This is a genomic window from Sphingomonas sp. C3-2 (assembly GCF_033025475.1).
In the GTDB taxonomy this organism is placed as follows: domain Bacteria; phylum Pseudomonadota; class Alphaproteobacteria; order Sphingomonadales; family Sphingomonadaceae; genus Sphingobium_A.
Window position 1 is genome coordinate 1,655,001 of record NZ_CP130322.1, and the last position, 57,671, is coordinate 1,712,671.

At 64.8% G+C, this 57,671-nt stretch carries 38 protein-coding genes (1 of these 38 only partly in view); 23 read left to right on the top strand and 15 right to left on the bottom strand.

All coding sequences use genetic code 11. From position 1 onward, the window contains the following. Positions 1-6 precede the first annotated feature (6 nt). Positions 7-303: a hypothetical protein gene (locus QYC26_RS08095; RefSeq protein ID WP_317515029.1), complete on the top strand. Its 297-nt coding sequence runs from the start codon at positions 7-9 to the stop codon at positions 301-303. A 93-nt stretch (positions 304-396) separates the two neighbouring features. Here QYC26_RS08095 and QYC26_RS08100 read toward each other — a convergent pair whose 3' ends face one another. From QYC26_RS08100 to hisS, 4 genes are all read right to left on the bottom strand, one after another. Further along, positions 397-1,146 (bottom strand): DUF4167 domain-containing protein, encoded by a 750-nt coding sequence (locus tag QYC26_RS08100; RefSeq protein ID WP_317514872.1) that lies wholly within the window; start codon positions 1,144-1,146, stop codon positions 397-399. 239 nt (positions 1,147-1,385) lie between these two features. Beyond that, positions 1,386-2,243: a peptide chain release factor N(5)-glutamine methyltransferase gene (prmC, locus tag QYC26_RS08105; RefSeq protein ID WP_411197637.1), complete on the bottom strand. Its 858-nt coding sequence runs from the start codon at positions 2,241-2,243 to the stop codon at positions 1,386-1,388. Continuing rightward, complete coding sequence (gene prfA / locus QYC26_RS08110) at positions 2,209-3,288, bottom strand: peptide chain release factor 1 (RefSeq protein WP_317514874.1); 1,080 nt, start codon at positions 3,286-3,288, stop codon at positions 2,209-2,211. Before prfA ends, prmC begins: the two co-directional genes overlap by 35 nt. Then, a complete protein-coding gene (gene hisS / locus QYC26_RS08115) occupies positions 3,285-4,532 on the bottom strand; it encodes a histidine--tRNA ligase (protein ID WP_317514875.1) in 1,248 nt (415 codons plus the stop codon). The genes prfA and hisS overlap by 4 nt, the downstream gene beginning before the upstream one ends. Positions 4,533-4,662: 130 nt before the next feature. On the opposite strand from hisS, the gene QYC26_RS08120 reads away from it, so the two are divergent. The 5 genes from QYC26_RS08120 to QYC26_RS08140 all read left to right on the top strand — a co-directional run bounded on the left by QYC26_RS08120 (position 4,663) and on the right by QYC26_RS08140 (position 10,544). After that, positions 4,663-6,570 carry a peptidase M61 gene (locus QYC26_RS08120; protein ID WP_317514876.1) on the top strand — a complete coding sequence of 636 codons (1,908 nt, stop codon included), beginning with the start codon at positions 4,663-4,665 and terminating at the stop codon, positions 6,568-6,570. Further along, positions 6,567-7,094 (top strand): inorganic diphosphatase, encoded by a 528-nt coding sequence (gene ppa / locus QYC26_RS08125; RefSeq protein ID WP_317514877.1) that lies wholly within the window; start codon positions 6,567-6,569, stop codon positions 7,092-7,094. The genes QYC26_RS08120 and ppa overlap by 4 nt, the downstream gene beginning before the upstream one ends. Before the next feature lie 183 nt (positions 7,095-7,277). Continuing rightward, entirely contained in the window at positions 7,278-7,817 is a 540-nt protein-coding gene (locus QYC26_RS08130) for a nucleoside 2-deoxyribosyltransferase domain-containing protein (RefSeq protein ID WP_317514878.1), read from the top strand. 43 nt (positions 7,818-7,860) lie between these two features. Then, on the top strand, positions 7,861-9,108 hold the full coding sequence (locus QYC26_RS08135) for a putative DNA modification/repair radical SAM protein (RefSeq protein WP_317514879.1): 1,248 nt from the start codon (positions 7,861-7,863) through the stop codon (positions 9,106-9,108). Then, the gene (locus tag QYC26_RS08140; protein ID WP_317514880.1) at positions 9,105-10,544 is read left to right on the top strand and encodes a UdgX family uracil-DNA binding protein; all 1,440 of its coding nucleotides are present in this window, start codon (positions 9,105-9,107) and stop codon (positions 10,542-10,544) included. Before QYC26_RS08135 ends, QYC26_RS08140 begins: the two co-directional genes overlap by 4 nt. A gap of 8 nt (positions 10,545-10,552) precedes the next feature. On the opposite strand, the gene QYC26_RS08145 is transcribed toward QYC26_RS08140, so the two are convergent. After that, positions 10,553-12,178 (bottom strand): NAD(P)/FAD-dependent oxidoreductase, encoded by a 1,626-nt coding sequence (locus QYC26_RS08145; protein ID WP_317514881.1) that lies wholly within the window; start codon positions 12,176-12,178, stop codon positions 10,553-10,555. Between the two features lie 95 nt (positions 12,179-12,273). Here QYC26_RS08145 and QYC26_RS08150 point away from each other — a divergent pair, with 95 nt between their 5' ends. Then, positions 12,274-12,477 (top strand): hypothetical protein, encoded by a 204-nt coding sequence (locus QYC26_RS08150; RefSeq protein ID WP_317514882.1) that lies wholly within the window; start codon positions 12,274-12,276, stop codon positions 12,475-12,477. A 13-nt stretch (positions 12,478-12,490) separates the two neighbouring features. Here QYC26_RS08150 and recQ read toward each other — a convergent pair whose 3' ends face one another. Beyond that, the gene (gene recQ / locus QYC26_RS08155) at positions 12,491-14,251 is read right to left on the bottom strand and encodes a DNA helicase RecQ (RefSeq protein WP_317514883.1); all 1,761 of its coding nucleotides are present in this window, start codon (positions 14,249-14,251) and stop codon (positions 12,491-12,493) included. A gap of 59 nt (positions 14,252-14,310) precedes the next feature. Next, positions 14,311-16,113 carry an ABC transporter ATP-binding protein/permease gene (locus QYC26_RS08160; RefSeq protein WP_317514884.1) on the bottom strand — a complete coding sequence of 601 codons (1,803 nt, stop codon included), beginning with the start codon at positions 16,111-16,113 and terminating at the stop codon, positions 14,311-14,313. A 644-nt stretch (positions 16,114-16,757) separates the two neighbouring features. Here QYC26_RS08160 and QYC26_RS08165 point away from each other — a divergent pair. Beyond that, positions 16,758-18,515, top strand: coding sequence for a hypothetical protein (locus tag QYC26_RS08165; protein ID WP_317514885.1), 1,758 nt, complete (start codon positions 16,758-16,760; stop codon positions 18,513-18,515). A gap of 7 nt (positions 18,516-18,522) precedes the next feature. Here QYC26_RS08165 and QYC26_RS08170 read toward each other — a convergent pair whose 3' ends face one another. Continuing rightward, a complete protein-coding gene (locus QYC26_RS08170) occupies positions 18,523-19,473 on the bottom strand; it encodes an isopenicillin N synthase family dioxygenase (protein ID WP_317514886.1) in 951 nt (316 codons plus the stop codon). Between the two features lie 283 nt (positions 19,474-19,756). On the opposite strand from QYC26_RS08170, the gene QYC26_RS08175 reads away from it, so the two are divergent. The 9 genes from QYC26_RS08175 to QYC26_RS08215 all read left to right on the top strand — a co-directional run bounded on the left by QYC26_RS08175 (position 19,757) and on the right by QYC26_RS08215 (position 42,267). Further along, positions 19,757-19,885: a hypothetical protein gene (locus QYC26_RS08175; RefSeq protein ID WP_317514887.1), complete on the top strand. Its 129-nt coding sequence runs from the start codon at positions 19,757-19,759 to the stop codon at positions 19,883-19,885. Between the two features lie 41 nt (positions 19,886-19,926). Then, complete coding sequence (locus tag QYC26_RS08180; protein WP_317514888.1) at positions 19,927-20,115, top strand: PspC domain-containing protein; 189 nt, start codon at positions 19,927-19,929, stop codon at positions 20,113-20,115. Positions 20,116-20,205: 90 nt separating this feature from the next. After that, entirely contained in the window at positions 20,206-20,751 is a 546-nt protein-coding gene (locus QYC26_RS08185; RefSeq protein ID WP_317514889.1) for a peroxiredoxin, read from the top strand. A 501-nt stretch (positions 20,752-21,252) separates the two neighbouring features. After that, complete coding sequence (locus tag QYC26_RS08190) at positions 21,253-35,445, top strand: Ig-like domain-containing protein (RefSeq protein ID WP_317514890.1); 14,193 nt, start codon at positions 21,253-21,255, stop codon at positions 35,443-35,445. Between the two features lie 42 nt (positions 35,446-35,487). Beyond that, the gene (locus QYC26_RS08195) at positions 35,488-36,204 is read left to right on the top strand and encodes an OmpA family protein (RefSeq protein WP_317514891.1); all 717 of its coding nucleotides are present in this window, start codon (positions 35,488-35,490) and stop codon (positions 36,202-36,204) included. A gap of 12 nt (positions 36,205-36,216) precedes the next feature. Further along, positions 36,217-37,614, top strand: coding sequence for a TolC family protein (locus QYC26_RS08200; protein WP_317514892.1), 1,398 nt, complete (start codon positions 36,217-36,219; stop codon positions 37,612-37,614). Positions 37,615-37,788: 174 nt separating this feature from the next. Next, on the top strand, positions 37,789-39,945 hold the full coding sequence (locus QYC26_RS08205; protein WP_317514893.1) for a type I secretion system permease/ATPase: 2,157 nt from the start codon (positions 37,789-37,791) through the stop codon (positions 39,943-39,945). Next, on the top strand, positions 39,942-40,970 hold the full coding sequence (locus QYC26_RS08210; RefSeq protein WP_317514894.1) for a cell wall hydrolase: 1,029 nt from the start codon (positions 39,942-39,944) through the stop codon (positions 40,968-40,970). The genes QYC26_RS08205 and QYC26_RS08210 overlap by 4 nt, the downstream gene beginning before the upstream one ends. 1 nt (position 40,971) lies before the next feature. Then, positions 40,972-42,267, top strand: a complete 1,296-nt coding sequence (locus tag QYC26_RS08215) for an HlyD family type I secretion periplasmic adaptor subunit (RefSeq protein WP_317514895.1) — start codon at positions 40,972-40,974, stop codon at positions 42,265-42,267. Positions 42,268-42,270: 3 nt separating this feature from the next. Here QYC26_RS08215 and QYC26_RS08220 read toward each other — a convergent pair whose 3' ends face one another. The 3 genes from QYC26_RS08220 to QYC26_RS08230 form a co-directional block, all read right to left on the bottom strand. Further along, a complete protein-coding gene (locus QYC26_RS08220; protein WP_317514896.1) occupies positions 42,271-43,155 on the bottom strand; it encodes a transglutaminase-like cysteine peptidase in 885 nt (294 codons plus the stop codon). Between the two features lie 170 nt (positions 43,156-43,325). After that, on the bottom strand, positions 43,326-44,078 hold the full coding sequence (locus tag QYC26_RS08225; RefSeq protein ID WP_317514897.1) for a hypothetical protein: 753 nt from the start codon (positions 44,076-44,078) through the stop codon (positions 43,326-43,328). Between the two features lie 162 nt (positions 44,079-44,240). Further along, positions 44,241-46,331: a transglycosylase domain-containing protein gene (locus tag QYC26_RS08230; RefSeq protein ID WP_317514898.1), complete on the bottom strand. Its 2,091-nt coding sequence runs from the start codon at positions 46,329-46,331 to the stop codon at positions 44,241-44,243. A 177-nt stretch (positions 46,332-46,508) separates the two neighbouring features. Between QYC26_RS08230 and QYC26_RS08235 the strand changes: the two genes are divergently transcribed. Next, positions 46,509-47,630, top strand: a complete 1,122-nt coding sequence (locus tag QYC26_RS08235; protein ID WP_317514899.1) for a homoserine O-acetyltransferase MetX — start codon at positions 46,509-46,511, stop codon at positions 47,628-47,630. Continuing rightward, positions 47,630-48,217 carry a methionine biosynthesis protein MetW gene (gene metW / locus QYC26_RS08240; RefSeq protein ID WP_317514900.1) on the top strand — a complete coding sequence of 196 codons (588 nt, stop codon included), beginning with the start codon at positions 47,630-47,632 and terminating at the stop codon, positions 48,215-48,217. The genes QYC26_RS08235 and metW overlap by 1 nt, the downstream gene beginning before the upstream one ends. 16 nt (positions 48,218-48,233) lie before the next feature. On the opposite strand, the gene QYC26_RS08245 is transcribed toward metW, so the two are convergent. Then, the gene (locus QYC26_RS08245) at positions 48,234-48,863 is read right to left on the bottom strand and encodes a TetR/AcrR family transcriptional regulator (RefSeq protein WP_317514901.1); all 630 of its coding nucleotides are present in this window, start codon (positions 48,861-48,863) and stop codon (positions 48,234-48,236) included. A gap of 111 nt (positions 48,864-48,974) precedes the next feature. Here QYC26_RS08245 and QYC26_RS08250 point away from each other — a divergent pair, with 111 nt between their 5' ends. From QYC26_RS08250 to adhP, 4 genes are all read left to right on the top strand, one after another. Beyond that, the gene (locus tag QYC26_RS08250) at positions 48,975-51,197 is read left to right on the top strand and encodes a TonB-dependent receptor (protein WP_317514902.1); all 2,223 of its coding nucleotides are present in this window, start codon (positions 48,975-48,977) and stop codon (positions 51,195-51,197) included. A gap of 17 nt (positions 51,198-51,214) precedes the next feature. Beyond that, positions 51,215-52,468, top strand: coding sequence for an MFS transporter (locus QYC26_RS08255; protein ID WP_317515030.1), 1,254 nt, complete (start codon positions 51,215-51,217; stop codon positions 52,466-52,468). 105 nt (positions 52,469-52,573) lie between these two features. Beyond that, the gene (locus tag QYC26_RS08260) at positions 52,574-53,164 is read left to right on the top strand and encodes a hypothetical protein (RefSeq protein ID WP_317514903.1); all 591 of its coding nucleotides are present in this window, start codon (positions 52,574-52,576) and stop codon (positions 53,162-53,164) included. A 40-nt stretch (positions 53,165-53,204) separates the two neighbouring features. Continuing rightward, positions 53,205-54,218, top strand: coding sequence for an alcohol dehydrogenase AdhP (gene adhP / locus QYC26_RS08265; protein WP_317515031.1), 1,014 nt, complete (start codon positions 53,205-53,207; stop codon positions 54,216-54,218). Positions 54,219-54,267: 49 nt separating this feature from the next. Here adhP and QYC26_RS08270 read toward each other — a convergent pair whose 3' ends face one another. The 3 genes in view from QYC26_RS08270 to pheT are tightly spaced (at most 57 nt apart) and all read right to left on the bottom strand, a layout consistent with a single transcriptional unit that may run on beyond the window. Continuing rightward, positions 54,268-55,839, bottom strand: coding sequence for a peptide chain release factor 3 (locus QYC26_RS08270; RefSeq protein WP_317514904.1), 1,572 nt, complete (start codon positions 55,837-55,839; stop codon positions 54,268-54,270). 57 nt (positions 55,840-55,896) lie between these two features. Next, positions 55,897-56,781 carry an aldose 1-epimerase family protein gene (locus QYC26_RS08275; RefSeq protein WP_317514905.1) on the bottom strand — a complete coding sequence of 295 codons (885 nt, stop codon included), beginning with the start codon at positions 56,779-56,781 and terminating at the stop codon, positions 55,897-55,899. Then, positions 56,774-57,671, bottom strand: partial view of a phenylalanine--tRNA ligase subunit beta gene (pheT, locus tag QYC26_RS08280; protein WP_317514906.1) — the 3' portion only. 1,475 nt of this gene lie beyond the right edge of the window; the window shows 898 of its 2,373 coding nt (coding positions 1,476-2,373); its start codon lies off the right edge, out of view; it ends in the stop codon at positions 56,774-56,776. Before pheT ends, QYC26_RS08275 begins: the two co-directional genes overlap by 8 nt.

Genomic DNA, 57,671 nt, shown 5'->3' on the forward strand with positions numbered 1-57,671 from the left:
GGCATGATCGACCGAAAGCCCAATCTCGACGATCCCGAATATGCGCGCTTCGCCTGGGGGCGATTCCGGCGGCTGATGGCGTGGATGGCGCTGGTGACGCTGGTGGTTATCGGCGCCGCGCTCTGGATCCTCGAAAAGCTGCACGGGCCGATGCCGATCCATATGGTGATCGCGACGATATTGGGGGTTGGCCTGACCCTGTTACTGGGCACCGCGTTGATGGGGCTCGTTTTCCTGAGCTCGGGCACGGGCCATGACGAGCAGATCCAGGATTATTCGCGCGACGATGAGGATGATCGCTAACGTAGGTGCGGCGAGGCGTTGCCCAGATGTGAAAAGGGGGCGGCACCTTCGCAGGTACCGCCCCCTTTTTCATGTCAAAAGACCCGGATCGGATCAGCCCTCGGCGGGCGCCTCGGCTTCGGCCGCCGGCTTGCGGGTGCGGCGAACGCGCGGCTTGGGCGCGGGCGCCTCTTCCGCATCGGCCGTCGGCGTCAGCGCGGGAGGAAGCGCATCAACGCTGAGCGTCGATGCTTCACCGGCCTCGCCTTCGTCCGAGCGCACGGGACGGCGCGGGCGAATCGTGCGGGTGCGGCGTTCCTCGCGGACGGGCGCGGCATCGGCGGTCTCGGCCGAGGCCTCGTCCTCCTGCGCATCGCGCGGGGTGTTGCGAAACTCGCGGGGTTCCCGAGGCTCGCGCGCTTCACGCGGGTCGCGCTGGTCGCGGGGCTCACGCTGTTCGAAACGGGCGGGGCGTTCGCGGTTGCGGCGTTGCTGACGATAATCGTCCTCACGACGATCGCCGTCTTCGCCTTCACCACCCTCGTCGGCGCGGATATCCTCGCCTTCGTCCTCATCGTCCTGGATATCGTCGCGCTGGCGACGGTTTTCCTCAAAGCGCGAACGGCTTTCACTTAGCACGCGGAAATAGTGATCCGCGAACTGGAGATAATATTCGGCCATGACACGGTCGCCCTGAGTCTGGGCATCGCGCGCGAGCGTCTTGTACTTTTCGTGCAACTGGCTCGCATTGCCGCGGGCGCGGTTGTCGATACGATTGCCCTGATCGGGGCCGCGTCCCTGGCCCGATTGCGGCCGCTGGCCGCCACGACCGCGACGGCGGCCGGTCTGACGATTGTTGATCAAGCTAATGGTGTCCTCGACTAGCGTAAAACCTAGACAACGCTCCCGATAAAACGGTGCCAGCCCCCATCAGGCGGTCCCGCGCCGCAGACACATGCGCGCTTCGCCTTTTTGCCAGAGCCACCGGACTTCAGCGACATCATGACTTTGGGGGCAGGTAACGGCAAACGCTCTCATCAACGCGATTTGCCCGTCCCTGAAATCTTATCTAGCGCCACGCCCAAGCCCCGCCAAGGGAAAAATCAAGAAAAATGCATGCCTCTCCAACGAAGCAATATTGCGCGATCGTGCCCGCCCAGATCCTGTCTGCATTCCAGGGCGAGATCCGGCTGCGCAAAAAGCGCACTGACGGCAAGGCGTTGGGCATGGCCGATCTCGATCGCGGCGAGCCCTTCGGGCGCCAGCAAGGGCGGAATTTGATTGGCCAGCACGCGATAATCGTCGAGCCCGTCTTCTCCGGCAAACAGCGCCTCGGGCGGCTCAAAGGCGCCGACATCGAGGCCCACCTCCTCATGAACACCGATATAGGGCGGGTTGCACAGGATAAGATCGAACGGACCGTCCAGCCCCACCGCCCAATCGCCCTTGCGGAATTCGGCCCGTTCCGAAAGGCCAAGCGCCTCGGCATTCTCGCGCGCCAGCGCAAGCGCCGTATCGGACGCGTCTATCCCCAGTCCGGTTGCCTCGGGCCATTCGGCCAGCGCGGCCAGCAGCAGCGTGCCGGGACCGGTTCCCAGATCGAGCACCCGGCCCGGCCCCTTCCGCCCGAAATGCGCGACGGCGGCCTCGATCAGCGTTTCGCTGTCGGGACGCGGAATCAGCACGCCGGGCGCGACCTTGAGCGTGATCGACCAGAAATCGCGGGCACCGACGATATAAGCGATCGGCTCCCCCGCGGCGCGGCGCTGGACGAAGGCGTCGAACGCGGGAGGAACCGCCTCCCCGCCCCGACCGAGCAGCAGATCCTGTCTTGAGATGCCCAGCGCATGGGCGAGCAGTATTTCGGCGTCGAGCCGTGGCGTATCGCTCACGAGCGCAAGCTGCTCGGCCGCGGCGCGGAGCGCCTTATCCAACGAGACTGGCAAGCCGCTCCGCCTCATCCTCGGCGATCAGCGCCGAGATCAGATCGTCCATCTGGCCTTCGAGAATTTCGGGCAGACGGTGGAGCGTCAGGTTGATCCGGTGATCGGTGACGCGCCCTTGCGGGAAATTATAGGTGCGGATGCGTTCGGAGCGATCACCCGAACCCACCATCGACTTGCGCGCGCCGGCCTGTGCGCTGGCCACACGCTCGCGCTCGGCCTCATAGAGCCGGGCACGCAGCACCTTCAGCGCCTTAGCCTTGTTCTTGTGCTGCGATTTCTCGTCCTGCTGCGACACAACGATACCGGAGGGCAAGTGGGTGATGCGCACCGCGCTGTCGGTCGTGTTCACATGCTGCCCGCCCGCACCCGATGAGCGGAACACATCGATGCGCAGATCCTTCTCGTCGATATGGACATCGACTTCCTCGGGCTCCGGCAGCACCGCGACGGTGGCCGCCGAGGTGTGGATGCGGCCGCCGCTTTCGGTGACGGGGACACGCTGGACCCGGTGGACACCGCTTTCGAACTTGAGCCGCGCGAACACGCCCTGGCCGGTGACGCTGGCGACAACTTCCTTGAACCCGCCGACATCCGACGCGCTGGCCGAGATCAGTTCGACCCGCCAGCCGCGCGTTTCGGCATAGCGCGAATACATGCGAAAGAGATCGCCCGCGAACAGCGCCGCCTCGTCCCCGCCGGTGCCGGCGCGGATTTCGAGCATCGCGGGGCGTTCATCGGCGGCGTCGCGCGGTAGCAGGCGCACCGCCAGATCATGCTCGGCGCGCGGCAGCATTGCACGAATTTCGTCGGCTTCCTCAGCCGCGAGCGCGCGCATATCGGCCTCGGCCGCTGGATCCGCCTGAAGCTCGCTGAGCACCACAAGCTCGGCGCGCAGGCGCCGGACCTCACCCGCCGCGGTCGCGACCGGTTCGATCTCGGCATATTCCTTCGACAATGCGACGAAGGTTTCGGCCGCGAGATCGCTGCGCGTCATCATCGCCTGGAGCTCGTCGCGCCGGGCCTCGATCGCAGCAATACGCTCCGCCGAAATGCGGATCATCCAGCGCGCACCTTGGCCACCAGCGCGTCGAGAGCGACTTCCTCCTGCGTTCCGGCAGAAAGGTCCTTGAGCGCGGCGACGCCCTTGGCCAGTTCGTCCTCACCCAGGATCACGGCAAAGCGTGCGCCCGAGGCATTGGCCTTTTGCATGCGCTTTTTCATATTGCCGCGAAACGCCATGTCGGCGGCAACACCCGCACGACGCAGATCGGCAAGGATGCCCTGCGCCGCCGCGTCAGCAGCCGCCCCCATCGGGATGATCGCGACATCGGGCGCCGGCGCGGGCACCGAGCCCACCAGCATCGCCAGCCGTTCGATCCCGGCCGCCCAGCCCACGCCCGGCGTTTCGGGGCCGCCGAGCGAGCCGACAAGGCCATCATAACGGCCACCTGCCAGCACGGTGCCCTGCGCGCCCAGCCGGTCGGTGACGAATTCGAACGCGGTGTGGCGATAATAATCGAGCCCACGCACAAGTGTTTCGTTGCGCGTCCATTTGACGCCCGCCGCATCGAGACCAGCCGTCACCTGCGCGAAGAAGCTGGCCGCCTCGTCGGTCAGGAACGCGTCGATCCCCGGTGCGCTGTCGGCAATCGGACGATCGCGCGGGTCCTTGCTGTCGAGGATGCGCAGCGGATTGCGTTCCAGCCGGTCAAGGCTTTCCTCGGACAGGTCACCGCGATGCTTTTCAAAATGCGCGACCAGCGCGGCGCGCCATGCTTCACGCGTGGGGCCATCGCCCAGCGTATTGAGCTGGAGCGTCACGCCATCGGCGATACCCAGTTCGTGGAGAAGCTGGTCGGCAAAGACGAGGAGTTCGATATCGGCCTGCGGTTCGCCCGCGCCGAGGATTTCGGCATCGACCTGATGAAACTGCCGGTAACGCCCCTTTTGCGGGCGTTCGTAGCGGAAGACCGGGCCCGAGGCCGCAATCTTGAGCGGCGCGAACTGCTGCCAGCCCTCGGTCAGATAGGCGCGCGCGATGCCCGCGGTGAATTCGGGACGCAACGTCACCGAATCGCCGCCGCGATCCTCGAAGGTGTACATTTCCTTCGAGACCACATCGGTCGTCTCGCCGATCGAGCGCGCAAAGACAGCGGTGGATTCGAAGATGGGGATCTCCACCCGCTGGAAACCGTAAAGCGCGCGGACGCGGTGGAAGGTATCGACCACATGCTGAAAGGAGAGCTGCGCCTCTCCGAGCATATCCTGCGTGCCGCGAATGCGATTGGGTGTCTGTCCAGCCATAATGCGCGCTCTCTAATCGAGAGTTTGCCCATGCGCCAGCATTTCGAATCAGCCGCGCGGGGGTGGACCCATGCGCAAGCTTCCGCCACAAAGCCGACATAATATTTCACATCTCCGGGGTCCCCTGCCGATGATTTCACGCTCGCTCATCCTGCCTGTGCTGCTGCTGTCCACGCCCGCGCTTGCCGAACGGACGCTGCCCGCGCCCGCGTTGCTCGCGAATGCGATCCCCGCGCCGCAGGACACCGCCTATCCCGGCACGATGACGATCAATGTCGATGCGACCGATATCCAGCGCGCGATCTACCGCGTGACGCAGACGATCCCGGTCGAGCGCGCCGGCCCGATGACGTTGCTCTTTTCGACCTGGTTGCCGGGCAAGCATGCGCCGCGCGGCGAGATCGAGAAGCTGGGCGGGCTGAAGATCAGCGCCGGCGGCAAGGAACTGGTGTGGAAGCGCGACAATCTCGACGTCACCGCCTTTCATATCGACGTGCCCGAAGGCGTGAAACAGATCGACCTCGGCTTCAACTTCGTCTCGGCCACCAAGAGCGATCAGGGCCGCGTGGTGATGACGCCCGCGATGATGAACCTGCAGTTCGAACAGGTCTCGCTCTATCCGGCGGGCTATTTCACCCGCCGTATCCCGGTAAAGGCCACAGTGCGCTATCCCGAAGGCTGGACCGCCGCCTCGGCGCTCAAGGCCGATATCGCCGGTTCGACCTATTCCTACGAGCTGACCGATTATGAGACGCTGGTCGATTCCCCGGTCTTTGCAGGCAAGTATTTCCGGCGCGAACAGCTGACGCCCAAGGTGGGGCTGAACATCGTGGCCGACGAGGCGAAATATCTGGCGGCGACGCCCGCGCAGATCGCCGCGCACCGCAAGCTCGTCGAACAGGCCGTGAAACTGTTCGGGGTCGAGCATTATGACCGCTATGAATTCCTGCTCGCGCTGACCGACGAGATGGGCGGGATCGGGCTGGAGCATCACCGGTCTTCGGAAAACGGTGTGAACCGCGAATATTTCACCGAATGGGACAAGGGCCCCGGCCGCCGCAACCTGCTGCCGCACGAGATGACGCACAGCTGGAACGGCAAGTTCCGTCGCCCGGCGGGCAACTGGACGCCCAATTTCAACACCGCGATGAACGACGACCTGCTGTGGGTATATGAAGGCCAGACGCAGTTCTGGGGCTATGTGCTGGGTGCGCGTTCGGGGCTGTTTTCCAAGCAGGAAACGCTCGACGCGCTGGCATCGATCGCCGCCAATCTCGACGAACGCGCCGGGCGGCAATGGCGCCCGTTGCGCGACACGACCAACGATCCGGTGATCAGCGCGCGCCGCCCCAAGGGCTGGACGAGCTGGCAGCGATCGGAAGACTATTATAATGAAGGGATGCTCGTCTGGCTGGAAGCCGACACGATCATCCGCAAGGCCAGCCGCGGCAAGAAATCGATGGACGATTTCGCCAAAACCTTCTTCGGCGGCAAGGACGGCGACTGGGGCATCAGCACCTATGTGTTCGACGATGTCGTCGCCGCGCTGAACAGCGTCGTGCCGCATGACTGGGCGGGTTTCCTGACGGCACGGCTTGGCGAAAAGGCTACAGGCGCACCTCTCAAGGGGCTTACCGACGGTGGCTACCGCCTCGTCTATACCGCAGAGCCGACAAGCTTCATCAAGGATGCCGAACGTCGCGCGGGCAATTCCGACCTCAGCTACTCGATCGGGCTGACCGTGAAGAAGAGCGGCGAAGTGACGCAGGTGATGTGGGACAGCCCCGCCTTTGCCGCCGGCGTACGCGTGGGCGACAAGATCGTCGCGGTGGCGGCCACCGCCTATTCGGAAGACCGGATCAAGGACGCGATCACCGCGGCCAAGGGCGGCCAGCAGGCAATCCGCCTCCTCATTCAGTCGGGCGACCGCTATCGCGACGCCGAAATCGCCTATTCGGGCGGTCTGCGCTATCCACGGCTCGAAAAAACGGGTAACGGCCCCGCGACTCTCGACACTCTGCTGGAGCCGAAACCTTGAATATCGACCTTATCCCGGTCGGGGATAACCCGCCCGAGAGCATCAACGTCATCATCGAAGTGCCGGTTGGCGGCGAACCCGTTAAGTACGAGTTCGACAAGAAATCGGGCGCGCTGTTCGTGGACCGCATCCTCCACACCCCGATGCGCTATCCCGCGAACTACGGCTTCATCCCGCACACGCTGTCGCCCGATGGCGATCCGCTCGATGCGCTCGTCGTCGCACGCTCGCCCTTCATTCCGGGTTCGGTCGTCAAGGTACGCCCCATCGCGGTGCTGTATCTCGAAGACGAAGCCGGCGGCGATGAAAAGCTGCTGACCGTGCCCGTCGACAAGACCTTCCCCTATTACACCGATGTGGGTGAGAAGGACGACCTGCCGAGCATCGTGATGCAGCAGATCGAACACTTCTTCACCCACTATAAGGATCTCGAATCCGAAAAGTGGGTGCGTGTCGGCACCTGGGGCAATGCGGACGACGCCCGCAAGGTCCTCGAGGAAGCGATCGAACGCGCCAAGAAATAAGCCGCTCGCGGCACAGAATGATCCCGTGCGGAACGGTTGGAGCGCGACACGCCTCCCGACCGTTTCGCACGGGATTTTCTTTATGGGGCGCCGATCTTCGCGCTTCACCTGCCGGAAACGCGACATGACATTGCTTGCGGTGTCGCGGGCTGACGCTTTCCAACACAACCATATTCGGACCGAATGAACGCTCTTCTTTTCCGTATCGCGGCCAGTGCGCTGGCATTCGTTCCGGCGGCTGCCCTTGCGGCTCCCGTTCTGATCACCTCTCCGCAGCCGCTGCCAGCCGAGCATCGCAATCCGCGCATCTTTCTGGGCGGCGCGATCGATATGGGCAATGCACCCGACTGGCAGGCCGAACTGGCCAAGGCTCTGGGCGATCTTGACGTCACGCTTCTCAACCCGCGCCGCCCCGACTGGAACCCGGAGTGGAAACCCGAAGCGAGCGAGCCCGAGTTTCGCCGGCAGGTGGAATGGGAACTGGCCGCGCTCGAGGCGGCCGATATCATCATCCTCTATTTCGCGCCCGGATCGAAGGCACCGATCAGCCTTCTGGAAATGGGGCTGCACGCGCGCAGCGGCAAACTGATCGTGCTCGCGCCACCGGGATATTGGCGCAAGGGCAATGTGGATATCACCGCCGCGCGCTACGGAATCGAGCAGGTCGAGACGATGGACGCGCTGATCGCCGCCATCCGCACGCGGTTGCGCAGCCGCCCGTGAAAAGAAGCTAGCCCCGCCCGAAACGAGAACATATAAGGAACAAATGGTCACACATTCGTTCGGAGACAAGCTCAGGATCCTGGCCGATGCCGCGAAATATGATGCCAGCTGCGCATCATCGGGCACCGCCCGCAGGAACAGCCGCGACGGCAAGGGCATCGGATCGACCGAGGGCATGGGCATCTGCCACGCCTATGCGCCCGATGGCCGCTGCATCTCGCTGCTCAAACTGCTGCTGACCAACCACTGCATCTTCGACTGCCATTATTGCATCAACCGCAAAAGTTCGAATATCGCGCGGGCGCGCTTCACGCCGCGCGAGGTGGCGGACCTGACCCTGTCCTTCTACCGGCGCAACTATATCGAGGGGCTTTTCCTGTCTTCGGGGATCATCAAATCCTCGAACCACACGATGGAACAGTTGATCGAAACCGCGCGCATCCTGCGCGAGGATCACAGCTTTCGCGGCTATATCCATTTGAAGGCGATCCCCGAGGCCGATCCCGAACTGGTGGCGCAGGCGGGACTGTTGGCCGACCGCGTCTCGATCAATGTCGAGCTGCCGACCGAGACGGGGCTGGCCAAACTGGCACCGGACAAGTCCGCCCCCCGGATCGAACGCGCGATGGGGGATCTGGGCGATGCGATCACCGAGGCGCGCGATGCCCGCCAGCGCTTCCGTTCTGCCCCCGTCTTTGCGCCCGCCGGACAATCGACCCAGATGATCGTCGGCGCCGACGGCGCATCGGATATCGACATCATCGATCGCTCAAGCCGGCTGTATGACCGCTATCAGCTGCGCCGCGTCTATTATTCGGCGTTCAGCCCGATCCCCGATGCGAGCGCGGTACTACCGCTCAAGCGCCCGCCGCTGATGCGCGAACACCGGCTCTATCAATCCGACTGGCTGATCCGATTCTACGGCTTTTCGCCGACCGAAGTACGGCAGGCGGCGGGGGGCGACGGGATGCTGCCGCTCGACATCGACCCCAAGCTCGCCTGGGCGCTGGAACGTCGGGACCTTTTCCCGCTCGATATCAACCGCGCCCCGCGCGAGGCGCTGCTGCGGGTGCCGGGATTGGGCGTGAAGGCGGTGGACGCGCTGATCGCCGCGCGCCGGCACCGGCGCTTGCGGCTTGCCGATCTCGGCCGGCTGACGCTGTCGCTCACCAAGGTGAAGCCGTTCATCACCGCCGTCGACTGGCGCCCGACGCTGCTGACCGACCGGATAGATCTGAAAACACAGCTGACGCCCGCCGCCGACCGCCAGCTCGAACTGTTCGCGGCATGACCGCGGGTCCGGCCGAGGACGGCATGCGCCTCGCCATGCTGGACCGGCCCGATGATTTTGGCGAATGGCGGGACCATGCCCGCGTGCTGCTGGCCGAGGGGGTGCCCCCCGAACATATACGCTGGCGCGAAGGGGACAACACCGGCGACCTGTTCGATGTGCTGGCGCCCGCCGCCCCGGCCCCTGTCCCCCAATCCGCAGCAAAGCAGCAGATCACCGTGCCCGCCGCCTTTCTGGCGCTGGCCAAATCCGCCTGCCTGCACCGCGATCCGGCGCGATTCGATCTGCTGTACCGGCTGCTCTGGCGGCTTCAGGCCGATCGCCGCCTGATCGACGACAAGACCGATGTCGACCGGATCGCGGTGGAGGCGCTGGCGCGCGAGGTGCGGCACGATATCCACAAGATGCGTGCCTTTGTGCGCTTTCGCGAAACGCAGGACGAGGACGGCACGCCGCATTTCATCGCGTGGTTCGAGCCCGCCCATCATATCCTGCGCGCCAATGCGGCGTTTTTCGTCAACCGCTTCACCACCATGCGCTGGTCGATCCTGACCCCGATGGGGTCGCTCCACTGGGACGGCACGCGCCTGACCGAAGGCCCCGCCGCGTGCCGCAGCGATGCACCGCGCGAAGATGCGGCGGAGGCGCTGTGGAAAACCTATTACGCCGCGATCTTCAACCCGGCACGGCTGAAGGTGGGCACGATGGTGAAGGAAATGCCGCGCCGATATTGGAAGAACATGCCCGAAGCCGCGCTGATCCCCGATCTGATCGCGGGCGCCCGCGCCCGCGAGGCCGCGATGATCGAGGCAGGGCGCGACATGTTCGAAGGCGCAGAGCGCCCGACCTGCCTGGGGGAGGTCGCCCGGTCGATCGCGGCGTGCCGATTATGCCCCATCGGCTGCAACGGCACGCGCGCGGTGGCCGGAGAAGGCCCGGCCGATGCCGCGCTGATGATCGTCGGCGAACAGCCGGGCGACATCGAGGAAGTCGAAGGCCGGCCCTTTGTCGGCCCTGCGGGCCGCTTGCTCTCAGCGCATTTGGCCGCAGTGGGGATCGATCGCGGCAAGGCCTATCTCACCAATGCGGCCAAGCACTTCAAATTCACCCCGCGCGGCACGAAGCGGATTCACGAAACGCCCTCCGCGCGCGAGATCGACCTGTGCCGCTGGTGGCTGGACAGCGAACGCGCGCTGGTGAAGCCGCGCTTTATCCTTGCACTGGGCGCAAGCGCGGCGCGCGGGATATTGGGGAAAACGGTGAGCGTGCAGAAGGTGCGCGGCCAACCCCATACACTGCCCGATGGCAGCACGCTGTGGATAACCACGCATCCATCCTATCTGCTGCGCCTACCCGAAGGCGCGCGGGCGGCGGAGGAAGCCCGCTTTGCCGAGGATTTGGCCCATATGGCCGCGCAACTGGGCAGCCAAGGCTGATCCAGAAGTCAGCGCGCCGCCATCATGCTCTGCGCAACGGCTTCCGCGACCTTGATGCCGTCGATCGCGGCGGAGAGGATGCCGCCCGCATAACCCGCCCCTTCGCCCGCCGGGAACAGCCGCGCGACATTGAGGCTCTGGAAATCCTTGCCGCGCGTGATGCGGACCGGCGACGAGGTGCGCGTTTCCACCCCCGTCATCACCGCATCGGGATGATCATAATTCGCGATCTGGCGACCGAAGACGGGAAGCGCCTCGCGAAACGCCTCGATCACGAAGGGCGGCAGGCATTCGGACAGGTCGGTCATCTTCACGCCGGGCTTGTACGAAGGGATCACCTCGCCAAGCGCGGTCGAGGCGCGGCCGGCGAGCAGATCGCCCACCGTCTGCCCGGGCGCGTGATAGTTGGAACCGCCCGCGACAAAGGCGAGATCTTCCCAATGGCGCTGAAAGGCGATGCCGGCGAGCGGATCACCGGGATAATCGCGCGCGGGATCGATCGCGACGACAAGACCCGAATTGGCGTTGAACTCGGCGCGCGAATATTGGCTCATCCCGTTGGTGACAACCCGGCCTTCCTCGGACGTTGCGGCGACGACGCGACCGCCCGGGCACATGCAGAAGCTATAGACGGTGCGCCCGTTCGCGCAGTGATGCGACAGGCTATAGGCGGCGGCACCAAGATCGGGGTGGCCAGCGCAATTGCCGAAACGCGCCCGATCGATCCAGCTTTGCGGATGTTCGATCCGCACGCCGATCGAAAAGGGCTTCGCCTCCAGATGGACACCGTGGCGGTGCAGCATCTCGAAGGTTGGCCGCGCGCTATGGCCAACCGCGAGCACGACATGATCGGCCTCGAGAAATCTGCCATCATGCAGATGCAGGCCGCGTAGCGCCTGACGTCCATCGGACAAGGTTTCGAGTTCGATATCGTCGACGCGCGTCTGCCAGCGATATTCGCCGCCCAGTTCCTCGATCGTCCGGCGCATGCTTTCGACCATGGTGACAAGGCGGAAGGTGCCGATATGCGGATGCGCCTGCCACAGGATATCGTCGGGCGCGCCCGCCTTCACAAATTCCTCGAGCACCTTGCGCCCGAGGAAGCGCGGATCCTTGACGCGGCAATAAAGCTTGCCGTCGGAAAAGGTGCCCGCGCCGCCTTCGCCAAACTGGACGTTGGAATCGGGGTTGAGCTCGGCCCGGCGCCACAGGCCCCAGGTATCCTTGGTCCGTTCGCGCACGATCTTGCCGCGATCGAGGATGATCGGGCGGAAGCCCATTTGCGCGAGGATCAGCCCGGCGAACAATCCGCATGGCCCCGCGCCCACGACGACGGGGCGCAGGCCCGACCAATCGGACGGCGCCTCGGCGACAAAGCGATAGGCCATGTCGGGCGTGGCACGGACATCCTTGTCCCCCGCGAACCGCTCAAGCACCGCCGCCTCGTCCGCCAGATCGATGTCGAGCGTATAGACGAGCTGGATGTTGCCACGGCGGCGCGCATCATTGCCCCGCTTGAAGATGGTGAAGCCACGCAGATCGTCGGCCGCGATGCCGAGCCGGGCGCAGATGGCCGGGGCGATCGCCTCGGGTTGATGATCGAGCGGGAGCGAGAGTCCGGAAAGGCGCAGCATGCCCTGCCCCTAGTCGCTTGGCGCCGATGCGCCAAGACCTAGCGGCAGGATGCCCGGCGATTGCCGGGGAGCCCCCAGATATGCGATGGGGGTACATGCGCAGCGTTTCGGAAAATGTGTCGGTTCGGCTCTATCATCTCGACGGCGGCCCCGAGGGTGGCGCCGCGACGACGTTATTCTACGGCCCTCTCGGCAAGGCATTGGAAATCGCGGCCGAACAGCCCGAGGCGATCCAGGACGGGCTGTTTCTGGCGACCGACAATGACGTCGTCGCCTATGTCGACCTGATCGAGGGCTGAGGCCCCCACCCCATCAATAGGCGTCGAGCACGACCTCGACAAAGGCTTCGCCATAGGCCTCGAGCTTGCGCAGGCCGACGCCCGATATCCGTGCCATCTCGTCGACGCTGCGCGGGCGCGCCTCGGCAATCTCGCGCAATGTCGAATCGTGGAAGATGACATAGGGCGGGACATCGGCTTCCTGCGCCAGTTCGCGGCGCTTGGCGCGAAGCGCCTCGAACAGCGGATCGCCGATGGGGTTGGCCTCGCTATAGCGTTTGCGCCGTTCGCGGCGCGGCGGCAGGATCAGCGACACAGCCTGTTCGCCGCGGAGCACCGCGCGCGCCTCCGGCCCCAGTTCCAACCCGCCATGCTCGGTGGTGCGCAGCGCATCGCGCACCAGAAGCGCGCGCGCGACCGGCTTGATCAACGCCGCCTCATCCCGGTCGACGATGCCGAAGACCGAGAGCGCATCGTGGCCGCGCTGGCGGATCTTGTCATTGTCCTGCCCCGTGAGCACCGCCTCGATATGGCCGACGCCGAAGCTCTGCCCGGTGCGGTAGACCGCCGAGAGGAACTTGCGCGCGGTTTCGGTGGCGTCCACCCCCTTGGGCGGGGTGAGGCAATGATCGCAATTGCCGCACGTCTCCTCAGGCGTCTCGCCGAAATGGCGGAGCAGGACATGGCGGCGGCAGCCCCCGGTTTCTACGAGCGCGCCCAAGGCGCCGAGCCGCGTGCGTTCGCCCGACTGGCGCTCGGGCTCCATCTCGTCGATCCGCTGGCGCGCGCGGACGAAATCCTCCGCCCCCCAGAAAAGATGCGCGGCGGCGGGCTCCCCGTCGCGCCCCGCGCGGCCGGTTTCCTGATAATAGGCCTCGATCGACTTGGGCATCGCGGCATGCGCAACGAAGCGGACATCGGGCTTGTCGATCCCCATGCCAAAGGCGATGGTCGCGACCATCACCATATCCTCGCTCGCGACGAAATCATGCTGGTTGCGCGCGCGCTGATCGGGCGACAGCCCGGCATGATAGATGCGCACCGCGCGGCCGCTTTCAGCGAGCATCGCGGCGATCTTCTCGGTGCCGCTGCGCGTGGGCGCATAGACGATGCCCGGCCCCGGCTCGGCGGCGAGGATCGCGCTCAACTGCTGGCGCAGCCCCTGGCGCGGGGTGATGGCGTAGCGGATATTGGGCCGGTCGAACCCGGCAACGATCAGCCCGGTCTCGTCGATCCCGAGCTGGACGAGAATATCGGCGCGCGTATGCGCATCGGCGGTGGCGGTAAGCGCCAGGCGCGGGACACCGGGAAACTCATCGAGCAAGGGACGGAGCAACCGGTAATCCGGGCGGAAATCATGCCCCCATTCGGATACGCAATGCGCCTCGTCGATCGCGAACAGCGCGACCGGCGCCTGACGCAGCAGGTTGCGAAACGCCTCCCCCGAGGCGCGTTCGGGGGCGACATAGAGAATGTCGAGTTCGCCGGCGCGGAAGCGCGCGAGCGTTTCGGCGCGATTCTCATCGACCGAGGTAAGCGTCGCCGCGCGGATGCCGACCGCAGTGGCCGCGCGCAGTTGATCGTGCATCAGCGCGATGAGCGGCGAGATGACGATGCAGGTTCCGGGCAGCGCAAGCGCGGGCAGTTGATAGCAAAGCGACTTGCCCGCGCCGGTCGGCATCACGGCGAGCGTGTTCTGCCCGCCCAGAACGCGGTCCACCACCGCGCGCTGGACGCCGCGAAAGGCGGGAAAGCCGAATGTCTCTTGAAGAATTGCCTCGGGACTTGCCTGCATGGCGCCTCCCTAGCCGCTGCATCCCCCCGAAGTCGACCGCCAAGGCCGTTTTTCGGGAATCAGGCTTCTTCCATCTCCTGCTCGACCGACTGGCGCGCCCACATTTCCGCATAGAGCCCGCCCTTGCGCAGCAGGTCCGCATGCCGGCCGCGTTCGGCCACACGCCCGGCTTCGAGCACGACGATCTCGTCGGCGTCGACGATGGTAGACAAGCGGTGCGCGATCACGATGGTGGTGCGCCGCGCCGAAACGGTGCTGAGCGTCGTCTGGATCGCAGCCTCGGTGCGGCTGTCGAGCGCGCTCGTCGCTTCGTCGAGGATGAGGATCGGCGGATCCTTGAGAAGCGTGCGCGCGATCGCGACACGCTGTTTCTCGCCGCCCGAAAGCTTCAGCCCACGTTCGCCCACCCGGGTGTCATATCCATCGGGCAGTCCTTCGATGAAATGCGCGATCGCCGCGCCCTTCGCCGCCGCGCGGACATCGGCATCGCCCGCGCCCTCGCGGCCATAGGCGATGTTGTAGCCGATGGTGTCGTTGAACAGCACCGTATCCTGCGGGACGATCCCGATCTCTGCGCGGAGCGACGCCTGGGTGACATGCGCGATATCCTGACCGTCGATCAGAATCCGGCCGCCGGTGGCGTCGTAGAAGCGGAAGAGCAGGCGCGCGAGCGTTGACTTGCCCGCGCCCGAGGGGCCGACCACGGCGAGCGTGCCGCCGGGCGGAATCTCGAAACTGACCCCCTTCAATATCTGCCGTTCGGGCTCATAGCCGAAATGGACATCCTCGAAGGTGAGGCGCCCCGAGCCGACCTTCAGGGCGGACGCATCGGGGCGATCGACAACCTCGGCGGGCGTATCGACCAGCGTGAACATCGCCTCCATGTCGATGAGGCCCTGGCGGATGGTGCGATAGACCATGCCGAGCATGTCGAGCGGACGGAAAAGCTGTGCGAGCAGCGTGTTGACAAGCACCACGTCACCCGTGGTGAACTGCCCCTTGCTCCACCCCCAGACGGTATAACCCATCGCGCCGCCCATCATGAGGTTGGTGATCAGCGACTGGCCGATATTGAGCCAAGCGAGCGAATTCTCGCTCTTGATCGCGGCTTCGGCATAGGATGACACCGCCTTGCCATAGCGATCGGCCTCGCGCTTCTCCGCGTTGAAATATTTGACCGTTTCATAGTTGAGCAGCGAATCGACGGCGCGCGCCACCGCGCCGGTATCGAGCGTGTTCATCTGATCGCGCAGCTTTGCACGCCAGTCGGTGATCGCGCGGGTGAACCAGATATAGGCGGCCACCATCGCAAAGGTCGCCAGCACCAGCCCCGATCCGAACTTCACCTGGAAGATCACCGCGACGGCCACCAGCTCGATCACCGTGGGCGCAATGTTGAAGAGCAGGAAATAGAGCATCACGTCGATGCTCTTCGTCCCCCGCTCGATCACCTTGGTGACAGCACCGGTACGGCGTTCGAGGTGGAAGCGCAGCGACAGCTGGTGAAGATGCGCGAAGACATGCGCCGAAAGACGGCGCGTGGCATCCTGCCCTACCCGCTCGAACACCGCGTTGCGCAGATTGTCGAACAACACACCACCGAAGCGCGCGCCCGCATAGGCCAGGATCAGCGCGATCGCGAGCGTGGCGGCGGGCTCCATCCCCGGCACCATCCGGTCGATCGCGCCCTTATAGGCAAAGGGCATGACGAGCGTGGTCGCCTTGGCGACGAGCACGAGCAGCAGCGCGCCGACGACGCGTGCCTTGAGTCCCGTCTCCCCCTGGGGCCAGAGATAGGGCAGAAACCGGCGGAGCGGTTCGAAGCTGGCGGTCGCGGTCGTGTTTTCGGTGATCGGTGGCATGGCTACCCATCTAGGCGCGCACGGACGCAACGCCAACTGCCACGCGGCGCAATTCGCCAGCGGCCAGCGCCTGGCATCGATGCAAAGGATGAAGGGGAGTGAACCGGCAGCGGTGAATGTGGGGATGCCGCCGCCGGCTCAGGGAACAGCATCGGATCGCTGCTGACCATATATTGCCCTGTGGGGAGGGGGCTTTGCACTATGGTCGCGCAATCCGAAGCATGGCGACGTCGCTTGCCGGCGCGCGGGCTCAGGGTCGTGACCAGAAACGGCCCTTCGCCATTATTGCGCGCCTTGGGCGACACCGGATCAACCCGCTTTCGCGTCGTGATCAACGCTGTTTTCGCATCGAGTCATCTGTTGCGGGAGTTTCAGACCGTGTCTTGTCGTTACGCCGCCCGAAAATGGAGGCTTTGCAGCGATGCAAAGCCGGGGCGCGGACGGGCGCATGCGGACGAAGTAACAATGTTAAATACGTGATTTGCCTAGACTTATGGCCAAATCCGATCTGCCTTTTGGCTTTTGCACGGTCGCTGCGAAATTTTCATTCGAAAGAAAGACTTTGCGGTGATAAGCCCGCCCCATGTAACGCCCGTTGAACGGAAGTGTCACCGTTACATCGGATATGGGGTCGCAGCCAGACGATGGGAATTTACACAGACACGGCTGATGTCACCCCCGAAGGCGCGGGGCATGACCGCGTGCTCCAGGAACTGGAATCGATCTTCGCGTCGTCCGAATTCGAACGCGCGCCCGTCATGCGCCGCCTGCTCGGTTTCCTCGTCCGCACCACGCTGGCGGGACGCGGCGACGAATTGAAAGCCTATAGCGTTGCGGTCGACGGCCTTGGCCGCGCCCCCGATTTCGATGCGCAGTCTGACAGCTATCCGCGCGTTCAGGTGGGGCGGCTGCGCAAGATGCTGGAAAGCTATTACCTGCATCATGCCCCGCAGGACGATATTCGCTTCACCATCCGCCCCGGCAGCTACCGTGTGCATTTTGTGTCGGCAGCCGGCCCCGCATTTTCCGAGCTGCCCCCCACCCCCCTCGAAGGGGAACAGGCCAGCCCGCCAATTGCGCCGACGCCCGACGCCAGCATCGACGAGGAGAATGCGCCCAGCCCACAAACAACCGAGAGCCGGCGCGCGCGCATGCCGTTCCTTTTCGTCCTCGGTACGCTGACGCTTGCTCTTATTCTGTGCGCGGCCGCGCTATGGCATTGGGGCTGGATCGGCGAACAACAGGCCAATTCGACCCCGCTGATCGAGATCGAACCGATCCGCATCGCGGGCAGCCGCGACGCGGCGGTACTGGCCAAGCGCACCGAAGCCTTTCTGGGGGTGGCGCTGCAACGCTCGTGGATCGTGCGGATCGTCGACCACCGGGTTGACGAGCAAGGACTGTCCGAACCCGATTACCGGTTGATCGGCCAGGTCAATGCCGGACCCGGCTATGCGGGGCGGCGTCTGTTTCTCACTTTATGGGATGCGCGGACGGGGGCGCAAATCTGGTCGGACATCATAAGCCTGCCCGATGACGACAGCACGATAACAACTGCCCTACGCCGCCCGATTGCCGACCTGATCGGGCCATTCGGCGTGATCGCGTCCGACCAGCGCGTCAAACTGGGGGGGCGCACGGATACAGCCTATGGCTGCCTGCTCGATTACGGTCGCTATGTACGCGAACGTGACCCGCAATACCGCGAGCCGGTGCGCGCGTGCGTCAAGGCCTCACTGGACCGCGAACCCGACAATGCGACGCTGCTGGCGGCGGCATCCTTCCTTGAATTCGATTATTCGATCAGCGGCGGCACCCCCGCGGCGCATGCCCGCGGTGCCGAGTTCGCCCGCCGCGCTGTGGCTGCCGATCCGCAGAGCGCCCAGGCGCTGCTGGCGGATGCCCGCGCCGCGATGGTTGCCGGACAATGCGTCCGTGGGCGCGAAATCGCGCACCGCGTGGCGGAACTGAACCCCTATAGCGGCGATAATCTGGGGCTGCTCGGCTTCCTGCTCTATCAGTGCGGCAACGATGAGGAGGCGCAGGCGATGCTGCGCACCGCCCGCACGCTCGATAACGAACTGCCCACTTTCTATTTCGTCGCCGAAGTGCTGGCGCTTGCTGAAAAGGGGCAGAGCGACGCTGCGGCTGAACTCGCCCAAAGCATCCGCCAACCCGGGCGCGGCATGGCTGCGCAATATGATGTCGTGCGCACTATCGCGAGCGCTGCCAAGGGCGATATCAAGGAAGCCAGAATATATTGGGCCGCGCTGATGCGCAAAAGCGCGATGCCGGCGGGACGCGAGGATACCGCGCTGCGCCCCTATTTCTTCGGCCAGGGGCTGCGCACGCGGATCATCGCCTATCTGCAAAAGACGGGCGTGATCACGACGCCCGCCTGATCTGGGCTTATTTCAGGAGCCCGATCTCGCGCAGCCGCTGCAAAAGATAGGCATTGGCAGTGATCGGATCGGGATAAAGGTTCGGCCGCGCCGCATCGATGCAGCCGGGAAGCGTGCTGATTTCGAAATCGGGGCGCAGGTGCAGGAAATAGGGCATCGAATAGCGCGAATGGCCGCGCCGTTCGACCGGCGGGTTGACCACGCGGTGCGTGGTCGACGGCAGCACATGGTTTGTCAGCCGCTGCAGCATATCGCCAACATTGACCACCAGCGCGCCTTCGGGCGGCGCAACCGGCAACCACTGCCCATCGCGGTCGAGCAGCTGCAACCCAGCCTCTTCGGCGCCAAGCAGCAATGTGATCAGGTTGATATCCTCATGCGCCCCCGCGCGCACGCCCGGCGCATCGGCGGAGATCGGCGGATAGTGCAGCAGGCGCAACACGCTGTTGCCGTCGCACACGGGATCGACGAACCAGTCGGACGCCAGCCCGAGATAACGCGCAATCGCCGCCAAAAGGCGTGCGCCGACGCGGTCGAACTCTGCAAACAATGTCGTGAACGTGGCCTGGAACCCAGCAGGCTGTTCGGGCCACAAATTGGCGGGCATGTCGGCGCGGTACGGATGGCCTTCGGGCAGGTCGCGACCGATATGCCAGAACTCCTTCAGATCATGTTCGGCCGCATCCTTGGCAATTTCGATTCCGAAGGGCGTGTACCCCCGTGCGCCGCCGCTGCCCGCAAGCACGAACTGCTTCTTGTAATCGAGGGGTTGATCGAAAAATGCCTTGGTCTGATCCCAGCAGCGATCGATCAGCGCCGGATCGATGCCGTGATCGGCAATGACGGCAAAACCGAAACGCGCAAAGGATTCGCCAAAGGCTTGGGCGAAACCGCTCGGATCGTCCTCTTCCTGTGCAAGCGACAGCGCCGGAACGGCATCAAGGGTGGTAAGCGACATAAAACGACTCTGCGTTGAAAGATATGATTACGCCTCTTAGCGACGCGCACCATCGTGCAACAGGGTCGTCGACATATGAAATATCGACGCCGTTCCGGCATTCATTCAAATTTTTGCCAAAAAGCGGTGAATTTTACCAGATAGTGGAAGATAATATCGGGTGAATTTTGAAACCCGCTGGTCGGAATCGCCGTTTTGCAGTGTTTTTCAAAATTGGCACGCTTTCTGCAATTCCCCTGCCATCCCACCCAAGCTCGGGTGGATCGCACAGGGAGTTATCAAAATGGCCGCCAATCTTTCCAGCCTCAACCGCGCAATCGCATCGGTTTTCGGCGCACTGCTTCTCGCATCGGTTTTCGTCGGCAGCGCCGTCGCACCGGCCGAAGTCTCGATCGAACGCATCGCGAGCTGACCACAACGCCCACCCACCAACTGACCAAAGGACCATCAACAATGTCTGCCCCCTATGCTCTCGACAAGGCAAATGGCCGGATCATGGGCGTATGCGCCGGCCTGGCCCGTTCGAGCGGAGTCGATGTGACGATCATCCGGATCGCAACCGTCCTCCTGACCCTCTTCGCGCTTGGCCCGGTCATGGTGCTGCTCTATCTGCTCACCGGCTGGATCGCGAACAAGGGCTGATCGCCGCCTATGGCCCCCAGGGCACCTCTTGATTGCGGCGGGTTGCGGGATAGACTGCTTTCCCCGCCCCCCCGCATCAAGGACCGCACCATGCCCTACCGGACCCTCCGTATTGCCGCCATGGCGCTTTCCGCCTTCATCGCGCTGCCCGCCAACGCGGCGCTCCCCGTTGGCGCAAAGGCCCCGGAAATCCGAACCCAGGCCTCGCTTGCCGGCAAGCCCTTCGCATTCAGCCTTGCCGAGGCGCTGAAAAAGGGCCCGGTCGTCCTCTATTTCTACCCCGCCGCCTTTACCAAGGGCTGCACAATCGAGGCGCATGAATTCGCAGAGGCGAGCGACTCGTTTCGCGCGCTGGGTGCAACGGTGATCGGCATTTCGGCAGACACTATCGAAACGCTCAACCGGTTCTCACGCGAGGCCTGCCGCGACAAATTCGCCGTCGCCAGCGCCAGCCCCGCGACGATCAAGGCCTATGACGTGGCATTCCCGCTGAAACCAAATCTCTCGGACCGCACATCCTATGTGATCGCCCCGAACGGCAAGATCCTGTACGTCCACTCCGAACTCAGCCCTCAAAATCACGTCCGCAACACGCTGGGTGCCGTGCGCAGCTGGCGCGCGAAGAATCCGCGCTAAGCACAGCCGATTTCAGAAGCGACTCGCCGGAATCGCACCAGTTATGGTGATTTAACTATTACCGCTTGTTAACGAAGCGGTGTTTTCCGCACGCCTCCGCAAGACAGGCGACGTGTCCATACCACCGCCGTAAAATTTTCAAAAAAAGCACGGATAACTGCGGTTTCTAGCGCAAGTGGCCGGCGCCACCTGTCGCCCGGCCGTGCCGCTTAACTTTAATTTATCCTAATTAACCCTAAAATTTGGTGACTTCTCAGAGTTAAGATTTTATTAAACCTCCCATGGGGCACGGTTAGTGGGTCGATCGCGCCTCCGATAGCGAAAGCAGAGTGGCTGTGTCGGGATGCGCAGTTGTTCTGGTCTGCGGTTGGGGCATTTGATCGCGCTCGGAAGCCATAAGGCGAAAAGAGCGCAAGACCCGATGGATATCGCGCCTGTCAGGCGCGTGTCTCGCAGTACCGGCAACCAACCCGACAACCAGGGACTTGTGGGAGTCGGGAAATGGATTTTGAACGTAACGCCGGGCTGGAGCTCGACAATCAGGCAACCGTGCAGGATGGGACCCGCCTTCCCTCGCCGGGCACGGCCAACGCCGCTGCCAGCGCTGCGGCGCTCGCCGCCGGAACCGGCGCGATCCGCGTGAACGCAGGCGCCGATGGCGTCGTCACCCTCCCCGATGGTACCCAGCTCGATCAGATCCAGGTCTCCGGACGCGATCTTGTCGTCACCCTGCCCGACGGCAGCCAGGTGATCGTCGTCGACGGCGCGGTCTTCGTGCCCCAGATCGTCATCGGCACCGTCGAAATTCCGCCGCTCAACCTTGCAGCCCTGCTCATCGGCAACGAACCCCAGCCCGCAGCCGGCGCACCGCAGAGCTCGGGCGGCAACTTTGTCGAAACCGTCGGCAATATCGGCGACCCCTTCGATCTCGGCGATCTGCTGCCGCCGACCGAACTCGCCTTCCCCGAATATGAAGACCGCGAGATCATTCCCGCGGTTGAACGGCGCAACACGCTGCCCGAAATCTCGATCATCACGCCGGATTCGCCCGCTGGCAGCGCCAACGCCTCGAACACCGTGAATGAAGCCGGCCTGCCCGCACGCGGCGGCGAAAGCGCCGGTTCGGACGCGGCCTCCAACAGCGAGACGAGCAGCGGCACGATCACCTATGCGACGCCCGATGGCCTGGACAGCATCACGATCAACGGCACCGCGATCACCACGGTCGGTCAGACGATCACGACTACGCAGGGCACGCTCACCATCACCGGCATCGCCGATGGTCGCATCACCTACGAATATACGCTGGCAGACAATATGCTGACCTCGGCTCCCGCCGACGTCTTCACGGTGGTCGTCACCGATACCGATGGCGATAGCTCCACCGGCACGCTGACGATCAACGTCATCGACGATGCGCCCATCGCGCGCGACGACAGCGATACGATCCCCAGCGGCGAATATGGCCCGGAAACCGGCAATGTCATCACCGGTGCCGGCACGACCAGCGGCACCACCGGTGCCGACACGCCTGGCGCCGATGGTGCAACCGTCACCGCGATCAGCAACGGCACGACCTCGGTTGCCGCCGGCACCGAGATCGCCGGCACATATGGCGTACTCACGCTCAACACCGATGGCAGCTATAGCTATGTCCGCAATCCCGGCACGCCCGGCGGCTTAACCGACAGCTTCACCTACACGCTGACCGATGGCGACGGCGACACCGCGACCGCCGATCTTGTCATCTCGATCGCTAATAGCGGCATCACCGTCTCGATTCCGCGCGGCGACACCACCGTCGTTGGTGAAGCCGGCCTGCCCGCCCGTCCGGGTGAGAGCGAGGGCTCGGTTGCAGCCGGCAATGCGGAAACCACCACCGGCAAGATCGAACTGAACATCGCCGATGGCCTTGCATCGGTCACCATCAACGGCACCGTCGTCACCACGGGTTCGGTGATCTCGACCGCCAAGGGCGATCTCACGATCACTGAAATCTCGGGTGCCGAGATCAAGTACAGCTACACGCTGACCGACAACACCAGCGGCGACGCCACCGAGGACAGATTCGCCGTTGTCATCACCGATCTTGACGGTGACACTGCCGCCGGCGATCTCGTCATCGATATCATCGACGACGTCCCCACCGCGCGCGACGACAGCGCCACCGCCGCCGAAGACCAGCCCGTCATCATCGACGTGCTCGCCAACGACACGCGCGGCGCCGACAGCGTCGACCTCGCGACCAGCGTCACCCTGGGCACCGGCCCCACCAAGGGCAGCGTCGTCTACAATAACGACGGCACCTTCACCTACACGCCCAACGCCGGCGAAGAAGGCACCGACAGCTTCACCTACACGATCGTCGACGGCGACGGTGATCCGTCGACCGCGACCGTGACGATCACGCTCGCGCCCGACTCGAAGCCCGAGATCAGCCTTGCAGGCGGCAGCCCGGTCGACGAAGCCGGCCTGCCCGCACGCGGCAGCGAAAGCGAAGGCTCGGACGAGCCCTCGAACAGCGAGACGACCACCGGCACCATCTCGGTCGCCACCGGCAATGACAGCATCAAGACGCTCGTCATCAACGGCACCGACGTCACCAATGGCGGCACCGTCACCGGCGACCATGGCACGCTCATCGTCACCCGCTCGGGCAACAGCTACAGCTACAGCTACACGCTGACCGACAACACCAGCGGCGACGCCACCGAGGACAGCTTCACCGTCACCGTCACCGACAGCGACGACAGCACCGACAGCGCCGATATCGTCATCGACATCATCGACGACGTCCCCACCGCGCGCGACGACAGCGCGACCGCCGCCGAAGACCAGCCCGTCATCATCGACGTGCTCGCCAACGACACGCGCGGCGCCGACAGCGTCAACCTCGCGACCAGCGTCACCCTGGGCGAAGGCCCCACCAAGGGCAGCGTCGTCTACAATAACGACGGCACCTTCACCTACACGCCCAACGCCGGCGAAGAAGGCACCGACAGCTTCACCTACACGATCGTCGACGGCGACGGCGATCCGTCGACCGCGACCGTGACGATCACGCTCGCGCCCGACTCGAAGCCCGAGATCAGCCTTGCAGGCGGCAGCCCGGTCGACGAAGCCGGCCTGCCCGCACGCGGCAGCGAAAGCGAAGGCTCGGACGAGCCCTCGAACAGCGAGACGACCACCGGCACCATCTCGGTCGCCACCGGCAATGACAGCATCAAGACGCTCGTCATCAACGGCACCGACGTCACCAATGGCGGCACCGTCGCCGGCGACCATGGCACGCTCATCGTCACCCGCACCGGCAACAGCTACAGCTACAGCTACACGCTGACCGACAACACCAGCGGCGACGCCACCGAGGACAGCTTCACCGTCACCGTCACCGACAGCGACGACAGCACCGACAGCGCCGATCTCGTCATCGACATCATCGACGACGTGCCGACCGCGCGCGACGACAGCGCCACCGCCGCCGAAGACCAGCCCGTCATCATCGACGTGCTCGCCAACGACACGCGCGGCGCCGACAGCGTCGACCTCGCGACCAGCGTCACCCTGGGCACCGGCCCCACCAAGGGCAGCGTCGTCTACAATAACGACGGCACCTTCACCTACACGCCCAACGCCGGCGAAGAAGGCACCGACAGCTTCACCTACACGATCGTCGACGGCGACGGTGATCCGTCGACCGCGACCGTGACGATCACGCTCGCGCCCGACTCGAAGCCCGAGATCAGCCTTGCAGGCGGCAGCCCGGTCGACGAAGCCGGCCTGCCCGCACGCGGCAGCGAAAGCGAAGGCTCGGACGAGCCCTCGAACAGCGAGACGACCACCGGCACCATCTCGGTCGCCACCGGCAATGACAGCATCAAGACGCTCGTCATCAACGGCACCGACGTCACCAATGGCGGCACCGTCGCCGGCGACCATGGCACGCTCATCGTCACCCGCACCGGCAACAGCTACAGCTACAGCTACACGCTGACCGACAACACCAGCGGCGACGCCACCGAGGACAGCTTCACCGTCACCGTCACCGACAGCGACGACAGCACCGACAGCGCCGATATCGTCATCGACATCATCGACGACGTCCCCACCGCGCGCGACGACAGCGCGACCGCCGCCGAAGACCAGCCCGTCATCATCGACGTGCTCGCCAACGACACGCGCGGCGCCGACAGCGTCAACCTCGCGACCAGCGTCACCCTGGGCGAAGGCCCCACCAAGGGCAGCGTCGTCTACAATAACGACGGCACCTTCACCTACACGCCCAACGCCGGCGAAGAAGGCACCGACAGCTTCACCTACACGATCGTCGACGGCGACGGCGATCCGTCGACCGCGACCGTGACGATCACGCTCGCGCCCGACTCGAAGCCCGAGATCAGCCTTGCAGGCGGCAGCCCGGTCGACGAAGCCGGCCTGCCCGCACGCGGCAGCGAAAGCGAAGGCTCGGACGAGCCCTCGAACAGCGAGACGACCACCGGCACCATCTCGGTCGCCACCGGCAATGACAGCATCAAGACGCTCGTCATCAACGGCACCGACGTCACCAATGGCGGCACCGTCGCCGGCGACCATGGCACGCTCATCGTCACCCGCACCGGCAACAGCTACAGCTACAGCTACACGCTGACCGACAACACCAGCGGCGACGCCACCGAGGACAGCTTCACCGTCACCGTCACCGACAGCGACGACAGCACCGACAGCGCCGATCTCGTCATCGACATCATCGACGACGTGCCGACCGCGCGCGACGACAGCGCCACCGCCGCCGAAGACCAGCCCGTCATCATCGACGTGCTCGCCAACGACACGCGCGGCGCCGACAGCGTCAACCTCGCGACCAGCGTCACCCTGGGCACCGGCCCCACCAAGGGCAGCGTCGTCTACAATAACGACGGCACCTTCACCTACACGCCCAACGCCGGCGAAGAAGGCACCGACAGCTTCACCTACACGATCGTCGACGGCGACGGTGATCCGTCGACCGCGACCGTGACGATCACGCTCGCGCCCGACTCGAAGCCCGAGATCAGCCTTGCAGGCGGCAGCCCGGTCGACGAAGCCGGCCTGCCCGCACGCGGCAGCGAAAGCGAAGGCTCGGACGAGCCCTCGAACAGCGAGACGACCACCGGCACCATCTCGGTCGCCACCGGCAATGACAGCATCAAGACGCTCGTCATCAACGGCACCGACGTCACCAATGGCGGCACCGTCGCCGGCGACCATGGCACGCTCATCGTCACCCGCACCGGCAACAGCTACAGCTACAGCTACACGCTGACCGACAACACCAGCGGCGACGCCACCGAGGACAGCTTCACCGTCACCGTCACCGACAGCGACGACAGCACCGACAGCGCCGATCTCGTCATCGACATCATCGACGACGTCCCCACCGCGCGCGACGACAGCGCCACCGCCGCCGAAGACCAGCCCGTCATCATCGACGTGCTCGCCAACGACACGCGCGGCGCCGACAGCGTCGACCTCGCGACCAGCGTCACCCTGGGCACCGGCCCCACCAAGGGCAGCGTCGTCTACAATAACGACGGCACCTTCACCTACACGCCCAAGGCCGGCGAAGAAGGCACCGACAGCTTCACCTACACGATCGTCGACGGCGACGGTGATCCGTCGACCGCGACCGTGACGATCACGCTCGCGCCCGACTCGAAGCCCGAGATCAGCCTTGCAGGCGGCAGCCCGGTCGACGAAGCCGGCCTGCCCGCACGCGGCAGCGAAAGCGAAGGCTCGGACGAGCCCTCGAACAGCGAGACGACCACCGGCACCATCTCGGTCGCCACCGGCAATGACAGCATCAAGACGCTCGTCATCAACGGCACCGACGTCACCAATGGCGGCACCGTCGCCGGCGACCATGGCACGCTCATCGTCACCCGCACCGGCAACAGCTACAGCTACAGCTACACGCTGACCGACAACACCAGCGGCGACGCCACCGAGGACAGCTTCACCGTCACCGTCACCGACAGCGACGACAGCACCGACAGCGCCGATCTCGTCATCGACATCATCGACGACGTGCCGACCGCGCGCGACGACAGCGCCACCGCCGCCGAAGACCAGCCCGTCATCATCGACGTGCTCGCCAACGACACGCGCGGCGCCGACAGCGTCGACCTCGCGACCAGCGTCACCCTGGGCACCGGCCCCACCAAGGGCAGCGTCGTCTACAATAACGACGGCACCTTCACCTACACGCCCAACGCCGGCGAAGAAGGCACCGACAGCTTCACCTACACGATCGTCGACGGCGACGGTGATCCGTCGACCGCGACCGTGACGATCACGCTCGCGCCCGACTCGAAGCCCGAGATCAGCCTTGCAGGCGGCAGCCCGGTCGACGAAGCCGGCCTGCCCGCACGCGGCAGCGAAAGCGAAGGCTCGGACGAGCCCTCGAACAGCGAGACGACCACCGGCACCATCTCGGTCGCCACCGGCAATGACAGCATCAAGACGCTCGTCATCAACGGCACCGACGTCACCAATGGCGGCACCGTCACCGGCGACCATGGCACGCTCATCGTCACCCGCACCGGCAACAGCTACAGCTACAGCTACACGCTGACCGACAACACCAGCGGCGACGCCACCGAGGACAGCTTCACCGTCACCGTCACCGACAGCGACGACAGCACCGACAGCGCCGATATCGTCATCGACATCATCGACGACGTCCCCACCGCGCGCGACGACAGCGCGACCGCCGCCGAAGACCAGCCCGTCATCATCGACGTGCTCGCCAACGACACGCGCGGCGCCGACAGCGTCAACCTCGCGACCAGCGTCACCCTGGGCGAAGGCCCCACCAAGGGCAGCGTCGTCTACAATAACGACGGCACCTTCACCTACACGCCCAACGCCGGCGAAGAAGGCACCGACAGCTTCACCTACACGATCGTCGACGGCGACGGCGATCCGTCGACCGCGACCGTGACGATCACGCTCGCGCCCGACTCGAAGCCCGAGATCAGCCTTGCAGGCGGCAGCCCGGTCGACGAAGCCGGCCTGCCCGCACGCGGCAGCGAAAGCGAAGGCTCGGACGAGCCCTCGAACAGCGAGACGACCACCGGCACCATCTCGGTCGCCACCGGCAATGACAGCATCAAGACGCTCGTCATCAACGGCACCGACGTCACCAATGGCGGCACCGTCGCCGGCGACCATGGCACGCTCATCGTCACCCGCACCGGCAACAGCTACAGCTACAGCTACACGCTGACCGACAACACCAGCGGCGACGCCACCGAGGACAGCTTCACCGTCACCGTCACCGACAGCGACGACAGCACCGACAGCGCCGATCTCGTCATCGACATCATCGACGACGTGCCGACCGCGCGCGACGACAGCGCCACCGCCGCCGAAGACCAGCCCGTCATCATCGACGTGCTCGCCAACGACACGCGCGGCGCCGACAGCGTCGACCTCGCGACCAGCGTCACCCTGGGCACCGGCCCCACCAAGGGCAGCGTCGTCTACAATAACGACGGCACCTTCACCTACACGCCCAACGCCGGCGAAGAAGGCACCGACAGCTTCACCTACACGATCGTCGACGGCGACGGTGATCCGTCGACCGCGACCGTGACGATCACGCTCGCGCCCGACTCGAAGCCCGAGATCAGCCTTGCAGGCGGCAGCCCGGTCGACGAAGCCGGCCTGCCCGCACGCGGCAGCGAAAGCGAAGGCTCGGACGAGCCCTCGAACAGCGAGACGACCACCGGCACCATCTCGGTCGCCACCGGCAATGACAGCATCAAGACGCTCGTCATCAACGGCACCGACGTCACCAATGGCGGCACCGTCGCCGGCGACCATGGCACGCTCATCGTCACCCGCACCGGCAACAGCTACAGCTACAGCTACACGCTGACCGACAACACCAGCGGCGACGCCACCGAGGACAGCTTCACCGTCACCGTCACCGACAGCGACGACAGCACCGACAGCGCCGATCTCGTCATCGACATCATCGACGACGTCCCCACCGCGCGCGACGACAGCGCGACCGCCGCCGAAGACCAGCCCGTCATCATCGACGTGCTCGCCAACGACACGCGCGGCGCCGACAGCGTCAACCTCGCGACCAGCGTCACCCTGGGCGAAGGCCCCACCAAGGGCAGCGTCGTCTACAATAACGACGGCACCTTCACCTACACGCCCAAGGCCGGCGAAGAAGGCACCGACAGCTTCACCTACACGATCGTCGACGGCGACGGCGATCCGTCGACCGCGACCGTGACGATCACGCTCGCGCCCGACTCGAAGCCCGAGATCAGCCTTGCAGGCGGCAGCCCGGTCGACGAAGCCGGCCTGCCCGCACGCGGCAGCGAAAGCGAAGGCTCGGACGAGCCCTCGAACAGCGAGACGACCACCGGCACCATCTCGGTCGCCACCGGCAATGACAGCATCAAGACGCTCGTCATCAACGGCACCGACGTCACCAATGGCGGCACCGTCGCCGGCGACCATGGCACGCTCATCGTCACCCGCACCGGCAACAGCTACAGCTACAGCTACACGCTGACCGACAACACCAGCGGCGACGCCACCGAGGACAGCTTCACCGTCACCGTCACCGACAGCGACGACAGCACCGACAGCGCCGATCTCGTCATCGACATCATCGACGACGTGCCGACCGCGCGCGACGACAGCGCCACCGCCGCCGAAGACCAGCCCGTCATCATCGACGTGCTCGCCAACGACACGCGCGGCGCCGACAGCGTCAACCTCGCGACCAGCGTCACCCTGGGCGAAGGCCCCACCAAGGGCAGCGTCGTCTACAATAACGACGGCACCTTCACCTACACGCCCAAGGCCGGCGAAGAAGGCACCGACAGCTTCACCTACACGATCGTCGACGGCGACGGCGATCCGTCGACCGCGACCGTGACGATCACGCTCGCGCCCGACTCGAAGCCCGAGATCAGCCTTGCAGGCGGCAGCCCGGTCGACGAAGCCGGCCTGCCCGCACGCGGCAGCGAAAGCGAAGGCTCGGACGAGCCCTCGAACAGCGAGACGACCACCGGCACCATCTCGGTCGCCACCGGCAATGACAGCATCAAGACGCTCGTCATCAACGGCACCGACGTCACCAATGGCGGCACCGTCACCGGCGACCATGGCACGCTCATCGTCACCCGCTCGGGCAACAGCTACAGCTACAGCTACACGCTGACCGACAACACCAGCGGCGACGCCACCGAGGACAGCTTCACCGTCACCGTCACCGACAGCGACGACAGCACCGACAGCGCCGATCTCGTCATCGACATCATCGACGACGTGCCGACCGCGCGCGACGACAGCGCCACCGCCGCCGAAGACCAGCCCGTCATCATCGACGTGCTCGCCAACGACACGCGCGGCGCCGACAGCGTCAACCTCGCGACCAGCGTCACCCTGGGCGAAGGCCCCACCAAGGGCAGCGTCGTCTACAATAACGACGGCACCTTCACCTACACGCCCAAGGCCGGCGAAGAAGGCACCGACAGCTTCACCTACACGATCGTCGACGGCGACGGCGATCCGTCGACCGCGACCGTGACGATCACGCTCGCGCCCGACTCGAAGCCCGAGATCAGCCTTGCAGGCGGCAGCCCGGTCGACGAAGCCGGCCTGCCCGCACGCGGCAGCGAAAGCGAAGGCTCGGACGAGCCCTCGAACAGCGAGACGACCACCGGCACCATCTCGGTCGCCACCGGCAATGACAGCATCAAGACGCTCGTCATCAACGGCACCGACGTCACCAATGGCGGCACCGTCGCCGGCGACCATGGCACGCTCATCGTCACCCGCTCGGGCAACAGCTACAGCTACAGCTACACGCTGACCGACAACACCAGCGGCGACGCCACCGAGGACAGCTTCACCGTCACCGTCACCGACAGCGACGACAGCACCGACAGCGCCGATCTCGTCATCGACATCATCGACGACGTCCCCACCGCGCGCGACGATGCGGCGGTCACGGTGGCCGAAGATGCCGCTGGCACGGTCGGCGGCAATGTCCTGACCAACGACACCCGGGGCGCCGACGGCGCGGTCGTCACCAAGGTCACCATCGGGGGGGCCGACCATGTCGTCGCCGCCACCGGTACGACCACGGTCACCACCGCCAACGGCACCTACACCTTCAAGGCCGATGGCAGCTGGACCTTCGATCCCAACGCCAACCTCAACCACAATAGCGGCAATATCGACGCCTCGTTCACCTACACCATCACCGATGGGGACAACGACGTCGCAACCGCCAAGCAGCCGATCACGATCACCGATGGCGAAGGTCCGAAGACCAGCCCCGAAGGCCGCACGATCACGCTGACGCTCGACGACCAGAACCTCGCCGATGGCTCGACCCCGGCGGGTGCGGACACCGCCTCGGGTTCGATCGTCTTCACCCCCGGTTCGGACACGATCAGCACGATCGCCTTTGACACCGATCTCTCAAGCCTTGGCGGCGGTCTCACCTGGACCCGCGTCTCCGCCACGCAGATCGTCGGCAAGGACGGTGCCAACACCGTCGTCACGCTCGACCTCGTGCGCAGCGGCAACTCGGCCAACGTCACCGCGACGCTCAACGACAATTATGCCCACCACGCCGGCGCTGGCGATGACCTCGCCAATCTCGGCTCGGTCGGCGTCGTTGCCACCGACATTGACGGCGACACCGCAACCGGCACCGTCAACCTCGGCGTCTCCGACGACGTCCCCACCGCACGCGACGACACCGATACGGTGAATGAAGGCGCCACCGAGACGGGTAACGTCCTGACGGGCGCGGGCACGACGAGCGGTGCTGCAGGTGCGGATACGCCGGGTGCAGACGGCTATCACGCCAACGGTGCGGTCGCGGGTGTTGCGAGCATCAACGTGCCCGCAAACAGCGATACGACCGCCGACGGATCGGGCAACTATGTCCTGTCGGGTCAGTATGGCGTGCTGACGCTCAATAAGGACGGGAGCTACAGCTACAAGGCCAATGCCAACGCGGTCACCAGCAACTCTGTCGACAAATTCACCTACACGATCCGTGACGGTGACGGTGATACAACGACCGCGACGCTGACGATCAACGTCAACAATGTGACGCTGACCGCCGACAACCAGACCAAGACAGTGTATGAAGCCGCGCTCGACACGAGCAAGGATGGCAACGATCTTGCCGCAGGGACGGTCACGGGCAGCAATCCGACGCTGACCACCGAGACGGTGACGGGGCAGCTCGCCGCCAATGGCGCTGTCGGTTACACGCCGCAGACGGTGACGGGCAATTATGGCCTGTTCAAGCTCAACGCCGACGGCAGCTACACCTATACGCTGACCAAGCCCTATGACACTTCGCCTGATGCGAATAACGGCAACAACACCGAACAGGCGAAGGAGACCTTCACCTACACCGCGACCGACGCGAGCGGGAACACCGTAACGGGCACGATCAAGATCGACATCGTCGACGATAAGCCCGACGCCATCAACGATACGGCCGACCTTCAAGTCGTGGTCGACGATCTGAACGTCGGATCAATCGTGGCCAAGTGGACCAACGTCTCCATGACGTCTGGCAGCACGACGAATTTTGACCGCGACGGTGATGGCCAGACGGATGAAATCCGCTGGGGAAGCAGCAATGTATCTTCTTCCTCAGGCTACGGCTTCGTCGATAATCAGGCGCTGACCAACGCACCGGTCCTGACCAACCAGACCTTCTATCTGGGCACGTTCACGCACTTCAACCAGCCGGTCAGCGGCGGCACGCTGGCGAGCACCACGCTCTCGGTGACGTTCATGGCGACGATCAACGGCGAGGAAGTCGAGGTTGGACCGATCCTGATCAACTTCACGCATACCGAGACGTCGAACACCTCCGATCCGGAGGCGAGCCGCGACATCATCAGCATCGCCACCAGCACCGCGACGGTGAATATCGCCGGGCAAAACTACACGCTCGATATTCGCGGCTTCGTCGACGAAAATAACAATATCGTCTCTACCGTCCGGACGTATGAAGAGCAGAGCAACAGCTATCAGTTGGCCGTGCGTTTCGTGTCGTCGGAATCGAACAATGTCACCAAGACGGGCGATGTCCTGCAGAACGATGTGCGCGGTGCCGATGGCGCTCTGTTGACGGCGGTGACGGGCTTCAATTCGAATGACAATATCGCCGATGGTTCCAACAATTTCGAAGTGCTTGGACGCTACGGCAAGCTCGTCATCAACAAGAACGGCAGCTACACCTACACGCTGACCACCGACGGCGCTGCGGTGCCCGCCGGTGCGCAGGAGACGTTCAGCTACACGATCACCGACGGCGACGGCGACACCGATACCGCCAACCTGGTAATCAACATCAGCAAGGTCGACGGCGGCGACAATTTCGCCACCGGGGACCGCGTTCTGACCAACCAGAGCGGTGCCGGTGCGATCGTCATTCCCGAAGCGGCGCTGCTGTACAATGATCATCCCGGCACGACGGTTGGGGGAATCACGCCCAACACCACCGGCGGGGACAATGCAACGCGCGCGGGCGGCAATGTCACCTTTACCGATGGCGGCACCAACGGCGGCTCGTTCACCTATACGGGCACCAATGGCGGCAATACCGAGCCGACCCATGTGAATGTCGATCGAAGCGCTGCGGGCAGCTCGACGATCAACGGCACTGATTTCAGCGAAATCCTGATCGGTCGCGACGGTTCGGCGGACACGCTCAACGGCAATGGCGGCAAGGATTATATCCTCGGCAAGGGCGGCAACGACACGCTCAACGGTGGGGATGGCGATGACTATCTCGACGGCGGCGACGGGACCGATACGCTGAACGGAGGGACGGGCAACGACATCCTGCTCGGCGGTGCGGGCAACGACACGCTTGTCGGCGGGACCGGAGCGGATCAGCTGACCGGCGGTGCGGGCAACGACACATTCCGATTTGCTGCCGGGGACACGCTGCTAACGATCGGCGGCAGCGGTAACGCTGGCACGATCAACGGCTATGACCGGATCACGGACTTCGCCAGCGGTAGCGACACGCTCGACCTTGTCGGATCGCCCTTCACACCCTCGAACACGTCGGGATCAACTGGCACGAATGGCACCGATTCTTCGTTGACCATTGATGGTGCGGTGGTGAGCCGACATTCGATCACCAACGGGGTCATCACTTTCCGCAATAGTAGCGGAACCGCACTCACCATCGACTCGCTGAGCGATGTCGCCGCAGCAGTGGACTATCTGCGCGCCAATGATTTCGGCAGCAGCGAGGTCACCCTGGCGTTCAAGGCAACGCTTAACGGCACCACCAGCACGTTCGTCTATCAGCAGGTGAACAGCAACAACAACGGCAGCCGGTTCAACGACAATATCCTCGTCGAGCTTCAAAACACCGATATTTCGAACCTGTCGACGTTGATCGATTCGACGGTCACGCCGGTGGTGCTCGACCTTGATGGTGATGGTGTCGAATTCGTCGATCGTTCGGCGGGGGCGGCCTTCGACTATGACGGCGACGGGGTTCGCGAGAACACCGGCTGGGCCGGGCGCGGCGACGGAATTCTGGCGTTTGACAGCAACGGGAATGGCCGTGTCGACAATGCCTCGGAGTTCGTCTTTGGCGGTAATGGTCTGACCGACCTTCAGGGTCTGGCAGCCAATTACGACAGCAACGGCGATGGCATGCTCGACGTCAATGATGCGGACTTTGCAAAGTTCGGCGTGTGGCAGGACGCGAACGGCAACGGCGTGGCCGAAGCCGGCGAGTTCAAGTCGCTCACCGATATGGGCATCGCCAGCATCAACCTGGTTTCGGACGGCAAGGCCTATACCGCGGCCAATGGCGACGTGCTCGTCCACGGCGAAACGGTGTTCACCCGGATCGACGGGACGACCGGTGTTGCCGCCGACGCCAGCTTCGCCACCGGCGGCACTGTTCGTTCGGCAGAAGACAACCGTATGTCGACCGTACCGATGGGGGCGATGCTGGCCGCGAGCCTGATCGCCGCGCCGCTGGCCGCACAGCCCAGCGACGACCAGCAGGCGGACAGCCAGACCATGGTGGTCGCTGACAATGCGACGACCATGGTCGCCGCCAGCGCACCCGCACCGCAGACGGACAATGCTCCGGCCGCAGCAGCGATGGTTTCCGAACCTGCCAAGCCGAGCGACGCGCCACGTGCCGAGGATACGCATCTGGGTACCGATGCCGATCCTGTCGGCAGCGATGCCGGGATCGATGACGGGGCGGTTGCCGCGCACAGCGATGTGTCGGCACCCGCCGCGGCCGACGCCGAGCCGGTCCAGGCGCCGGTTCAGGCCCAGGCACTGTTCGTCGACATGGCCGCGATGCCGGAAATCCCGGCGGATGCCGCCAGCGTTGCACCCCAGCCGGGTGCGGACGGCGACAAGGCCCCCGCAGATCTGGGTGCGGTGATCGCCGACGCGCTGGATGGCGGTGCGGCAGGAACCCAGCCGAGCATCGATGCTCTGCTCGATGCGATCGCCGGTCCCGCCGATCATGGCGCCGGTCTGCTTGCAAGCAGCGGCGGCCACGACCTGCTGGCAGCGATCACCACGCATTTCGCGGCCATGCACGGCCCCGACCTTGCAATGGTGACGCACGACACAGTGCTTGCGGTCAATCACGGGTAAATGAAGATGATCTTGAAATTAAATGGATGTGGGGAGTCATTTATGAGGATATCGCTTGGTGCGGCGATGCTGGCAGGCACGATGACCGTGCTGGCCAGCCCGGCTGCGGCACAGGCCACGCCGCGTTCGCCGCTGCTGGAACTCGACCGCAGCGAACTGCGCACGCAGATTCAGAGCCGCTTCGATACGGCCGTTCGGGCGAGCCAGTCGCCCGAGATCAAGCGGTCGGAAGATTCGCGCTATATCTGGGCGTCGGAAGCCAAGGTGCAGTGCGGCATCGCGCTCGGCTATCTGAAGTCGGGCCGGGTGGACGAGGAAAGCATCAACAAATGTGATGCCTTCAGCGCACGCCTGGCGCAGATCGAGCCCGTGGCCCCCACGCCGGTCGCCACCGGCCCGGTGACGCCGCCTGCCTGCGCGATCGAGCCGACCGTCTCGGTCTTTTTCGACTGGAACAGCGAAGTGGCCCCGGCCGAAGCGCAGAACACGATCCAGCAGATCGCGGCGAGCCGCGAAGCCTGCGGTTTCACCCGCTTCACCGTGACCGGCCATGCCGACAGCTCGGGTGGCGACGCCTATAATCTGCGCATTTCCGAACGCCGCGCGAACGCGGTGGCGGGCCTGCTCGAATCGGCCGGTATCCCGCGCAGCGACCTGACCGTGACGGGGCGCGGTGAATCCGAACTCAAGATCGCAACCGCCGACGGCGTGCGCGAACCCATGAACCGCCGCGTCGAAATCAGCGCATCGGGCCAGTAAGGGGGCAATAGCGTGAATAAGTTCAGCAAGATCAAGTGGATGATCGGCCTCCCCGGTGCGATGATCCTGAGCGTGGCCGCGGCACACAGCCAGTCGGTCGACCTGCGTTCGGCGGTAGAGGCAGCGCTTGCCTCCAACCCCGAGATCAACCAGGCCGCGATGAACAAGGAAGCGATCGAATTCGAACGCAAGCAGGCGCAGGGCCTGTTCCTGCCGCGCGTGAGCGTCGATGCTTCAGCCGGCGTCCGCCGCCTTGAAAACAACACCCGCCGCAATCTCGGCATCGCCGATCAGGAGCTTTACCCGCTTGAGGTGAATCTGGTCGCCGAGCAGGTGCTGCTCGATTCGGGCGTCCGCAACGCCGAACTGAAGCGCCAGGCCGCACGCACCGACGGTGCCGCGACCCGCGTCGAGGAGCGTTCGGAATTCATCGCGCTCAACACCTCGCGCCAGTATCTCGACTATCTGCTCCAGCAGCGGATTGTTGCGGCGTCGGAAGACAATGTGTCGTTCCACCAGTCGCTGGCGAGCGACCTGCGCGAAGGCGTTGCCAAGGGCTCGATCAGCATCGCCGATCAGCAGCAGGCCGAGGAACGCCTGCAGGCCGCCCGCGTCCGTCTGACCGAGGCGAAGGAAGATCTCGTCAACGCCGCGATCAGCTTTCGCACGCTGACCGGCCTGTCGATCGATCAGGTGTCGATGCCGCCGTCGCTGCGCAGCAACCTGCCGCCGTCGCTGGCCGAAGCCGTTGAAGGCGCGCGCGATCGCAACCCCAAGGTGCGTGAAGCAATGGCCGATATCGACGCCGCGCACGCGCTTGTCGACAAGGCGAAGGGCGAAATGTGGCCGACGCTGTCGCTGGAAGGCCGTGGCCGCGTGGGCGACGATATTGACGGCTTCCGGGGCCGCACCGAAGACCTGCAGGCCCGTGTGGTGCTGCGTTGGACCGCGTTTGACGGCAATATCAACCGCAACAAGGTTCAGGAAATGGTGCGTCGGGCGAGCGAATCGCGCTTCCGCCTGCACGAACTGCAGCGCGGCGCCGAAGAAGATGTGCGCCGGGCGTGGAATCGCTGGCAGCAGCAGGGCGCGCTGCTGGGCGAACTGGAGCAGCAGAGCCGGGTGACCGACGACCTGCTGCTCTCGTACCGCGAGCAGTTCAATGTCGGCCGCCGTTCGCTGCTCGACGTGCTCGATTCGCAGAACACCCGCTATAACGTCCAGGTTCGCGTCGAAACCGCACGGTTCGCGCAGGTCTTTTCGGAATATCAGGTGCTTGCATCGACGAACACGCTGCTTTCGTCGCTGGGTGTAGCCGCACCAAGCGCCGCCAAGGCCTATGCGCGCGACCGGTTCAAGGTGGGCCCGACCGAGCCCGCGGAAACGATGTACCGTCGCTATCCGAACTGAGCTTTTGCAATGACTGGAGCCGGAACCGCCCTGTGCCCCCGAGGCCGGGGCGGTTTCGGCTTATTTTTCATTAACCCTTTTTTAAGGGTCGCGCGCATTTTCAGCCGTGCAGAAATGATTAAAGAGCCGTTAACGGGCGAGGGGGAAGTCCGCTGACGATCTAGGGGAAAGAACGTGACCTTTGCGGATTGGTATCAGGCCGGGACCAGCGCCCCCGAAGCAGATGATGTGCTGGCGTGCATTGCGCAGATCGCCCGCCAACATGATCGCCCCTCCTCCCCCATCACGATCCGGGCCGGGCTGGCGCTCGACGAACAGGGTCTGCTGCCCTTTCACCAGATCGAAGCCGCGCTCGACCAGATCGGGCTGCATGGCGAGGCCGTCCGGCGGCCGCTCACCAAATGGCGCAAGACCGATTTCCCGGCGATCCTGAAGCTGACGGACGGACGCGCGGTCGTCCTGACCGCGCTTTCCGACGACGACGCCGAACTCTATCTGCCCGGCCGCGAACAGCCGCTTTGGGTGAAACGTGACGACCTGGCCGCGCACTATCAGGAGCGCGCCGTCGTCATCAGCCCCGATGCGACCCAGGAGCGCGAGAATGAGCGCCCCTGGGACCGCGCCAAGCGCACCCACTGGTTCTGGAGCGAGGTGTGGAAGGTGCGCCGCACCTTCAGCTATGTCGTTCTGGCCGCGCTGATCATCAACCTGCTCGGCTTTGCGCTGCCGCTGTTCACGATGAACGTCTATGACCGGATCATCCCGAACAAGTCGGTTGCCAGCCTCTGGGTGCTGGCGCTGGGCGTGCTGCTGGCCTTCGGGCTTGAATTCACGCTGCGGCTGGCACGCGCGCGCCTGATCGACGAGACCGGACGCAAACTCGACGAGCGGCTTTCGCAAAAGCTGTTCGAAAAGGTGATGAACATCCCGCTCGCCGCCAAGGACGGCAGCACGGGCGCCTTTGCCAAGCGCGTCTCCGAATATGAAATGGTCCGCGAATTCTTCGCCTCCACCACGGTTGTCCTGATGGTCGACGTGGCGTTCCTGTTCGTGTTCATCGGGCTGATGATCGTGCTCGCGGGCTGGCTGGCGCTGGTGCCACTGGTCACCATCGGCATCATGATCATGGCGGGCGTGACGCTGCAAAAGGCGATGGCGAACGCCGCGATCGAGGCGCAGTCGGATTCGAGCCTCCAGCATTCGGCGCTGATCGAAACGATCGGCGGGCTCGAAACGCTGAAGGCCGCGCGCGCTGAAGGCCGGATGCTCGGCCGCTGGCGCCGCTATTCCGAGATGAGCGCCAATACGCAGGAAAAGCTGCGCCGCCTGACGGCAACCGGCGTCAACCTTGCCTCGGTATGCCAGCAGACGACGAGCATCGCGCTGGTGATCGGCGGTTTCTACATGTTCAACGCGGGCACCATCTCGATGGGCGCGATCATCGCGATCGTGATGCTTGCCGGGCGCGCAATGGCGCCGGTGGGGCAACTCGCCTTCCTCATCACCCGCGCACGCCAGGCGATGACCACGATGGACAGCCTGCAGAAGATGATGGAATTCGAGGACGAGCGCAGCCAGGGCAGCCGCAGCATCGTTCCCGAGATCCGCAACGGCGAGATCAAGCTGGAACAGGTCGAGTTCGAATATCCGGGCGCCGCGCGCAAGTCGCTCGACCGGGTGTCGCTCACCATCAAGCCCGGCGAACGCATCGGCATCATCGGCCGCGTCGCATCGGGCAAGTCGACGCTCGGCCGCGTGCTGTGCGGTCTGTACCGTCCGACCGGCGGGCATTTCCTGCTCGACGGGCTCGACAGCCGCCAGCATCACCCGCACGAAATGCGCGCCGCGCTGCGCTATGTCGGGCAGGATGCCGAACTGTTCAGCGGCACGATCCGCGAAAACCTGCTGCTCGGCGCCCGCAACCAGGGCGATGAGCGGCTGGTGGAAGCGCTCAACCTTTCGGGTGCCGCCAATTTCTTCGCACGCGACACGCAAGGCTTCGACCTCAATGTCGGCGAGCGCGGTTCGCGGCTTTCGGGCGGGCAGCGCAGCTTCATCGTGCTGGCGCGCGCGCTGGTCGAACCGTGCAAGCTGCTGTTCCTCGACGAACCCACGGGCGCGATGGACACGCAGACCGAGAAGATGTTCATCGAGCATCTGAACCGCGCGGTCCCCGCCGGGCAGACGCTGATCGTCTCCACCCATCGCCACGCGATGCTCAACATCGTCGATCGCCTGATCGTGATTGATCAGGGCCGGATCATCGCGGATGGCCCGCGCGATGCCATCCTCAATTCGCTGTCCAATCGTGCGGTCAAGGAGCCGGCATGATGATCATCCCAGCTATCACCTCGCTGTCGCCGCGCAACAAGCTGGCGATCACCGCCGCCGGCGCGCTGACGCTGGTTGCCATTGGCGGCTCCGCCGCGCGCATCGACTGGCCCGTGCTGCTCGACGCGGTGAGCGACGCGCCCGCGCAGGCGTTCGTCGAGACGAGCGCCCCGCCCACGGCCGAAGAGCAGCAGGCGCTGATCGCGCTGACGCATGACGAAGGCCAGAGCGCCGTCGAAGGCGCCGACGCGTTCGCGATCAACGCGGCACTTCCCTTTTCGACCGCGCCCGTGATCGCAGCGCGCCCGTTCCACATGACGGGGGCAGCCCCCGCCGACCGCGAACGCGCGCTCCAGTGCATGACGCAGGCGGTTTATTACGAAGCGGGCTTCGAACCCGCCGAAGGCAAGCGCGCCGTGGCGCAGGTGGTGCTCAACCGGATGCGCCACCCCGCCTTTGCCAAATCGGTATGCGGCGTCGTCTATGAAGGCGCGACCCAGCCGGTGTGCCAGTTCAGCTTCACCTGCGACGGATCGCTCACCCGCGCACCCGCACCGCGCGCCTGGGCGGAAGCGCGCAAGGTTGCCACCGCCGCGCTCAACGGCGCGGTGGAGGCGAGCGTCGGCCTCGCCACCCATTATCACGCCGATTATGTCTCCCCCTATTGGGCGCCGCGCCTGACCAAACTGGTGCAGCACGGTGCGCATATCTTCTATCGCTGGCCGGGCGGTTGGGGCACCGCTGCGGCATTCACCGGCCGCTATACCGGGGTTGAGGCGATTCCGTCGCTCTCCGCGACCGACGAACTGCTTGCCGAAACGCCGCTGGTGCCCGAGCGCGCGCCCACCGAACGCCGCGCCGACAACGACATTGGCGGGCGGCTGGACATGTCCAAGGGGTGGCAGCTCAACATTCCATCGCCCGCACAAACGCGCGGCGCGCTTGCATCGATCACCGCCGAGCAGGGCACCGACACGCCCGCGCAAGCCGTGACCGTGGCATCCAACGATCCGATCGGGGGCTGATGTGTTCAAGCGTTTCCTGAACTGGTTTCGCGCGCTCGACGGCGCGCAGCAGATCATCGTCGCCGGTGCCGCCGGCATGGCATTGTTCGTGATCTGGGCAAGCCTTGCCCAGGTGGATGAGGTTACCCGCGGTCAGGGCAAGGTGATCCCGTCGAGCAAGGCGCAGATCGTCCAGAGCGCGGAGCCCGCGACGATCGACGCGATCCTCGTCCGGTCGGGCCAGCGCGTCCGCAAGGGCCAGTTGCTCGTGCGCCTCGACGACACCCAATCGGCCGCCGAGCTTGGCCAGATCGCGGCCGAAACCCGGTCGCTCGAAGCCCGCGCCGCGCGTTTGGGCCGCGAGGGCGGCATTGGTGGCACAGCCAGCGATTGTACGCCCGGCGCCAATGGCGCCGTGCCCGCCGAATGCGCGCAGGAAGCGGCGTTGCAGCAGGTTCGCCAGTCGGCGCTACGCAGCCGCCTGACGGGCCTGAGCGCGGCGGTCGAGCAGCGTCGCCGCGAATATGCCGAGGCGCAGGCGACGATTTCGAGCCTGCGCAGCAGCGTCCAGCTCGCGCAGAATCAGGTCGACATGCTCACCCCGCTCGCCGCCAAGTCGATCGTGCCGCAGACCGAATTGCTGTCTGCACAGCGCGAACTGGTCGATCTGCGTGGCCGCCTCGCCGCCGCGCAGCAGTCCGCATCGCGCGCACAGGCCGGCGTCAACGAGGCACAGGCGCAAGCGTCGGAAGCCAATTTCCAGTTCCGTCAGGAAGCGCTGAACGAACGCAGCCAGCTTTCCGCCAAGATCGCGATGAACACCGAGTCGCTGCGCGGCGCCGAAGGCCGCGTCCAGCGCGCCGAGATTCGCTCGCCAGCCGACGGCGTCGTCAACGATGTGCAGGTGACGACGATCGGCGGGTTCGTGAATGCGGGGCAGAAGATCATGCAGGTCGTCCCGATGGGCGAGAAGCTGCTCGTCGAGACGCGCGTGACGCCGAAGGACATCGCCTTCATCAAGGTGGGCGATCACGCCAATGTGAAGGTGACCGCCTATGATTTCTCGATCTATGGCGGGCTTTCGGGCAAGGTGGTGCAGGTTTCCGCCGACAGCATCTATGACGAGGCGGCGAAGGAAGCCTATTTCACCGTCATCATCGAAACCGACAAATCCTATCTGCTGTCGGCCGGCAAGCAATTGCCGATCACGCCGGGCATGATCTGCGATGCGGAGATCATCACCGGCCGCAAGAGCGTGCTGTCGTACCTGCTGAAACCGGTGCTGAAGGCCCGTTCGGAAGCGCTGCGCGAACGCTGAGCGTCAGTCGCCGAGGGCGGCGCCCCCGGCGGCGGCAACCTGATAGCCATGGGTCCAGCTCTTGGCGCCGGCATAGCTCATGATCGGGCGGTAATCGCGAATCTCGTTCGCATCGAGAATCCGATCGGTCTGCGAATCGAGGATCATCAGCCGATTGTCGACACGCACCGCGAGCACGGCATGATCGGCCCGGCGGACAAGATCGCGCGCGATGACGAGGAACATCTCGCCTTCGGGCACGCCCAGCCGCCGCAACAGGCTGTGCTTGGCGATGGCATAATCCTCGCAGTCGCCGCGCCCGCTAGCGAGCGTTTCGGCCGCGCTCGACCAGCGATCATTCACGCCGTGCTGGCGGATATCGTCGACATAGCTGATCCGCGCATTGACCCAGGCATTGATCGCCTGAACCTGCGCCGCGCGTCCCTGCCCCTGTGCCGAACGCACCGCCTGGCTCCACACACCGTCGCCAAGGCCAGCCGTGCTGACCCGCTGCCAGCGGGCGTCGAAGGGGGTGCGCGATACGGCGAGTGCCACCGAACCGAACACATCGGGGCGGTCCGCGCGCTTCTGCGGCAGCGGCAAGTGGCCGACCACCGGCGCGGGGCGCACCGCCTGGGGAAGCACCGCATTGCTGCAATCGTTGACCGGGTTAACCGCGATACCGGGCTGAAAGGCCTGTGCGGCGGGCTGAACGGCGGCAACCGGCCCGCCCGCCTGTTCGGCGCGCAGCTGTGCCAGCCGGCTGACCGCACCGCCAAGGATAGCGCGGCTCTTGTCCGCGCTGCGATCGGGAATCTGGCCAGCGGCCGGGGCCGGAAGCGCGTTTACCGCGCAATTAGCGGCCGCCGCCGATGCCTGGGCAGGCGCGCATGCGATGGCCGCCGCCATGGCCGCCCCTGCCAGTGAGAGAGGAAGGCGGAGTTTCTGCGATGAGTCTGCCAGCCGTTTCATGACACTGATGCTGGCGCGGAAATGCCAACATAAGATTGTCAGGGCTGGTTAAAAAAGTCCCTACAAACGCGTTCAGGCGCCCATACCCCATGGCATGGACGCGGTGTTCAGCAGCTGGGAATGTCAGGCGCCCCGGTCGCCTTCTCGAATCTGGTCCCCTGCCTTTTATAGACGATTTGCGCCGAAGTGGTTCCGCCGTACGAAACTGTAAAATTCTGATCGCGCGCGCCGGGCATGATCTTGCCATCGATACTTTCGGCACCACCATCGATCACCGCGCCTTCATTGCTGAAATGCAGCTGGACATTGTCCGCGATGGTGACCGGCGCGGCGGGCGTCAGCTCAACGAGCTGCGCATTGGTGCAGCTATAGCCCTGAAAAGTGCCGCCCCCCTCGGTCTGCAGCACCGGGTTGGACGCCAGATCGGTGCGCAGCGTCCATTCGGGCGGCTGGCCATAGCTGGTCCCGCTCGCGGCCTCGGGCCATGCGCCGACCACGGCCAGGCCATTGCCGCGCGGTTCGAGATAATGCACCGCCAGCGTTCCCGCGCAGCCATGGCAATTGTCGCTCTGCCCGCCCGAAATCAGCACCGCACGGTTGCCCACCCAGCGCACCGCCTGCGGGGTGAAGGCGTAGCGGGTATCGCCCACCGTCATGTCGGCATGGCCGGGCGTGTTGAACGCGGCCTTGAAGGCAAGGTCGATCAGCTCCTTTTCGGGCATCGATCGGTACCGGGCTGCAGGATCGGCGACCGCGGTATTTTCAAAGCCGTTTTCACGCGATGCCGCGTCCTTGCCGTCCCCGCACGAGGCGAGCAGCGCCGTACCCAGAAATAGCGTCAGGATTTGCTTTGTGTTCATCGCGCTCGTCATTTCCGCCTTCGTCCATGCCCCGCAATTCGGGATGCCTTCAGCCAGCATAGTGGCCATTCCCCCTGTGCTGGCAAGCCTTTCCAGCCACGGGCCGCGAACGGAACGCCCCCGCGCCAGCCCGTTCACCCGGCGCGACGGGGCGCAAGAAACTTACTGATTGGCCGGTGCCTGGGCATTGGCGACAGGCGCATCGGCGGGTGCGGGCGCCGACGGCCGCTGACCGGGCAGATCGACGGGCAGCGAGATGCTGGCATTGATGCCCGGCAATGGCTGGGTGGAGATGATCACCCCGTCATTGCTCAGCTGGACATTGAGGTCGATCCCCTCTTCGGCGGCATTGGCGGCGTCATCGATCAGATTTTCAACGGGCTCTTCCTCGATAACCGTCTTCACCGGGCGCGGCTGGTCGCGCAGCGCATCGGCCATGAAGGCGCGCCAGATCCGCGCAGGGAGGCCGCCACCACCGACCCCAGCCATCGGCTTGTTGTCGTCCCTGCCGATCCACACGCCGGTCACCAGATCGCCGGCAAAGCCGATGAAGATCGCATCGCGATTGTCCTGCGTCGTCCCCGTCTTGCCATAGGTGCGCGCGTTGAGCGCGGCCGAGCGCCCCGTACCGTCATTGGCGGCCGCAGCCAGCAGCGTCAGCATCTTTTCACGCGTGTCCGAATCGAAACTGCGCTTGCGATCCCACAGGCGGTCGAACCAGCTGCGTTCCTCTTCCGGCAGGCCATGCGCGCGCACCGGATAGCTGTTGCCGGCCACCGCCGCATAGGCCGCCGTCATTTCGAGCAGCGTGGTGCCCGAGGTACCGAGTGCAAGGCTCGGCTGATCCCCCAGCGGCGTGGTGATCCCCAGATCGCGCGCGGCGCGCACCACCTGATCCAGTCCCACCGCCTGCGCCAGCCGCACCGCCGCCACGTTGGACGACAAGGCAAAGGCCTGCCGCAGCGTGATCTTTCCGCGATAGCGGCCGCCACTGTTCGCGGGCGCCCAGTCGCCAACCACAAGCGGGGTATCCTCGACCACCGTGTCGGGGCTCATGCCCGCGCGCATCGCGGCCAGATAGACGAACAGCTTGAAGGTCGACCCCGGCTGACGCTTGGCCTGTGTCACGCGGTTGAACGGGCTGTCGGCATAGCTGCGCCCGCCGATCATCGCGACGACCTCGCCATCGGGGCGCATCGCGACGAGCGCGACCTGCGCACTGCCAAGCCCGGCGGTGCGCACCGCGCGTTCGGCCATGCGCTGGAGATCGCTGTCGAGCGTCGTCGTCACGCGCTGTTCCTGATAGACCGCGCCGGCCCGGTCGCGCGCCTCGGGAAGCACCCAATCGGCAAAATAGGTGCCCGTCGGCATATCGCGCAGCGGGCGGATGTTGACGCCTGCGGGCTTCAGGCCCGCCGCCGTCTTCGCATCGATGAAACCGGCATCGACCATCGCCGCCATCACCAGCTTGGACCGTTCGCGCGCGCCCTTCAGATTGACCGCGGGCGACAGGCGCGACGGCGCCTTGAGCAAGCCGGCGAGCATCGCCGCCTGCGGCACGGTGAGCTTTTCGGGCGGGCGGCTGAAATAATGGAGCGACGCGGCGCGCAGCCCATAGACATTGTCGCCGAAATAGACGTTCGAGAGATAGCGCGAGAGGATCTCGTCCTTCGACAGCCAGGCCTCGAGCCAGAAGGCGATCAGCACTTCGCGCAGCTTGCGCGCGGCGGTACGATCGGCGCTGAGGAACGCCACCTTGGCAAGTTGCTGCGTGATCGTGCTGCCGCCCTCACGCACCCCGCCGGCAACCATGTTGCGCCAGGCGGCGCGGGCAATGCCGAGCGGGTCGATCCCCGGATGGCTGTAGAAGCGGCGATCCTCGATCGCCATGAACGCCTGTGGCACATGCTTGGGCAGCGCGGTGACGTCGACCGGCTTCTCGATGATCGCACCGCGCCGGGCGATCGGTTTTCCCTCGGCCGAAAGCAGCGTGATGCTGGGCGGGGCAATGGGCTTGAGCGACTGGGACAGCGGCGCGGTGATCGCCAGCCAGATGACGAGCACGACAAAAAGAATGAGCGCCGCCAGCGCGCCGCGTTTCCACCAGCGCCAGCGCCTTGCAGCGGGAGACGGTTGATCGGGCAGGTGCGGGGGCAGACCGCCAAGCGACGGATCCGGTGCAGCAACCGAACCCTGAAAGCCGCCGTCCGCTGCCAATTCGGTCGTTCCCGGCGTCACGCTATCGTCGCTCATTCGCGTCCTGTCATCCCCATGCGGCGCGGCGCCCAGCCGCATGAACCCGCCATACAGCGAAGCCCGACGCAATGCATCACAGCCTTTACTGTGTCGTTGAAATAATACAGCTTCGCCATGCGTTCAAGCGGCGCACCGTTGACAAGGCACGGCCCGCCGCCCTAGCGCCAGAGACCCATGAGTGATGATCAGCGTTTCGGCCTTCAACGGCTTGCTACCCTGCCGGGGCCGCTACAGCTCGACAGCGGGGCGCTGCTCGCACCTGTCGCAATCGGCTATGAAACCTATGGCACGCTGAATGCCGACCGATCGAACGCGATCCTGATCTGCCACGCGCTGACCGGCGACCAGCATGTCGCCTCGGAACATCCGATCACGGGCAAACCGGGCTGGTGGACGCGGCTGGTGGGACCGGGCAAGCCGATCGATCCCGAACGCCATTTCATCATCTGTTCGAACGTGATCGGCAGCTGCATGGGATCGTCAGGCCCCTCGACGACCGATCCGGCAACCGGCCTGCCCTATGCCATGGGGTTCCCGGTCATCACGATCCGCGACATGGTACGCGCGCAGGCGATGCTGCTCGATCATCTCGGCATCGAGCGGCTATTCGCCGTGGTCGGCGGATCGATGGGCGGCATGCAGACGCTGAGCTGGCCCGCAACCTTCCCCGACCGGGTGAACGCGGTGGTGGTGATTGCCTCGACCGCGCGGCATTCGGCGCAGAACATCGCGTTTCACGAGGTTGGCCGACAGGCGATCATGGCCGATCCCAACTGGCGCCAGGGCGATTATTATGCCGACGGCGTCGCGCCGACATCGGGCCTGGCGGTCGCGCGCATGGCCGCGCACATCACCTATCTGTCCGAAGCCGGGCTGACCGAGAAATTCGGCCGCCGCCTGCAGGAACGCAATGCCAAGAGCTTCGGCTTCGGCGCCGATTTCCAGATCGAAAGCTATCTGCGCTATCAGGGGTTGAGCTTTACCGACCGGTTCGACGCCAATTCCTATCTCTATATCACCCGCGCGATGGATTATTTCGATCTGGCCGAGGAACATGGCGGGCTGCTCGCCAATGCGTTCCGCGCCACGCGGGCGCGCTTCTGCCTGCTCAGCTTCGACACCGACTGGCTCTATCCGACCGCCGAATCGCGTAATATCGTCCATGCGCTCAATGCCGCCGGGGCCCCGGTCAGCTTCGTCGAACTGAAGAGCCCGTTTGGCCATGACGCCTTTCTGCTCGAGGCACCCGAGATGAACCGCATCGTCGACGGTTTCCTGAAGGCGGGAGAACGCTGATGGCGCTGCGCCCCGATCTGGCGATCATCGGAGCGAATGTGGCGGCCGGTGCGCGCGTGCTCGATGTCGGCTGCGGCGACGGCGAGTTGATGGCGTTCCTGCGCGATCGCCGCGGCGTGGATGCGCGCGGGCTAGAACTTGACCCCGAAGACGTATCCTCGGCGGTGGCGCGCGGCCTTTCGGTGATCCAGGGCAATGCCGATACCGATCTGGCCGATTATCCCGACCAGAGCTTTGACTATGCGATATTGAGCCAGACGCTCCAGACGACGCAGCGGCCGGACAAGGTTCTCGACCATCTGCTCCGCATCGGTCGGCATGCCTTTGTCTCCTTCCCCAATTTTGCACATTGGCGCGTGCGCCTGTCGCTGCTGTGGGGCGGACGGATGCCGGTAACCCGGCTGCTGCCGGTGGCGTGGTATGAGACGCCCAATATCCACCATCTGACGATCGACGATTTCCGCGCCTTTGTGGACGAGCGGGGGATCGCGGTGGAAGGCGCCTGGTTCCTGAACGGCGACAAGCTGACGACCGCCGCCGCCGCCAATTTCCGCGCCGAACACGCGGTGTTCCTGCTCCGCCGCTGAGCGGCAGGCACGCCCCTCAATCCGGCGCAAGCCCCCGGCGCAGCATTTCGTTCGCGACCGTGGCGACATCGCCCGGCGCCGCGCCATCGTCCCAGACGCCGTAGCGAAGCCCCAAAAAGACGTTCATGCCCATGATCGCCCAGGCATGGACCTCGCCGATATCGGCGCGGATCTCTCCGCGCGCAGCGCTCGCCACCAGCCTTTGCCGGATACGCTCGACCGAGCTTTCATAATGCTGGCGATAGCCCTGCTGGTCGACGAATTCGGATTCGTCGATGATCCGGTAGATCTCCTTGTGATCGCGCACGAATTCCAGAAAACTCTCAAGCCCCGCCTTTTCTGCGGCGATGCCGTCGGGCGCCGCCTGCACGCGCGGGGTGACATGATCGCGGACCTGCGCCGACATGTCGCGCACCAGCGCCCGGAACACTTCCTCCTTCGAATCGAAATAGGTGTAGAAGCTGCCGAGCGCGACACCCGCGCGCTGGGTGATGTGGCTGATCGACGCGTCATGATAGCCGCGTTCCCCGAATTCAGCCGCCGCCGCATCGAGAATCGCCCGCAAGGTCTTGCGGCCCCGCGCCGTGCGCGGGGTTTTCGCCTCGCTCGTCAACGGTGTGGCATCGGTGTCACGGTCTTCAGTCATTCACCCTCTCCAAGCGACCGAAGTTGAAACCCGGTTCAGGTTTCATTATAGAAAATGCAGAAACCGGCACAACCCGTCAGAGGTGGCCAAATTTAGGGGAGGAATGTCCACATGTCCCGTTTGTCCCATTCGGCGCGCCTTGCGCTCAATCTTGGCGTTGCGATCACCGCGCTGAGCGCAGCGCCAGCCTTCGCGCAGGAGCCCGCCGACACGGCTGTTGAAGAAGCGGCAACCGGCGACATTGTCGTCACCGCCCGCCGCCGCGAGGAAAGCCTGATCGACGTGCCGATCTCGGTTTCGGCGCTTTCGGGTGATGCTCTGCAGAGCCAGGGCGCGGTCGACATTACCGCGCTGCAGGACAAGACCCCGAACCTGACGCTGCAGATCGCGCGCGGTTCGAACTCGACGCTGATCGCGTTTATCCGCGGCGTCGGCCAGCAGGATCCGCTCTGGGGCTTCGAACCGGGCGTCGGCCTCTATGTCGATGATGTCTATGTCGCCCGTCCGCAGGGTGCGGTGCTCGACATTTTCGACGTCGAGCGCGTCGAGGTGCTGCGTGGACCGCAGGGCACGCTTTATGGCCGCAACACGATCGGCGGTGCGATCAAATATGTCACCAAGCGCCTCGGCAATGATTTCACCGGCAAGGTGCGCGCATCTTACGGCAGCTATGACCAGATCGACCTTGTCGGCCAGGTCACCGTGCCGCTGGGCGATACGCTTTCGATCGGCGGCGCGATCGCCCGCTACAAGCGCGACGGCTATGGCCAAAACCTCACCACCGGCGCCGACCAGTATGACAAGGACGTGATTGCCGGCCGCATCTCGGCCGAATTCGCGCCGTCGGACGGCGTGTTCTTCCGCCTGGCGGCAGACAAGACGGTCGACAAGTCCAACGCCCGCCACGGCACCCGGCTTGTCGGCAATGGCGGCCTGCCTGCCTTCGAGCCGACGCGCAGCGTCTATGACACGCGTGCCGGAATCGGCGATCGCAACAAGGTGATGACGCAGGGCATGTCGCTGACCGGTGAGATCGACCTCAACGATACGCTGACCTTCAAGACGATCACCGCCTACCGCGACGGCCATACCGACACGCTGATCGATTTCGACAACACCGCAGGCCCGGTGCTCGATATTCCGGCCTGGTATGACGACCGCCAGTTCACCCAGGAACTGCAGCTGCTCTATTCGGGTGAGCGCCTGCAAGGCGTGTTCGGCCTTTATTATCTCGACGGCCGCGCCAGCGGTGCGTTCGACACCGTGCTCGGCCTCGCCAACCTGACCACGTTGACCGCAGGTTCGGTGAAGACCAAGAGCTACGCCGCCTTTGCCGATTTCAACTATGACCTGACCGATCAGCTCAAACTGTCGGCAGGGCTGCGCTATACCAAGGACGACAAGACCGGCACCGTCTTCCGCCGCAACTATACGGGCATTCGCAGCCCCGAATTCGGCAACGCCAACGCGGTGCCGGGCCTGATCCGCACCGACTATACCAATGACCGTAGCTTCGATCAGTTCACGCCGCGGATCAGCCTCAGCTATCAGCCGAACGACGATCTCAACCTCTACGCCTCTTACGGCAAGGGCTTCAAATCGGGCGGGTTCGATATGCGCGGCGACGCGGTGCTGACCCCGACGACGGTCAATGGCTACAAGCCTGAAACGGTCGACGCCTACGAACTGGGCATGAAGGGCGCGTTCCTTGATCGCACACTGTTCCTCAATATTGCCGGCTATTATTCGGACTATAAGGACCAGCAGGTCACGATCCAGCGCCCGGACGTCGCCGGCGGTATCGCCAGCTTCGTCGACAATGCAGGCAAGGCAGAGATTTACGGCCTCGAAATCGAGACGCGGATCGTGCCCAGCCGCAATTTCTCGGTCAACGCGTCGCTCGGCTACACCCATGCCGACTACAAGAAGTTCCTGACCTTTATCGGCGGCGGCACCACCCCGGTCGACGTGTCGGATCTGCGTGTTTTCCAGAACACGCCGAAATGGAACGCCAATTTGTCGGCCACCTGGTCGGATGAACTGGCGGGCGGCACCATCGACATCACCCCCTCGATCTCGATGCGCAGCGATTATCACATGTTCGAAATCGCAAACCCGCTGCTCGATCAGGACGGTTATGCACTGGTCGATGCCTCGGCAAGCTGGACTTCGGGCGATGACCGCTTCAAGCTGAGCGTCAACATGCGCAACCTGTTCGACAAGCAATATCGCGTGGGCGGATACAACTTCCCCGGCGCGCTCTTCGGCAATTCGATCATCGGCTATTACGGCCCGCCGCGCACGGCGACCTTCACCGCCGAATATCGCTTCTGACGATGCACGGCAGCAGCATGACCGCGCAGGCGGAGAGCAAATCATACCGTGCCGTCGTGCTCGGCATGCTGCTGCTCGTGTACACCTTCAACTTTCTCGACCGGCAGATTCTCGGCATCCTCGCGGTGCCGATCAAGGCGGAGCTGGGGCTTTCGGACCAGCAACTCGGCGCGCTCGGCGGTATCGCCTTCGCCGTGCTGTATTCGACGCTCGCCATCCCGCTGGCGCTGCTCGCAGACAAGACAAGCCGCACCTGGGTGATCACCGTATCGCTCGCGGTATGGAGCGGCTTCACCGCGCTGTGCGGCGTCGCGACCAGTTTCTGGCAGATGTTCCTGTTCCGTGTCGGTGTCGGCGTCGGCGAGGCCGGCGGCGTCGCGCCGTCCTATGCGGTGATCACCGATTATTTTCCTGCCGAGGAGCGCGCCCGCGCGCTTTCCATCTATTCGCTGGGTATCCCGCTGGGTTCCGCTGCGGGCGTACTCTTTGGCGGCTATATCGCCGCGACCGTCGAATGGCGCACGGCGTTCATCGCCGTCGGGCTTGCCGGGCTGGCGATCGCACCGCTCTTCCGCCTCATCGTCCGCGAGCCGAAACGCGCGGTTGTGGCGCCCGCCAAGGAGCAGATGCCGGTCCGCGCGGTATTCCCGCTTCTGGCCGCAAAGCGCAGCTTCTGGCTGCTGGCGCTGGGCGCGGCGTCCAGTTCGATGTGCGGTTATGGTGTCGCCTTCTGGCTACCCAGCCTGTTGCAGCGCAGCTTCGGGCTCGATCTCGTCGGTGCAGGCCAGTTTCTGGGCGCCGTCCTGCTGATCGGCGGCGTCGCGGGCGTGCTGCTCGGCGGCTGGCTGGGCGACCGGCTGGGCGCGCGCAACAAGGCGGCCTATGCCCGCATCCCGGCGATCTGCTACTGGCTGGGCACCCCGCTGTTCATCGCGAGCGTGCTGTCGCAAAGCGTGACCGCCGCCTTCCTGTTCCTGTTGCTGCCCCAGGCGCTGGTCTATGTTTGGCTTGGCCCGGTCTTGACCGCAGTACAGCAGCTTGTGCCCGCGCATATGCGCGCGACCGCCTCGGCGAGCTTCCTGCTGATCAACAATCTCGTCGGCCTTGGTTTGGGCTCCTGGGCGGTGGGTGCTCTGTCAGACGCGCTGACGCCGAGCTATGGAAACGAAGCACTGCGCTATGCCATCGTGGCGGCGCTAGGCCTTTACGTGGTGGCAGGGCTGTTCATGTGGGCGGCATCACGCTCGCTGAAGGACGACTGGGTGGACTGATCCGACGCGCCGCCCGTTGATCTACCTATTGGACAAAGCACCAGAAAATGCGCTTCATGGCGTAACGGCGCAGCGAATTCCCGCCGCGCGAGCGGAGACCAGAGGATGCGCAAGGCATCGATTTTCCTGACGGCTGCCCTTTTCGCCGGAATCGCAAGCGCCGGCCACGCGCAGGACAGCGCCTTTCGGCCGGCAACGGATGGCAGCTCCACTCTCGTTCATGTCGAGAGCGGCACCAAATTCCCGCTGACCGTCGCGGGATTCGAGCGGACCGGCGAAGCCGCCTTTGACGGCCGCGGGGATTATGTGAGCGTCGGCTATCGCAGCACGCTGCCCGACGGATCGCCTGTCACGCTTCGCCTTGCCGTGGCGCATGTCGCGCAGATGACGCCGCGTGAACATTTCATCATCGCCAAGCCGATGGTGCTGGACGGGCTGAGCGATGTGAAGACCGTGGTGGAGCGCGCCTATCAGCGGCCGGACAACAAGGCCGATGGCTATATCGGCATCTATGATGCCCGTGACGGTGACCGGAAGATCGGCGTCGGCCTGTGGACCTTCGAGCGCGGCTATTGGGATCTGCGCGGCAGGGTCGAATTTCCGTACGGCAAGCGCAAACAGGCGCAGGCCGCGGTCGATGGTTTTGTCGATGCGTTTGTAGCGCTTGCACAACCCTATTCGGAGCCGAAGCGGTAAACATCCCCGCCCGGCCGATCTGACGGAGGCCGGTATGAAGATGAAAGCCGCCATTGCCCGCACCTTCGGCGCGCCGCTGGTGATCGAGGAGATCGATGTCCCGCGTCCCGGGCCGGGAGAGGTTGTCGTCAAGATCGCGGCGAGCGGCGTGTGCCACACCGACTTGCACGCGATCGACGGCGACTGGCCGGTCAAGCCCACCCTCCCCCTCATTCCCGGCCATGAAGGCGTTGGCCATGTCGCGGCCGTGGGCGAAGGCGTTGCCGACCTGAAGGAAGGCGATGCGGTGGGCGTGCCGTGGTTATATGAGGCGTGCCGCGCCTGCGAATATTGCGAAACCGGCTGGGAAACTTTGTGCGAACGGCAGCGCAATACCGGTTACAGCGTCAATGGCGCCTATGCGGAATATGTGCTCGCCAGCGCGCCCTTTGTGGGCCACTTGCCCGCCAATACCGATTTCGTCGCGATGGCACCGATCCTGTGCGCGGGCGTCACCACCTATAAGGGGCTGAAGGAAACCGAAGCGCGGCCGGGCGAATGGGTCGTGATTTCGGGCATTGGCGGGCTGGGGCATGTTGCCATCCAATATGCCAAGGCGATGGGACTGCATGTCGCAGCGCTCGACGTGGCCCCCGACAAGCTCGATCTGGCGCAGAGGCTGGGCGCCGATCTGACGATCAACGCCAGCGCGGCCGACGCGGTGGAACAGGTGGTCCGCGAGACGGGCGGCGGCGCGCACGGTGTGCTGGTGACCGCGGTCTCCCCGGCGGCCTTCGGCCAGGCGATCGCGTGCGCACGGCGGCGCGGGACGGTAAGCCTTGTCGGGTTGCCCCCCGGCGACTTTCCCACCCCCATTTTCGACGTGGTGCTGAAACGGATCACGGTGCGCGGATCGATCGTCGGCACGCGGCGCGACCTTAGCGAGGCGATCGCCTTTGCGGCGGCCGGACAGGTGCGCGCCAATGTGCGCGCGCAGCCGCTGGACGATGTAAATCTGGTGCTCGACGATCTACGCGCCGGGCGGATCGACGGACGCGCCGCGCTCGTCCCCTGAATAGCAAAGAGGCCGGCCCCCGTTTTGGGTAGCCGGCCTTTTTCCCGTCTTAGCGTTCGCGCGTGGCGCTGAACTTGATCTCGGGATTGCGTTCCTGGACATAGCCGACTTCCCAGGCGCTCTTCGCCATGAAGACGAGATTGCCGTCCCGGTCCTTGGCGAGCGCGGACTGGTTGATACTGGCAAAGGCCTTCATCGCGGCCTCGTCCCCCGAGATCCAGCGCGCCGTGTCCCATGGGCTGGGCTCAAGCCTTGCCGCGACCTTATATTCGGCATCGAGCCGGCTGAGCAGCACGTCGAGCTGAAGCTGCCCCACCACGCCGATGATCCAGTTCGACCCGATTTCAGGATAGAAGACCTGAGTCACCCCCTCTTCGGCCATATCGTCGAGCGCCTTGCGGAGTTGCTTGGTCTTGGTGGGATCGACCAGAGCGACGCGACGCAGGATTTCGGGCGCGAAATTGGGCAAACCGGTGAAGCGGATCGCCTCCCCCTCGGTCAGCGTATCGCCGACGCGCAGCGTGCCGTGGTTGGGAATACCGATGATATCGCCCGGCCAAGCTTCCTCCGCCAGTTCACGGTCCTGCGCGAAGAACATGATCGGGCTGTGGACCGCGATCGGCTTGCCATGGCCCGTGGGCGTCAGTTTCATGCCCCGCTTGAACTTGCCCGAGCAGAGCCGCATGAACGCAATCCGGTCGCGGTGCTGCGGGTCCATATTGGCCTGCACCTTGAACACGAATCCCGTGACATTGTCGTAATCAGGCGACACCGGTTGGGGCTCGGCAGGCTGGGTGCGCGGCGGCGGGGCGTGATCGGCGAGTGCCTCGATCAGTTCGGCAATGCCGAACTCTTTCAGCGCCGAGCCGAAATAGACCGGGGTCAGGTCGCCATGCCGATAGGCTTCGGGATCGAATGCCCCATAGCCGTGCAACGCCAGCTCGGCTTCTTCCTGCAAATGGGCCAGCCCCTCTGCGGAAACGGCATCTGCCAATGTGGGATCGTCGAGCCCGGTATAGTGGGACATCTTCCCTTCGAACGTACGGCTGTCGCCCGACGGCTGACGCAGGACATTACCGTACAGATCGTAAATGCCTTCGAACTGACCACCCATGCCGACCGGCCAACTCATCGGCGTGACATCGAGCGCGAGCATGTCGGCGATCTCGTCGAGCAATTCGAACGGAGGCCGCCCTTCGCGGTCAACCTTGTTGACGAAGGTGATGATCGGCACCGAGCGCATGCGGCAAACCTCGAACAGCTTGCGCGTCTGCGGCTCGATACCCTTGGCCGCGTCGATCACCATCACCGCGGAATCAACCGCAGTGAGCGTGCGATAGGTGTCTTCGGAGAAGTCTTCGTGGCCCGGCGTGTCGAGCAGGTTGAAGGTCACGCCATCGCGCTCGAAGGTCATCACCGACGAGGTGACCGAAATGCCGCGCTGCTGCTCGATCTTCATCCAGTCGGACCGGGCGCGGCGGTTCGCCCCGCGCGCCTTGACTTCGCCGGCCAAGTGGATGGCGCCTCCGAACAACAGCAGCTTTTCGGTGAGCGTGGTCTTACCGGCGTCCGGATGGGCGATGATCGCAAAGGTGCGACGGTCGGGGCGATTGATGGTCATGACTTCGGATATTCCCGGGAAATTCAAAATTTTGGCGTGAGGTGGACAGCGGGCTCGCTAATCCTCAACCAGCGCCACGTTCATCCGGAAGCTGCGGCCGGTGCCGGGCGCGAGCGTGAAGATACCGGGCTTGTCCATAAGCTCCCCCGAAAAGCCTGCCGGGTCGGCCATGCCGGCCCAGGGCTCGACGCAGACGAAGGGTGCGCCCGGCTTGGTCCAGATACCGAGCCAGGGCGTATCGGGAAAGGAAATGTCGAGCGCCTTGCCCGTCGACGCGCCGTAGCGCAGCCGCCGGCTGGCCAAGTCGTCCCAGACCAGCGCGTCCTTTTCGAACAGCGCGTCGTGGAGCGGCAGATCCCGACCCACGACAGGGCTGGGCAGCCTTTCGGCCGCGATCAGCGCATCATCGGTAATCGCGCAGATGGCGGCGGGCTCGTCCCGCTCGAAGGTGATACGATGATCGGCACGCGCCGCGCCGTAGGGCAGCGGCCAGGCGAACGCCGGATGATAGCCGAAGCTTGCGGGCAGCGGCACGTCGCCGGGATTGGTGATCGTCGCCATCATCGCCAGTTCCGCCCCGTCGAGCGCGAATGCCATGTCGAGTTGGAAGGCGAAGGGGTAATTGGCGCGGGTTTCGGGCGTGTCGACCAGTCGGAAAAGGGCGTTGGCTGGCCCGTGTTCGACCAACGCGAATTCCATGCGGCGGGCAAAGCCGTGCTGGGGCAGCGCATATTCCTGCCCCCCGACCCGGTAGCGATCATCGCGCACACGCCCGACAATGGGAAAAAGCAGCGGCGCCCGGCCCGTCCAATAGGCTGGATCGCCGCTGCTCATCAGTTCGCGTCCATCGGCATCCGTCAGCGACACCAGCTCGGCGCCCAGCGGCGCGATGCGCGCCGTGAGCTTTTCTGAACGGATCGTGACGGTGCCGTGATCAGCCACGCAGACGCGCACCCAGTTTTTCGGCGGCCTGAACCACCTTGGCCGAGATGGCGGCGAGCTCTTCCTCGGTGAAGCTCTTGTCCTTGGGCTGGAGCACGATCTCGACCGCGAGCGACTTATGCCCTTCCGCGACACCCTGACCGACGAACCGGTCGAACAGGCGCGCCGAGACGATCGCGTTCTTGTCCGCGCCCTTGACCGCACGGACAAGGCTGTCGGCGGGCGTATCGGCCGGAACGAGGAACGCGAAATCGCGCATCACCGCCTGCAGCGCCGGGGGCGCATAGGCAGTGCGCATCCGGGCACTGCCACCGCGCTTGCCCGGGATCGCGTCGAGATAGATTTCGCCTGCGATCACGGTACCGCCGAGATCGAACGCCTTGGCGGTGAGCGGGTGAAGCGTCCCGAAAGCCGCAAGCACGGTCTTGGGCCCCAGACGCAGCGTCGCCGACTGGCCGGGGTGATATTGATCCCCCGCCTCGCCAAAGGTCTGCAGGTTTTCGACCGGCGCGCCCGCTGCGGCGAGCAGCGCAATCGCCTCTGCCTTGCCGTCGAACGCGTCAAAGGCCTGCGCCTTGCCGCCCTGCCAGTTGCGCGGCGTACGGTTGCCCGCGAGCACGAAGCCAAGCGTCATGCGCTCGCCATCGGCGAAATAGCGACGGCCGAGCTCAAACAGACGGATCGTATCCGCACCGCGCGCCTGGTTGCGCGCGGCAGCCGCGAGCAGACCGGGAAGGAGCGACGGGCGCATCACCTTCATATCTTCCGAAATCGGATTGGCGAGCGTCCAGTCGCCACCGCCAAAGGTGGCAGCCTCCTTTTCGGACAGGAAGCTCCAGGTGATCGCCTCGTTCAGGCCACGCGCAGCCGCAGTCCGCCGCACGCGGCGT

Excerpts from the sequence above, each read along its gene's own strand:
- QYC26_RS08235 (WP_317514899.1), top strand. The coding sequence starts at position 46,509 with ATGAGTGATGATCAGCGTTTCGGCCTTCAACGGCTTGCTACCCTGCCG.
- QYC26_RS08260 (WP_317514903.1), top strand. The coding sequence starts at position 52,574 with ATGCGCAAGGCATCGATTTTCCTGACGGCTGCCCTTTTCGCCGGAATC.
- QYC26_RS08180 (WP_317514888.1), top strand. The coding sequence starts at position 19,927 with ATGTCTGCCCCCTATGCTCTCGACAAGGCAAATGGCCGGATCATGGGC.
- QYC26_RS08175 (WP_317514887.1), top strand. The coding sequence starts at position 19,757 with ATGGCCGCCAATCTTTCCAGCCTCAACCGCGCAATCGCATCGGTTTTC.
- QYC26_RS08185 (WP_317514889.1), top strand. The coding sequence starts at position 20,206 with ATGCCCTACCGGACCCTCCGTATTGCCGCCATGGCGCTTTCCGCCTTC.
- QYC26_RS08120 (WP_317514876.1), top strand. The coding sequence starts at position 4,663 with ATGATTTCACGCTCGCTCATCCTGCCTGTGCTGCTGCTGTCCACGCCC.
- prfA (WP_317514874.1), bottom strand. The coding sequence starts at position 3,288 with ATGATCCGCATTTCGGCGGAGCGTATTGCTGCGATCGAGGCCCGGCGC.
- QYC26_RS08165 (WP_317514885.1), top strand. The coding sequence starts at position 16,758 with ATGGGAATTTACACAGACACGGCTGATGTCACCCCCGAAGGCGCGGGG.
- QYC26_RS08210 (WP_317514894.1), top strand. The coding sequence starts at position 39,942 with ATGATGATCATCCCAGCTATCACCTCGCTGTCGCCGCGCAACAAGCTG.
- recQ (WP_317514883.1), bottom strand. The coding sequence starts at position 14,251 with ATGCAGGCAAGTCCCGAGGCAATTCTTCAAGAGACATTCGGCTTTCCC.
- hisS (WP_317514875.1), bottom strand. The coding sequence starts at position 4,532 with ATGGCTGGACAGACACCCAATCGCATTCGCGGCACGCAGGATATGCTC.
- metW (WP_317514900.1), top strand. The coding sequence starts at position 47,630 with ATGGCGCTGCGCCCCGATCTGGCGATCATCGGAGCGAATGTGGCGGCC.
- QYC26_RS08140 (WP_317514880.1), top strand. The coding sequence starts at position 9,105 with ATGACCGCGGGTCCGGCCGAGGACGGCATGCGCCTCGCCATGCTGGAC.
- QYC26_RS08230 (WP_317514898.1), bottom strand. The coding sequence starts at position 46,331 with ATGAGCGACGATAGCGTGACGCCGGGAACGACCGAATTGGCAGCGGAC.
- QYC26_RS08270 (WP_317514904.1), bottom strand. The coding sequence starts at position 55,839 with ATGACCATCAATCGCCCCGACCGTCGCACCTTTGCGATCATCGCCCAT.
- QYC26_RS08195 (WP_317514891.1), top strand. The coding sequence starts at position 35,488 with ATGAGGATATCGCTTGGTGCGGCGATGCTGGCAGGCACGATGACCGTG.
- QYC26_RS08250 (WP_317514902.1), top strand. The coding sequence starts at position 48,975 with ATGTCCCGTTTGTCCCATTCGGCGCGCCTTGCGCTCAATCTTGGCGTT.
- QYC26_RS08220 (WP_317514896.1), bottom strand. The coding sequence starts at position 43,155 with ATGGCGGCGGCCATCGCATGCGCGCCTGCCCAGGCATCGGCGGCGGCC.
- QYC26_RS08130 (WP_317514878.1), top strand. The coding sequence starts at position 7,278 with ATGAACGCTCTTCTTTTCCGTATCGCGGCCAGTGCGCTGGCATTCGTT.
- QYC26_RS08190 (WP_317514890.1), top strand. The coding sequence starts at position 21,253 with ATGGATTTTGAACGTAACGCCGGGCTGGAGCTCGACAATCAGGCAACC.
- QYC26_RS08135 (WP_317514879.1), top strand. The coding sequence starts at position 7,861 with ATGGTCACACATTCGTTCGGAGACAAGCTCAGGATCCTGGCCGATGCC.
- QYC26_RS08255 (WP_317515030.1), top strand. The coding sequence starts at position 51,215 with ATGACCGCGCAGGCGGAGAGCAAATCATACCGTGCCGTCGTGCTCGGC.
- QYC26_RS08150 (WP_317514882.1), top strand. The coding sequence starts at position 12,274 with ATGCGCAGCGTTTCGGAAAATGTGTCGGTTCGGCTCTATCATCTCGAC.
- QYC26_RS08170 (WP_317514886.1), bottom strand. The coding sequence starts at position 19,473 with ATGTCGCTTACCACCCTTGATGCCGTTCCGGCGCTGTCGCTTGCACAG.
- QYC26_RS08160 (WP_317514884.1), bottom strand. The coding sequence starts at position 16,113 with ATGCCACCGATCACCGAAAACACGACCGCGACCGCCAGCTTCGAACCG.
- adhP (WP_317515031.1), top strand. The coding sequence starts at position 53,205 with ATGAAAGCCGCCATTGCCCGCACCTTCGGCGCGCCGCTGGTGATCGAG.
- prmC (WP_411197637.1), bottom strand. The coding sequence starts at position 2,243 with ATGAGGCGGAGCGGCTTGCCAGTCTCGTTGGATAAGGCGCTCCGCGCC.
- QYC26_RS08225 (WP_317514897.1), bottom strand. The coding sequence starts at position 44,078 with ATGAACACAAAGCAAATCCTGACGCTATTTCTGGGTACGGCGCTGCTC.
- QYC26_RS08145 (WP_317514881.1), bottom strand. The coding sequence starts at position 12,178 with ATGCTGCGCCTTTCCGGACTCTCGCTCCCGCTCGATCATCAACCCGAG.
- QYC26_RS08245 (WP_317514901.1), bottom strand. The coding sequence starts at position 48,863 with ATGACTGAAGACCGTGACACCGATGCCACACCGTTGACGAGCGAGGCG.